At 68.3% G+C, this 57,409-nt stretch carries 47 protein-coding genes (2 of these 47 only partly in view); 23 read left to right on the forward strand and 24 right to left on the reverse strand.

Features of this window, described 5'->3' with window-relative positions; all coding sequences use genetic code 11:
- The 4 genes from AK36_RS17495 to AK36_RS17510 all read left to right on the forward strand — a co-directional run.
- Window positions 1–1,075, forward strand: the 3' portion of a protein-coding gene (locus tag AK36_RS17495; RefSeq protein WP_045578891.1) for an ATP-binding cassette domain-containing protein. Its footprint begins 875 nt before the window's first position; 1,075 of the gene's 1,950 nt are visible here — the last part of the coding sequence; its start codon lies off the left edge, out of view; the stop codon is at window positions 1,073–1,075.
- Window positions 1,076–1,313: 238 nt separating this feature from the next.
- Window positions 1,314–3,296 (forward strand): DNA topoisomerase IV subunit B, encoded by a 1,983-nt coding sequence (locus AK36_RS17500; protein WP_045578892.1) that lies wholly within the window; start codon window positions 1,314–1,316, stop codon window positions 3,294–3,296.
- A 68-nt stretch (window positions 3,297–3,364) separates the two neighbouring features.
- Window positions 3,365–5,686: a DNA topoisomerase IV subunit A gene (gene parC, locus AK36_RS17505; RefSeq protein ID WP_045578893.1), complete on the forward strand. Its 2,322-nt coding sequence runs from the start codon at window positions 3,365–3,367 to the stop codon at window positions 5,684–5,686.
- 259 nt (window positions 5,687–5,945) lie between these two features.
- Window positions 5,946–6,404, forward strand: a complete 459-nt coding sequence (locus AK36_RS17510; RefSeq protein ID WP_011885640.1) for a CopD family protein — start codon at window positions 5,946–5,948, stop codon at window positions 6,402–6,404.
- A 75-nt stretch (window positions 6,405–6,479) separates the two neighbouring features.
- On the opposite strand, the gene AK36_RS17515 is transcribed toward AK36_RS17510, so the two are convergent.
- Window positions 6,480–7,364 carry a LysR family transcriptional regulator gene (locus AK36_RS17515; RefSeq protein ID WP_045578894.1) on the reverse strand — a complete coding sequence of 295 codons (885 nt, stop codon included), beginning with the start codon at window positions 7,362–7,364 and terminating at the stop codon, window positions 6,480–6,482.
- A 113-nt stretch (window positions 7,365–7,477) separates the two neighbouring features.
- On the opposite strand from AK36_RS17515, the gene AK36_RS17520 reads away from it, so the two are divergent.
- On the forward strand, window positions 7,478–7,924 hold the full coding sequence (locus AK36_RS17520) for a multidrug/biocide efflux PACE transporter (protein ID WP_011885638.1): 447 nt from the start codon (window positions 7,478–7,480) through the stop codon (window positions 7,922–7,924).
- Between the two features lie 36 nt (window positions 7,925–7,960).
- On the opposite strand, the gene AK36_RS17525 is transcribed toward AK36_RS17520, so the two are convergent.
- The 7 genes from AK36_RS17525 to AK36_RS17555 all read right to left on the reverse strand — a co-directional run bounded on the left by AK36_RS17525 (window position 7,961) and on the right by AK36_RS17555 (window position 16,331).
- Entirely contained in the window at window positions 7,961–9,169 is a 1,209-nt protein-coding gene (locus AK36_RS17525) for a chromate transporter (RefSeq protein ID WP_011885637.1), read from the reverse strand.
- A 194-nt stretch (window positions 9,170–9,363) separates the two neighbouring features.
- On the reverse strand, window positions 9,364–11,703 hold the full coding sequence (locus AK36_RS17530) for a bifunctional diguanylate cyclase/phosphodiesterase (RefSeq protein ID WP_034194020.1): 2,340 nt from the start codon (window positions 11,701–11,703) through the stop codon (window positions 9,364–9,366).
- A gap of 219 nt (window positions 11,704–11,922) precedes the next feature.
- Entirely contained in the window at window positions 11,923–12,804 is an 882-nt protein-coding gene (locus AK36_RS17535) for a PhzF family phenazine biosynthesis protein (protein ID WP_045578895.1), read from the reverse strand.
- A gap of 13 nt (window positions 12,805–12,817) precedes the next feature.
- A complete protein-coding gene (locus AK36_RS17540) occupies window positions 12,818–13,276 on the reverse strand; it encodes a RidA family protein (RefSeq protein ID WP_011885634.1) in 459 nt (152 codons plus the stop codon).
- Between the two features lie 41 nt (window positions 13,277–13,317).
- The gene (locus AK36_RS17545; RefSeq protein ID WP_011885633.1) at window positions 13,318–14,499 is read right to left on the reverse strand and encodes an aminotransferase-like domain-containing protein; all 1,182 of its coding nucleotides are present in this window, start codon (window positions 14,497–14,499) and stop codon (window positions 13,318–13,320) included.
- A 152-nt stretch (window positions 14,500–14,651) separates the two neighbouring features.
- Window positions 14,652–15,560 carry a DMT family transporter gene (locus AK36_RS17550; RefSeq protein WP_011885632.1) on the reverse strand — a complete coding sequence of 303 codons (909 nt, stop codon included), beginning with the start codon at window positions 15,558–15,560 and terminating at the stop codon, window positions 14,652–14,654.
- 75 nt (window positions 15,561–15,635) lie between these two features.
- Window positions 15,636–16,331: a VOC family protein gene (locus tag AK36_RS17555; protein WP_045578896.1), complete on the reverse strand. Its 696-nt coding sequence runs from the start codon at window positions 16,329–16,331 to the stop codon at window positions 15,636–15,638.
- Between the two features lie 193 nt (window positions 16,332–16,524).
- On the opposite strand from AK36_RS17555, the gene AK36_RS17560 reads away from it, so the two are divergent.
- The 4 genes from AK36_RS17560 (at window position 16,525) to AK36_RS17575 (ending at window position 21,120) form a co-directional block, all read left to right on the forward strand.
- Window positions 16,525–17,985 carry an aminotransferase-like domain-containing protein gene (locus AK36_RS17560; RefSeq protein WP_034194022.1) on the forward strand — a complete coding sequence of 487 codons (1,461 nt, stop codon included), beginning with the start codon at window positions 16,525–16,527 and terminating at the stop codon, window positions 17,983–17,985.
- A 155-nt stretch (window positions 17,986–18,140) separates the two neighbouring features.
- On the forward strand, window positions 18,141–20,039 hold the full coding sequence (gene htpG, locus AK36_RS17565) for a molecular chaperone HtpG (RefSeq protein ID WP_045578897.1): 1,899 nt from the start codon (window positions 18,141–18,143) through the stop codon (window positions 20,037–20,039).
- An 8-nt stretch (window positions 20,040–20,047) separates the two neighbouring features.
- Complete coding sequence (locus AK36_RS17570) at window positions 20,048–20,644, forward strand: chorismate--pyruvate lyase family protein (protein WP_011885628.1); 597 nt, start codon at window positions 20,048–20,050, stop codon at window positions 20,642–20,644.
- On the forward strand, window positions 20,644–21,120 hold the full coding sequence (locus tag AK36_RS17575; RefSeq protein ID WP_011885627.1) for a DNA-deoxyinosine glycosylase: 477 nt from the start codon (window positions 20,644–20,646) through the stop codon (window positions 21,118–21,120). The genes AK36_RS17570 and AK36_RS17575 overlap by 1 nt, the downstream gene beginning before the upstream one ends.
- 24 nt (window positions 21,121–21,144) lie before the next feature.
- Here the strand turns inward: AK36_RS17575 and AK36_RS17580 are convergent, their stop codons facing one another.
- The gene (locus AK36_RS17580) at window positions 21,145–21,444 is read right to left on the reverse strand and encodes a type II toxin-antitoxin system RelE/ParE family toxin (protein ID WP_404842068.1); all 300 of its coding nucleotides are present in this window, start codon (window positions 21,442–21,444) and stop codon (window positions 21,145–21,147) included.
- Window positions 21,445–21,449: 5 nt separating this feature from the next.
- Window positions 21,450–21,728, reverse strand: coding sequence for a YlcI/YnfO family protein (locus AK36_RS17585; protein ID WP_011885625.1), 279 nt, complete (start codon window positions 21,726–21,728; stop codon window positions 21,450–21,452).
- Window positions 21,729–21,897: 169 nt separating this feature from the next.
- On the opposite strand from AK36_RS17585, the gene AK36_RS17590 reads away from it, so the two are divergent.
- The 3 genes from AK36_RS17590 to mctP all read left to right on the forward strand — a co-directional run bounded on the left by AK36_RS17590 (window position 21,898) and on the right by mctP (window position 24,803).
- Window positions 21,898–22,815, forward strand: coding sequence for a class I SAM-dependent methyltransferase (locus tag AK36_RS17590; RefSeq protein ID WP_034194027.1), 918 nt, complete (start codon window positions 21,898–21,900; stop codon window positions 22,813–22,815).
- 198 nt (window positions 22,816–23,013) lie between these two features.
- Entirely contained in the window at window positions 23,014–23,256 is a 243-nt protein-coding gene (locus tag AK36_RS17595) for a DUF3311 domain-containing protein (RefSeq protein ID WP_011885623.1), read from the forward strand.
- Window positions 23,253–24,803, forward strand: coding sequence for a monocarboxylate uptake permease MctP (gene mctP, locus AK36_RS17600; RefSeq protein WP_011885622.1), 1,551 nt, complete (start codon window positions 23,253–23,255; stop codon window positions 24,801–24,803). Before AK36_RS17595 ends, mctP begins: the two co-directional genes overlap by 4 nt.
- Before the next feature lie 61 nt (window positions 24,804–24,864).
- On the opposite strand, the gene AK36_RS17605 is transcribed toward mctP, so the two are convergent.
- From AK36_RS17605 to AK36_RS17625, 5 genes are all read right to left on the reverse strand, one after another.
- Window positions 24,865–25,320 (reverse strand): VOC family protein, encoded by a 456-nt coding sequence (locus tag AK36_RS17605; RefSeq protein ID WP_011885621.1) that lies wholly within the window; start codon window positions 25,318–25,320, stop codon window positions 24,865–24,867.
- Between the two features lie 244 nt (window positions 25,321–25,564).
- Entirely contained in the window at window positions 25,565–26,518 is a 954-nt protein-coding gene (gene tal / locus AK36_RS17610; protein WP_045578898.1) for a transaldolase, read from the reverse strand.
- Between the two features lie 172 nt (window positions 26,519–26,690).
- Window positions 26,691–27,902: a benzoate/H(+) symporter BenE family transporter gene (locus AK36_RS17615; protein ID WP_045578899.1), complete on the reverse strand. Its 1,212-nt coding sequence runs from the start codon at window positions 27,900–27,902 to the stop codon at window positions 26,691–26,693.
- Window positions 27,903–27,958: 56 nt separating this feature from the next.
- On the reverse strand, window positions 27,959–29,134 hold the full coding sequence (locus tag AK36_RS17620; protein ID WP_045578900.1) for a vWA domain-containing protein: 1,176 nt from the start codon (window positions 29,132–29,134) through the stop codon (window positions 27,959–27,961).
- 21 nt (window positions 29,135–29,155) lie between these two features.
- Window positions 29,156–29,998 carry an AAA family ATPase gene (locus AK36_RS17625; protein ID WP_045578901.1) on the reverse strand — a complete coding sequence of 281 codons (843 nt, stop codon included), beginning with the start codon at window positions 29,996–29,998 and terminating at the stop codon, window positions 29,156–29,158.
- Window positions 29,999–30,243: 245 nt separating this feature from the next.
- Here AK36_RS17625 and AK36_RS17630 point away from each other — a divergent pair, with 245 nt between their 5' ends.
- Together AK36_RS17630 and AK36_RS17635 are read left to right on the forward strand one after the other, a co-directional pair.
- On the forward strand, window positions 30,244–30,603 hold the full coding sequence (locus AK36_RS17630) for a c-type cytochrome (RefSeq protein WP_011885616.1): 360 nt from the start codon (window positions 30,244–30,246) through the stop codon (window positions 30,601–30,603).
- Between the two features lie 40 nt (window positions 30,604–30,643).
- The gene (locus AK36_RS17635) at window positions 30,644–31,003 is read left to right on the forward strand and encodes a c-type cytochrome (protein WP_011885615.1); all 360 of its coding nucleotides are present in this window, start codon (window positions 30,644–30,646) and stop codon (window positions 31,001–31,003) included.
- Between the two features lie 100 nt (window positions 31,004–31,103).
- On the opposite strand, the gene AK36_RS17640 is transcribed toward AK36_RS17635, so the two are convergent.
- The gene (locus AK36_RS17640) at window positions 31,104–31,652 is read right to left on the reverse strand and encodes a DUF1841 family protein (RefSeq protein WP_404841951.1); all 549 of its coding nucleotides are present in this window, start codon (window positions 31,650–31,652) and stop codon (window positions 31,104–31,106) included.
- Window positions 31,653–31,787: 135 nt separating this feature from the next.
- Between AK36_RS17640 and AK36_RS17645 the strand changes: the two genes are divergently transcribed.
- Window positions 31,788–32,717 (forward strand): DMT family transporter, encoded by a 930-nt coding sequence (locus AK36_RS17645; RefSeq protein WP_045578902.1) that lies wholly within the window; start codon window positions 31,788–31,790, stop codon window positions 32,715–32,717.
- 283 nt (window positions 32,718–33,000) lie between these two features.
- On the opposite strand, the gene nth is transcribed toward AK36_RS17645, so the two are convergent.
- Entirely contained in the window at window positions 33,001–33,645 is a 645-nt protein-coding gene (nth, locus tag AK36_RS17650) for an endonuclease III (RefSeq protein WP_014723413.1), read from the reverse strand.
- On the reverse strand, window positions 33,642–34,583 hold the full coding sequence (rsxB, locus tag AK36_RS17655; RefSeq protein WP_330992348.1) for an electron transport complex subunit RsxB: 942 nt from the start codon (window positions 34,581–34,583) through the stop codon (window positions 33,642–33,644). The genes nth and rsxB overlap by 4 nt, the downstream gene beginning before the upstream one ends.
- Before the next feature lie 184 nt (window positions 34,584–34,767).
- Between rsxB and AK36_RS17660 the strand changes: the two genes are divergently transcribed.
- On the forward strand, window positions 34,768–35,400 hold the full coding sequence (locus tag AK36_RS17660; RefSeq protein WP_011885610.1) for a TetR/AcrR family transcriptional regulator: 633 nt from the start codon (window positions 34,768–34,770) through the stop codon (window positions 35,398–35,400).
- A gap of 102 nt (window positions 35,401–35,502) precedes the next feature.
- Here the strand turns inward: AK36_RS17660 and AK36_RS17665 are convergent, their stop codons facing one another.
- Both AK36_RS17665 and AK36_RS17670 read right to left on the reverse strand, forming a co-directional pair.
- The gene (locus AK36_RS17665) at window positions 35,503–37,023 is read right to left on the reverse strand and encodes a polyhydroxyalkanoate depolymerase (RefSeq protein WP_045578903.1); all 1,521 of its coding nucleotides are present in this window, start codon (window positions 37,021–37,023) and stop codon (window positions 35,503–35,505) included.
- Between the two features lie 232 nt (window positions 37,024–37,255).
- Window positions 37,256–39,085: a glycoside hydrolase family 15 protein gene (locus tag AK36_RS17670; protein WP_011885608.1), complete on the reverse strand. Its 1,830-nt coding sequence runs from the start codon at window positions 39,083–39,085 to the stop codon at window positions 37,256–37,258.
- A 165-nt stretch (window positions 39,086–39,250) separates the two neighbouring features.
- Between AK36_RS17670 and AK36_RS17675 the strand changes: the two genes are divergently transcribed.
- A complete protein-coding gene (locus tag AK36_RS17675) occupies window positions 39,251–40,498 on the forward strand; it encodes a lactonase family protein (protein WP_080938684.1) in 1,248 nt (415 codons plus the stop codon).
- Window positions 40,499–40,630: 132 nt separating this feature from the next.
- On the opposite strand, the gene AK36_RS34330 is transcribed toward AK36_RS17675, so the two are convergent.
- Window positions 40,631–45,436: a DNA translocase FtsK gene (locus AK36_RS34330; protein ID WP_045578904.1), complete on the reverse strand. Its 4,806-nt coding sequence runs from the start codon at window positions 45,434–45,436 to the stop codon at window positions 40,631–40,633.
- Window positions 45,437–45,632: 196 nt separating this feature from the next.
- Window positions 45,633–46,175, reverse strand: coding sequence for an META domain-containing protein (locus AK36_RS17685; RefSeq protein WP_045578905.1), 543 nt, complete (start codon window positions 46,173–46,175; stop codon window positions 45,633–45,635).
- A gap of 201 nt (window positions 46,176–46,376) precedes the next feature.
- On the opposite strand from AK36_RS17685, the gene purT reads away from it, so the two are divergent.
- From purT to AK36_RS17705, 4 genes are all read left to right on the forward strand, one after another.
- Window positions 46,377–47,591 carry a formate-dependent phosphoribosylglycinamide formyltransferase gene (gene purT, locus AK36_RS17690; protein WP_045578906.1) on the forward strand — a complete coding sequence of 405 codons (1,215 nt, stop codon included), beginning with the start codon at window positions 46,377–46,379 and terminating at the stop codon, window positions 47,589–47,591.
- A gap of 17 nt (window positions 47,592–47,608) precedes the next feature.
- Entirely contained in the window at window positions 47,609–47,803 is a 195-nt protein-coding gene (locus tag AK36_RS17695; protein ID WP_011885603.1) for a DUF6726 family protein, read from the forward strand.
- An 86-nt stretch (window positions 47,804–47,889) separates the two neighbouring features.
- Window positions 47,890–48,282, forward strand: coding sequence for an MliC family protein (locus tag AK36_RS17700; protein WP_014723404.1), 393 nt, complete (start codon window positions 47,890–47,892; stop codon window positions 48,280–48,282).
- Window positions 48,283–48,844: 562 nt separating this feature from the next.
- Window positions 48,845–50,317, forward strand: coding sequence for a DEAD/DEAH box helicase (locus AK36_RS17705; protein WP_461610038.1), 1,473 nt, complete (start codon window positions 48,845–48,847; stop codon window positions 50,315–50,317).
- A gap of 316 nt (window positions 50,318–50,633) precedes the next feature.
- On the opposite strand, the gene gluQRS is transcribed toward AK36_RS17705, so the two are convergent.
- Complete coding sequence (gene gluQRS / locus AK36_RS17710; protein WP_011885600.1) at window positions 50,634–51,527, reverse strand: tRNA glutamyl-Q(34) synthetase GluQRS; 894 nt, start codon at window positions 51,525–51,527, stop codon at window positions 50,634–50,636.
- A 22-nt stretch (window positions 51,528–51,549) separates the two neighbouring features.
- Window positions 51,550–52,404: a sulfurtransferase gene (locus tag AK36_RS17715; RefSeq protein WP_014723400.1), complete on the reverse strand. Its 855-nt coding sequence runs from the start codon at window positions 52,402–52,404 to the stop codon at window positions 51,550–51,552.
- A 224-nt stretch (window positions 52,405–52,628) separates the two neighbouring features.
- Here AK36_RS17715 and dnaE point away from each other — a divergent pair, with 224 nt between their 5' ends.
- Complete coding sequence (gene dnaE / locus AK36_RS17720; protein WP_045578907.1) at window positions 52,629–56,162, forward strand: DNA polymerase III subunit alpha; 3,534 nt, start codon at window positions 52,629–52,631, stop codon at window positions 56,160–56,162.
- 228 nt (window positions 56,163–56,390) lie between these two features.
- Window positions 56,391–57,409 carry the 5' portion of a glycosyltransferase family 9 protein gene (locus AK36_RS17725; RefSeq protein WP_045578908.1) on the forward strand. Its footprint extends 70 nt past the window's final position, so the window shows 1,019 of its 1,089 coding nt (coding positions 1–1,019); the start codon lies at window positions 56,391–56,393; its stop codon lies beyond the right edge, outside the window.

Here is a 57,409-nt window from a genome sequence, read left to right on the forward strand (position 1 = left end):
GCTCGTGCAGATGCGCCACGAACGCGCCGAGCGTCGCAACGCGCAGGGCAACGTGAAGCTCGACGTCGCGCAGGGCGAGAAGTCCGGCAAGATCGTCGCGGAGCTGACCGACGTGACGAAGCGCTACGGCGAACGCACGGTCGTCGACAGGTTCTCGACGACGGTCATGCGCGGCGACAAGATCGGTTTCGTCGGTCCGAACGGCGCCGGCAAGACGACGCTGCTCAAGCTGATCCTCGGCGAGCTGAAGCCCGACGGCGGCACGGTGCGCATCGGCACGAACCTGCAGGTCGCGTACTTCGACCAGATGCGCGCGCAGCTCGACCAGGAAAAGAGCCTTGCCGACACGATCAGCCCGGGCAGCGAATGGATCGAGATCGGCGGCGTGCGCAAGCACGTGATGAGCTATCTCGGCGACTTCCTGTTCGCGCCGGAGCGCGCCCGCTCGCCGGTGAAGTCGCTGTCGGGCGGCGAACGCAACCGGCTGCTGCTCGCGCGCCTGTTCGCGCGTCCGGCGAACGTGCTGGTGCTCGACGAACCGACCAACGACCTCGACATCCCGACGCTCGAACTGCTCGAAGAACTGCTGGCCGATTACGACGGCACGGTGCTGCTGGTCAGCCACGATCGCGCGTTCCTCGACAACGTCGTGACGTCGGTGATCGCGGCCGAGGGCGACGGAAAGTGGCGCGAATACGTCGGCGGCTTCACCGACTGGCAGATCCAGAGCGAGCGCTCTCAGCAACTGGCGCAACAGGAAGCGGCGAAGCGCGCGGTGAAGGAAGCCGCGCCGCTCAAGGAGGATGCGGCAAAGAGCGCGGCCGGCCGTAATGCGCAACGCACGGTGAAGCTGTCGTTCAACGAGCAGCGCGAGCTCGATGCGCTGCCGGAAAAAATCGCGGCGCTCGAAGCAGAACAGAAAACGATCAATGCGCAGCTCGAGGACGGCTCGATCTTCGCGAAGGATCCGCAGGAAGGCACGCGCCTGACCGAGCGGTTCGCGGCGATCGACGATGAACTCCTCGCCGCGCTCGAGCGGTGGGAAACGCTCGAGGCGAAGCGCAAGCCGGTGTGACGGGCCGCCGCGGCGCGCCGCGGCCGGCAGCGGCCGGCCGCCGTCATCGCAACCGGGCCGTCGCGCGGAACCAGTAAAATACCGCGCGTCCCGGGCCGCGCATGTCGCGCCCGCTTTCGGAGCAGTCCGAGCACACCGTTGTTTCGATTCGCTTTTTTACGGAACTCAACGTTTTGTCCACGACGTTATCCACACGAGATGTGGACAACGTCCCGATGAATGACGAAATTCAGCATCTATGTCAACGAAGAAGCCCAGCGCGGCCTATAGCGAAGCATCGATCAAGGTGCTCAAGGGTCTCGAGCCGGTCAAGCAGCGGCCCGGCATGTACACCCGTACCGAAAATCCGCTGCACATCATCCAGGAAGTGATCGACAACGCGTCCGACGAAGCGCTCGGCGGCTACGGCAAGCAGATCACGGTCACGCTGCACGCCGATCAGTCGGTGTCGGTCGAGGACGACGGCCGCGGCATTCCGTTCGGGATGCACCCGGAAGAACGCGTGCCGGTCGTCGAGATCGTGTTCACGCGCCTGCACGCGGGCGGCAAGTTCGACAAGGCCGCCGGCGGCGCATACACGTTCTCGGGCGGTCTGCACGGCGTCGGCGTGTCGGTGACCAACGCGCTCGCGACGCGTCTGGACGTGACGGTCTGGCGCGAAGGCAAGATCGCCAGCCTCGGCTTCGCCGACGGCGACGTGGTGAAGCCGCTCGCGACGCAGGCGGCCGGCCGCGGCGAGAAGAAGTCCGGCACGCGCGTGCAGGTGTGGCCGAATCCGAAGTACTTCGATTCGCCGAACCTGCCGCTCGGCGAATTGCAGCGCCTGCTGCGCTCGAAGGCCGTGCTGCTGCCGGGCGTCGAGGTCGTGCTCGTCAACGAGAAGACGGGCGAGCGCCAGGCGTGGAAATACGAAGACGGCCTGCGCGGCTACCTGCTCGACGAGATGAACGGCAGCGAACTGCTGATTCCGCTGTTCGAAGGCGAGCGTTTCGCCGATGCGCGTTCGACCGACGACACCTTCGCCGAAGGCGAGGGCGCGTCGTGGGTCGTCGCATGGAGCGAGGAAGGCTCGCTCGTGCGCGAATCGTACGTGAACCTGATCCCCACGCCGGCCGGCGGCACGCACGAGTCGGGCCTGCGCGACGGGCTCTACCAGGCGGTGAAGAGCTTCGTCGAACTGCACAACCTGCAGCCGAAGGGCGTGAAGCTGCTGGCGGAAGACGTGTTCGCGCGCGTGTCGTTCGTGCTGTCCGCGAAGGTGCTCGATCCGCAGTTCCAGGGGCAGATCAAGGAGCGGCTGAACAGCCGCGACGCGGTCAAGCTGGTGTCGTCGTTCTCGCGTCCGGCGCTCGAACTGTGGCTGAACCAGCACGTCGAGTACGGCAAGAAGCTCGCCGAGCTCGTGATCAAGCAGGCGCAGGCGCGCACGCGCGCCGGCCAGAAGGTCGAGAAGCGCAAGAGCTCGGGCGTCGCGGTGCTGCCGGGCAAGCTGACCGACTGCGAGACGGAAGACATCGCGCGCAACGAGCTGTTCCTCGTCGAGGGCGACTCGGCGGGCGGCTCCGCGAAGATGGGCCGCGACAAGGAATACCAGGCGATCCTGCCGCTGCGCGGCAAGGTGCTGAACACGTGGGAAACCGAGCGCGACCGCCTGTTCGCGAACAACGAGGTGCACGACATCTCGGTCGCGATCGGCGTCGATCCGCACAGCCCGGACGATACCGTCGACCTGTCGAACCTGCGCTACGGCAAGATCTGCATCCTGTCGGACGCGGACGTCGACGGCTCGCACATCCAGGTGCTGCTGCTCACGCTGTTCTTCAAGCACTTCCCGCAGCTGATCGAGCGCGGCCACGTGTACGTCGCGCGCCCGCCGCTGTTCCGCGTCGACGCGCCGGCGCGCGGCAAGAAGCCCGCGCAGAAGCTCTACGCGCTCGACGAAGGCGAACTCGAAGCGACGCTCGACAAGCTGCGCAAGGACGGTGTGCGCGACACGCAGTGGAGCATCAGCCGCTTCAAGGGCCTCGGCGAAATGAGCGCCGAGCAGCTGTGGGACACGACGATGAACCCCGACACGCGCCGCCTGATGCCGGTCAAGCTCGGCGAGCTCGACTACGAGGCGACCGTCGCGCGGATGACGATGCTGATGGGCAAGGGCGAGGCAGCCGCGCGGCGCGGCTGGCTCGAGGAAAAGGGCAACGACGTCGAAGCGGATATCTAAGCCGGGCATCCGCACGGCCGGGCCGCGCGCCCGGCCCGCCTCATGTCAGTTAAGAATACGGAATTCAGATGGACGACAACACTGCCGATCTCTTTGCCGGCCCCGACGCACCGGACACCGATGCGCTGACGCTCGGCAACTACGCCGAGCAGGCGTACCTCAGCTACGCGGTCAGCGTCGTGAAAAGCCGCGCGCTGCCGGACGTCTGCGACGGCCAGAAGCCGGTGCAGCGCCGCATCCTGTTCGCGATGAACGAAATGGGTCTCGGTCCCGACGCGAAGCCGGTGAAGTCGGCGCGCGTGGTGGGCGACGTGCTCGGTAAATACCACCCGCACGGCGACCAGTCGGCGTACGACGCGCTCGTGCGCCTCGCGCAGGATTTCTCGCTGCGCTATCCGCTGATCGACGGGCAGGGCAACTTCGGCTCGCGCGACGGCGACGGCGCGGCGGCGATGCGGTACACCGAAGCGCGCCTCACGCCGATCTCGAAGCTGCTGCTCGACGAGATCGACCAGGGCACGGTCGACTTCATGCCGAACTACGACGGCTCGTTCGAGGAGCCGAAGACGCTGCCGAGCCGCATGCCGTTCGTGCTGCTGAACGGCGCGTCGGGCATCGCGGTGGGCCTCGCGACGGAAATCCCGTCGCACAACCTGCGCGAAGTCGCGGCCGCCGCGGTCGCGTTGATCCGCAATCCGAAGCTCACGCACGCGGAGCTGATGAACCTGATCCCCGGCCCGGACTTCCCCGGCGGCGGTCAGATCATCTCGAGCGACGCTGAAATCTCGGCGGCGTACGAAACCGGCCGCGGCAGCCTGAAGGTGCGCGCGAAGTGGAAGATCGAGGATCTGGCGCGCGGCCAGTGGCAGCTGGTCGTCACCGAGCTGCCGCCGAACACGTCGGGCCAGAAGGTGCTCGAGGAAATCGAGGAGCTGACCAACCCGAAGCTCAAGCTCGGCAAGAAGACGCTCACGCCCGAGCAGCTCAACACGAAGAAAGCGATGCTCGACCTGCTCGACGCGGTGCGCGACGAGTCGGGCAAGGAAGCGGCGGTGCGGCTCGTGTTCGAGCCGAAGTCGCGCACGATCGACCAGACGGAATTCGTCAACACGCTGCTCGCCTACACGAGCCTCGAATCGAACGCGACGCTGAACCTCGTGATGATCGGCGCCGACGGCCGGCCGGGCCAGAAGGGCCTGCTGACCATCCTCCACGAATGGGTGAAGTACCGCCAGTCGACGATGACGCGGCGCTGCCGCCATCGTCTCGCGAAGGTCGACGACCGCATCCACATCCTCGAAGGGCGGATGATCGTCTTCCTGAACATCGACGAGGTGATCCGCATCATCCGCGAGTCGGACGAGCCGAAGAGCGCGCTGATGAGCGCGTTCGGCCTGACCGAGCGCCAGGCGGAAGACATCCTCGAGATCCGCCTGCGTCAGCTCGCGCGGCTCGAGAAGATCAAGATCGAGAAGGAACTCGACGCGCTGCGCGACGAGAAGGCGAAGCTCGAGGAGCTGCTCGCGAACGAAAGCGCGATGAAGCGGCTGATGATCAAGGAGATCGAAGCCGACGCGAAGCAGTACGGCGACGATCGCCGCACGCTGATCCAGCAGGAAAAGCGCGCGACGTTCGAGGCGAAGGTCGTCGACGAGCCGGTGACGGTGGTCGTCTCGCAAAAGGGCTGGGTACGTGCGCTGAAGGGCCACGGGCTCGACCCGGCCGGCTTCTCGTTCAAGGCCGGCGACGGCCTGTACGCGGCGTTCCAGTGCCGCACGCCCGATCGGCTGATCGCCTGGGGCAGCAGCGGACGCGTCTATTCGGTCGACGTGTCGGTGCTGCCGGGCGGGCGCGGCGACGGCGTGCCGGTCACCTCGCTGATCGAGCTCGAATCGGGCTCGCATCTGATGCACTACTACGCCGCGCCGGTCGATCAGCAATTGCTGCTGGCGTCGAGCAACGGCTTCGGCTTCCTCGCGAAGGTCGGCGACATGGTGAGCCGCGTGAAGGCCGGCAAGTCGTTCATGACGATCGACGCGGGCGCGGTGCCGCTCGCGCCGATGCCCGTGCTGCCGAATGCGACGCAGGTCGCGTGTCTGTCGAGCGGTGGCCGGCTGCTGGTGTTCGCGATGGACGAGATGAAGACGCTGTCCGGCGGCGGCCGCGGCGTGACGCTGATGGCGCTCGACGACAAGGAAACGCTCGTGCAGGCGCTCGCGATCGACCCGGCCGGCGTCGTACTGATCGGCACCGGCCGCGGCGGCAAGGTGCAGGACGAAACGCTGTCGTACGCGGGGCTCGCGCCGCACATCGGCAAGCGCGCACGCAAGGGCCGCGCGCCCGACACGAAGCTGAAGGTCGTCAACGAGCTGCGCCCGCTGCTCGGCTGACGACGCATCCGCCGGCGCGCGCCGGCACGACGGGCCGCACCCGCGCTTCGGCGCCGGTGCGGCCTGTGCTTTTGCGGCGACGAATGTGCGAAGAATGGGCGACGGCGCGGCGCTGGCGTCGTCGCGCGGAAGTTGCAAAATATTGTCAAATGTGGCCATGCGCCTGAACCGAGCGCTGGTCGGCAGGTCGAACGTCGCTCGAGACCGCGTGTGATGCGGTCGTTCGTTGCACTGAACCCGCTACCCCAGGATCGTCACCATGTCCCACGCCGTTGCCGTCGCGCTGTTTCTTCATCTGCTGGCCGTCGCCGTGTGGGTGGGCGGAATGGTGTTCGCGCACTTCTGCCTGCGCCCGGCGCTGTCCGATCTGACGCCGCAGTTGCGGCTGCCGTTGATCGAGGGCGTGTTCGGCCGGTTTTTCAACTGGGTGTCGGGCGCGGTGCTCGTGATCCTGCTGTCGGGCGGCTTCCTGCTCACGGCGTTCGGCGGCGCGCACGCGACCTGGCCGCTGCATGCGATGGCCGGGCTTGGCGTCGTGATGATGCTGATCTTCGGTCACATCCGCTTCGCGCTGTTTCCCCGTATCCGCCGCGCGGTGCAGGCGCAGAACTGGCCGGACGGCGCGCGCGCGGTGAATGCGGTGCGGCTGCTGGTCGTCGTCAACCTGGTGCTCGGCGTCGTGACGATCGGCGTGGCCGTGTTGGCGCGCGGCTTCTGAGCGGGGCCGGCTGACGGGTTCGTGCCGCTCGGCGCGGCCCGGCGCTGGCGCCGACGCGGGCAGAGCGGCGCGCCGCTACGCGGCCAGCATCGCATCGAGCAGCCACGCGCTGGCCGGGCCGAGCGGCCGGTTGCGCGACCACACCGCATCGACGCGGACCCGGCGTGGCCAGCCGCGCGCACGCAATTCACACAGCCGGTCGCGCGCGAAGTGCTCGACCATCCAGCGCGGCAGTTCGGCCCAGCCGAACCCCAGCACCGCCATTTCCAGCAGCATCAGGTAGCTCGGCGCGAGCCAGCGCTGCGTGCCGACGACGATCCGGTCCTCCGCGCGCTGGTCCTCCGGTTTCACGTACGTGTTCAGGCGCAACTCGCGCGCGTCGCGCAGCGCCGCATGCGGCACCTCGGCGTCGCCGTAGGCGGCCAATGCATGCATGCGCCCGACGAACAGGCCGATCTCCGATTCCTCCGCGACCGTCGCCGCGCCGATATCGGCCGGGTAGACGGCCCGCGCCGCCATCAGCCCGAGCTGCGCGCGGCCTTGCTGGATCAGGTCGAGCACGTCGTCGTGCTCGGCGATCTGGCATTCGAGCTCGAGCGCGGGAAAACGCCGCTCGAGCGCCATCAAGGTTTCCTCGTAACGCTTCGACTGGTAGGTGTCCGACACGACCAGCGTCAGGCGCGCTTCCTCGCCGTGCGCGAGCCGCGCGGCGATGCGGTCGATCGCCGCGCCGGCCTCCAGCGCGCGCTGCACCTGCGGCAGCAGCGCGCGGCCGGCATCGGTCAGCGTCGGCGTGCGCGTCGCTCGGTCGAACAGCCGCACGCCGAGGTCGATCTCGAGGTTCGCGATCGCTTCGGATACCGTCGACTGGCGCTTTCCGAGCTTGCGCGCGGCGGCCGAGAACGAGCCGAGCTGGGCGGCTTCGGCAAAGGCGAGCAGGGCTTCGGGAGCGTGGCGCATGCGGCGGGTCTCATCTCGTTATATCGGCAAAACCGATGGTAGCAAACTGGATGAGCGTCGTCGGACCGATCAGAATGGCCGCATCGGTTGAAACCAATGCATCGGAGGGAATCATGCAACAGACCAGCAAGACGCTGATGGAGCGCTTCGTTCACGCGCTGACGTTCGAACTCGTGGCGATCGCGCTGTGCGCGCCGCTCGGCGCGTGGCTGCTCGACATGCCGGTGTCGCACGTGGGCGCGTTGACGGTGATGGTGTCGTTGATCGCGATGGCGTGGAACATCGCGTTCAACGCGCTGTTCGACCGCTTCGAGCGCCGGGCGCGCGTCGCGCGTACGCTGCGCATGCGCGTCGTGCATGCGGTGGCGTTCGAGCTCGGCCTCGTCGCGATGGTGGTGCCGCTCGCCGCATGGTGGCTGAACGTCGGCATCGTCGACGCGCTGCTGCTGGATCTCGGGATCGTGCTGTTCTTTCTGCCGTACACGTTCGGCTTCAACCTCGCGTACGACGCGCTGCGCGCCCGCATCGTCGCGCGCCGCGTCGCCGCGCAGGCGGGCTGACCGAGCGCCGGCGGCGCACGGCGCGGCGTCAGTACGTCAGTGCGCGGCGGCCCACAGCCACGCGCCGCACGCGATCGCGACCGCCCCGTACACCGCATACACGGGCGCCTTGAAGCGCGCGAAGCACAGCGTCGCGAACGCGCCGGTGAGCCAATAAACGGGATCGACCGGCTCGCGATGCAGGATCTTGACGACGGCGACGACGAGAAAGCCGGTGGTCGCCGCACGCAGCAGCCGCATTCCGTGCTCGAAGCGCGAATGGCGCTTGAGCCGCGACAGGTGGTTCTGCGCGAACACGACCAGACACCCGGACGGCACGAACAGCGCGGTCGTCGCGAGCAGCGCGCCGAGCCAGCCGTCGGTCAGATAGCCGAGAAACGGCACGACGTTCAGCAACGGGCCGGGCGAGACCGGCGACAGCGCGAACGCGAGCGTGAAGTCGTGATCGGAGATGCCGGTCGCGGGCGACACGAACAGCGTCTTGAGCACCGGCAGCGCGGAGAAGCCGCCGCCGAACAGCGTCATGCCGGCGCCGGCGAGCCGCGGCCACAACAGCGTCGCCTGGTAGTCGCCCGGCAGCGGCACGGCGAACACCGCGACGAGCACGGCGAGCAGCACGAGCAGGTTGCGATCGCGCGCGGACAGCGTGAAGTCGACCGCCGCGTGTTGCGGCGGCCCACTGAGCCAGCCCGCGGCGAACGCCGCGAACAGGATGCCGACGAACGCGGCCGGGCTGTGCGCGAAAGCGAGCAGGATCGTCGACAGCGCGGCGATCAGCTGCTCCAGCGGCGTGCGAGCGAGCGTGCGCAACTGCTTGAGCCACGTGACGCCGATCAGCGCGGCCAGCACCATCCCGAAGTGATTGATCAGCATCGGCGTGGTCAGCGAGCGCACGATCGGCGTGCGATAGAACGCCGCGAACAGCGTCATCAAGAGGAAGAACGGCAATACGCTCGCGATGCCGGCGATCCATGCGCCCACGCGGCCGTGCAGCGTCTGCCCGACCTGGATCGCGACATTGCAGCCGACCGGGCCCGGCACGAGCCATGCGAGCGCGACGAGATCGGCGAATACCTGCGGGTCGATGCGCTGCAGGCGGTCGACATAGTGGCGTTCGAGTTGCGCCATCATCGACAGGCCGCCCCAGGACACGGCGGAAATGCCGGCGACGACCTTGAACAGGGTCCACAGCGACGCCTGAGCCTGATCGATACGTTCGGCCGCTTCGACTTCGACGGTAGTCATGACGAGTGCAGTTGGCGCCGGATCCGGTCGCGCATGAGGGCGTGCCGGCGGAGCGCCGGCACGATGGCCCTCCCGATTGTCCGCCGCGCATCATGACACTGCCATGCGCGAAAACGCTAATTAATGAACTAAACAACCGGATCGGAAACCGAAACAATCGGCATGCAGCGCAACGCGCCGCGTATGGCGGAACGTCAGGTGCCCGTGCTGCCGGCGGCGCGCAGCGCGCCGCCGCTCGACCCGCCGCCGTACACGCCGTAGCGGGCGATCAGGGCGGGGATCGCGTCGGCCGGCACCGGCCGCGAGAACAGGAAGCCTTGCGCTTCGATCTCGCCGAGCGCCGACAGCCACGCGATCTGCTCCTCGGTCTCGGTGCCTTCGACGACCACCGTCAGGCCGAGCGAGCGCGCGAGATGCACGATCGACGACACCATCACGCACACGCTGCGATCGTTCGGGATCGCCTGCACGAACGAGCGGTCGACCTTCAGCGTATCGACGGAGAAGCGGTGCAGGTACGACAGCGACGAGTAGCCGGTGCCGAAATCGTCGAGCGCGATGCGGATGCCGAGCTTCTTCAGCGCGACGATCTTCTCGGACACCAGCTCCGGATATTCCATCATCGCGGTCTCGGTGATCTCGAGTTCGAGCCGGCTCGCGTCGATGCCGGTGTCCTGCAGCGCCTGCGAAATCGTCTCGATCAGGTCGCCGCGCCAGAATTGCACCGGCGAGATGTTGACCGCGAGCGTCAGCGTGTCGTGGCCGTCGTCGCGCCAGCGCGCGAGCTGCTCGCACGCGGTGCGGATCACGAAGTCGCCGATCGGCACGATCAGCCCGGTCGATTCGGCCGTCGAAATGAATTCGTTCGCGGAGATGATGCCGTGTTCGGGGTGGTCCCAGCGCGCCAGCGCCTCGAAGCCGGTGATCGTGCGGTGGGTGAGATCGATCTTCGGCTGGTACGCGAGGAACAGCTGCGCTTCGGCGAGCGCGACGCGCAGCTGCTGCTCCCAGCGCATCAGGTGATCGGCGCGGTGCGACAGATGCGGCGCGTAGAACTGATAGCAGTTCTTGCCGGCGTCCTTCGCGCTGTACATCGCGAGGTCGGCCTTCTTCAGCAGGTCGATCTCGCTTTCGTTCGCGACCGTGTGCAGCGCGATGCCGATGCTGGCGTGCAGCACGAACGAGCTGCCGCGCACGTCGAACGGCTCGGCGAACATCCGGATCACCGATTCGGCGAGCCGCACCGCGCGGCGCTCGATGTCGTCGCCCTTCATCACGACGACGAACTCGTCGCCGCCGATCCGGGCGAGCGAGCCCTCGTCGCCGACGGCGTCCGACAGGCGCGACGCGGTCATCTGCAGCACGATGTCGCCGGCGTTGTGGCCGAGCGTGTCATTGACGGTCTTGAAGTTGTCGAGGTCGATGAACAGCAGGCCGAGCCGCGACAGGCTGGCCGGCATCGACACGTCGTTGCGCAGCCCGCGCAGCGTCGCGTAGCGGTTCGCGAGCCCGGTCAGCAGATCGTATTCGGCGAGTTGCGTCATTTCGCGCTCGCGGCCGAGCAGCTTGCCGATCAGCCCGGTCGCGACGCCGAAGAACGCGAGCATCGCGAGCGTGATGAAGCTCGTCATCAGCAGATAGACGTTGCGCGTGTGATAGTAGTCCGCGAACTCTTCCTTCTGCGACAGCCCGACCATCACCGCGAGCGGATAGCCGTCGAGGTGGCGGTACGACACGATGCGCGTGACGCCGTCGATCGGATCGACGATCGTGCCGGTCACGCGTTCGGCGATCGGATAGACGCCCGACGCGGAGAACGCGCCCGGCGCGTTGCTGAACGAGCCGGTGCGCCGCGCGAGCACGGCGCCCGTGTCCGACACGACGGCGATCACGCCTTCCTTGCCGATCGCCGCGTTGTTGTAGAAGTCGTTGGTGAAGTAGCTCGGATCTTCGGATACCACGACGATGCCCGCGAAGCTGCCGTCCGGGTTGTTCAGGCGACGCGTCATCTGCAGCGTCCAGTGGCTCGACACGCGGCCGAGCACGGGCTTGCTGATGTACAGACGGTCGTCGTTGTGCGCGAGATGGACCTTGAAGTGCTCGCGATCGGCGAGGTTGATCGGCTTCGGATGCGGCTCGGTGGTGTTCGCGAACAGCACGCCCTTGGCGTTGACGAGCGATACCTGGATCAGCGTGTCGCTGGGCACCACGCCTTTCTCGACCGCGCTCGCGAGATTGAAGCGCGCGGGCGACTTCTCGAACTCGAACTTGACGAAGCGGGTGATCTGGTCGACCTGGTGAATCGCCTTCACCGTGTGCTGTTCGAGCGCGGACGACAGGATCGCCGCGGACGCCGCCGCTTCCTTGTACGCGCTGTCCTTCTCCACCGACAGCCGCGCGACGATCACCGCCCACAGCAATGCAAGCGCCAGCATCCCGAGCAGCGGGATGGCGAACAGCGCACGCCGGCGCGACCTACGCGGCGCGCGCAGCGGCCGCGTCGGCGGCGTGTGATTTGACCGGGCGGAGCTCATCGAAGAGGGCGGCGTTCTGCTCGCGTGCGTCATCCCGTGTCGGGATGGTCGGCTAGGGTTGGGGCGCACCGGCGTCTGTTCGTTCGCGGGATGCGCAATCAAGGACAGACCCGCCGAAGCGACGGATTAGGCCCGATATTACTGGCTGGAACGCTTTTGCGATAGCCGGGGAATCGTAGGGGCGCCGGCATCGCCGGTGCCGTCGCACATTGCGAAACGTCAGGCGGGCAGGGGGAAGGTGCCGTCCACGATCGTGACGACGTTGCCGCCGATCCAGATCGTGCCGTCGTCGTCGTAGCGTACGGCGATGCGGCCGTCGCGGCCGATCGCCGTGCCCTGGCGTGCCGTATAGGACGCGCCGGGCCGCCGTTGCTGGCGGCTCAGCAGGCCGGCGAGCGCGGCGTTCGCGCTGCCGGTGACCGGGTCTTCGCCGGTCGCGAAGCCGCCGCCGCTCATCAGGCAGCGGATTTCGAACGTCGCGGGGCCGCCGTCGGGATGCGGCGCGTAAGCGGCGAGCCCGTGCGTGCCGTAGCGGTGGGTGAGCGCGGCCAGCGCGGCCGGATCGGGCGCGAGGCCGACGCAGGCGTCGGCCGACGTCAGCCGCACGACGAGCCACGGCGCGCCGTTGTCGACCGCGCACGGTTCGGCGTCCGGATCGATCGCGTCGCTGCGCAGCGCGGCCGCCAACGCCGGGTAGTCCGAACGGTCGAGCGGCGTGAAACGCGCCGGCGGCGCGGCGAAGGCCCAGCCGTCGGGCTGCTCGCGCAGCTCGACGCGGCCGACGCCGCACTGCTGGATCAGCCGGCCCGGCGTGCGCGGCCGCGCGCCGCTTTCGAGGAACGCGTGCGCGGTGCCGAGCGTCGGATGACCGGCGAACGGCAGTTCGCCGCCCGGCGTGAAGATCCGGACGCGATAATCGGCCTGCGGATCGCTCGGCGTGCAGACGAACGTGGTTTCCGACAGGTTGGTCCAGCGGGCGATCGTCAGCATGTCGTCGTCGCCGAGCGAGTCGGCGTCGAACACCACGGCGAGCGGGTTGCCCTTGAACGGTACCGACGTGAAGACGTCGACCTGTTTGAAACGGACGCGGCGGCCGGTCATCGCGATGCGCGCGTTACGCGACTTCGGCGATCAGCTCGATCTCGACGCACGCGCCGAGCGGGATCTGCGCGACGCCGAACGCCGAGCGCGCATGCTTGCCGGCGTCGCCGAACACTTCGGCGATCAGCTCCGACGCGCCGTTCGTGACGACGTGCTGCTCGGTGAAGTCGAGCGTCGAGTTGACGAGGCTCATCAGCTTCACGATGCGCGTGACCTTGTTCAGGTCGCCGGTGTGAGCGTGCAGCGTCGCGAGCAGGTCGATCGCGATCGAGCGCGCGGCCGCCTTGCCGTCTTCGGTGGTCAGATCGGCGCCGAGCTTGCCGGCCCAGACCTTGCCGTCCTTCTTCGCGATGTGGCCCGACAGGTACACGGTGTTGCCGCTTTGCGCGCTCATCACGTAGGCGGCGGCCGGTGCGCCGGCGGTCGGGAGCTCGATGCCGAGCGACTTGAGCTTGTCGTAGACGTTAGCCATGAATTCGATTCCTCGTAGAGAGTCGTGACAGGTGAAAGGGGTCAAAGGCGTTCGCGCAGCAGCTTGCCCAGGCGCGCGACGCCTTCCTCGATCTTTTCCGGCGGCACCGTCACGAACGACAGGCGCAGCGTGTTGCGCTGCGCGTCGTTCGCGAAGAACGGCGCGCCCGGCACGAAGGCGACGTGGTCGGCGACCGCCGCCTCGAGCAGCTTCATGCTGTCGATCTGCGCGGGCAGGTTCACCCAGATGAACATGCCGCCTTCCGGGCGGTTCCACGTGACGCCTTCCGGCATGTGACGCGCGAGCGACGCGAGCATCGCGTCGCACTGCGCGCTGTACAGCTTGCGGATCGTCGGGATGTGCTCGTCGAGGAAGCCGTCCTTGATCACTTCGTGCGCGATGCGCTGCGTGAGCGTCGGCGTGTGCAGATCGGTGGCCTGCTTGGCCTGCACGAGCTTGAAGTGCAGCTCCTCGGGCGCAATGATGTAGCCGAGCCGCAGGCCCGGCGCGAGCACCTTCGAGAACGTGCCGAGGTGGACGACGTGATCCGGCGCCATCGACAGCATCGTGGGCAGCGGCTCGCCCTGGTAGTTCAGCGCGCCGTAAGGATCGTCCTCTAGCACCGGGAACGGGCTCGACTGCGCGAACGCGGCGAGCGCGCGGCGGCGCTCGACGGGCAGGCGGCGGCCGGTCGGGTTCTGGAAGTTCGGTTGTGCGTACAGCAGGCGCGCGCCCTGGGTCAGGGCCGGCGTCAGGCCTTCCGGCAGCAGGCCCTGCTCGTCGGTCGGCACCTGCACGTAGCGCGGCTCGTACAGCGAGAACGACTGCAGCGCGCCGAGGTAGGTCGGGGTTTCGACGAGGACCGGGCTGTCCGGATCGATCAGCGCCTTGCCGAGCAGGTCGAGCGCCTGCTGCGAGCCGGTCGTGATCAGCACCTGCGACACGCGCACGCCGTAGCGCTCGGCGATCCATTCGCGCAGCGGCAGGTAGCCTTCGGTCGCGCTGTACTGGAGCGCGGCGGCCGGCGCGTCGCGCAGCACGAGGTCGGCGGCGGCGCGCATCCGTTCGGCCGGGAACGTGACGGGGGCGGGCAGGCCGCCGGCGAACGAGATGACCTCGGGGCGTTCCGTTACCTTCAGGATCTCGCGGATCGCCGAGCTGGTCAGCTTGCGGGCGCGTTCGGAAAGCTGCCAGTGCGGCGGGTGCAGGTCGCTCGGATTCATAGTCTCCTCGTTCGGATATCGGGGTCAGTCAAGAAAGGTCGGTCGGGCTGATGGCGTCGCCGCCGCCGGGTGGGCGTGCGGGAGCGCGCTCTGGCCTTCGCGGCCGGGTGGGCAGAACCGTTCAGGCAAAGCGAACATTATGGCGCACCTCATCAGCCGGCGCGAGCGGGACGCGCGGCCATGGCCACCGCCGAGCGGCGGCCGAGCATCACGGTCGCGATCACGGCGGCCGCGAACAGCCACGTGGCGGGCGTCACCGTTTCGCCGAACAGCAGCGCGGAAAACGCGATCGTGAAGAAGATCTGCAGCAGCTGCACCTGGCCGACGCGGGCGGTGCCGCCCATCGCGAGCCCGGCGTACCACGCGAAAAAGCCGATGAACTGCGAAAACAGCGTCACGTAGCCGAACGCGAGCCACGTGCGTAGCGCGAGCGGCGCCGGGTGCGCGACGTGCTGCGCCCACGCGAGCCAGCCGACCGGCAGCACGAGCACCGGCGCGGACACGACCAGCGCCCAGCAGATCACCTGCCAGCCGCCGATCTGGCGCGCGAGGCGCGCGCCTTCCGCATAGCCGAGCGCGCCGATGCCGACCGCGACGAGCATCAGCGCATCGCCCGCCTGCACGGTGCCGCCGCCGTCGCGCAGCGCGAACGCGATCACGAGCGCGCTGCCTGCCAGCGCGCTGGCCCAGAACGCCTTCGACGGCCGTTCGTGCGACAGCCACGCCGCGTACAGCGCGACGAACAGCGGCTGCAGCCCGTTGACGACGGCGCCGTGCGACGCCGGCACCGTCTTCATCGCCCACGCGGAGAACACCGGATACGCGACGATCACGCCGGCCGACACGACGGCGAGGCTTTTCAGCTGCGCGCGCGTCGGCAGCCGCTCGCGGCGCCACCACAGCAGCAGGCCGGCCGGCACCGACGCGGCGAGCGCGCGGCCGAGCCCGTTCAGAAGCGGATTGAGCTCCGAGACGACGATGCGTGTCATCGGCAGCGTGAGGCTGAAGATCATCACGCCGACGAGGCCGAGCAGCATGCCGCGGGTTTCGCGGGAATTCATCAGGTAGGTGCTCCTTATCGGCGTATCGGTGTATCGCTGTAGCGGCGGGTTTCGTGAGCGGGCGCGCGGCGGCGTTCAGCGCAGCGTGCGGGTGCCGTGCGGCGTATCGAAGTGCGCGACGAGGGCGGGCAGCCCGTCGCCGGCTTCGACGCCGAGCAGGTGAGCGGCGCCGAGCCAGTCGAGCTGCTCGCGGATCGCCTCGGCACGCGGATGGACGCCCTCGAGCGACTTCAGCGCGACGCCGGTGTCCGGCAACGAGGCGGCCGGGTGCTGCGCGCTGTCCCACTGGATCAGCGACGGCACGAGGCCGTCGCCGGCGCCTTGCCAGGCGGGGAACGCGCCGTCGTCCGGCACCGTCAGGCCCCAGCTGAGGTCGCCGCGGCGCATCGCCACGACCGGCGCGATCCGCTCGGGGTACTGGCTCCCCCACAGCGCGAGCGAGCGCGGCCGGTCGACGCGCGCGACCCAGTGCGCGAGGAACGGACCGTCGGCGAGCCGTGCGTGCATCGCCGGATCGTCGAGCGCGAACAGCCGCGGGCGCGGCGGCGTCGAGTCGGGGGCAGCCGTGTCAGGCGCGTCGGGGTCGATCGCGATCACTTCGACGTACAGCCCGCCCCATGCGCCGAACAGCGCGTTGTGGGTGCGCATCAGCGGATGGCGGCCGCCGCCGGACGGTTCGATGCCGAGCGCGCGGGCGACATGGCGCACGCCTTCGTCGAGCGTGCGCGCAGCAATGACGAGATGGTCGATGGACAGGGAACGGGAGGGCATGAACGTCGGTCGGGAAAGGAGGGTGTCACGGTGGGCGGTCGGTCGCACGGCCGGCCGAGGCCGCAGGCGCCGCCGATGCGGCACGCCCGCGATGGCCGCACGATCGCCATTGCGGACAACTGTAATCGTCCGGACCGGCACAGTAACGGTACAATCGGCGCGATAGCCTTCGGTACAGTTGGAGCTGCCGCCCATGTCCACCGTCCCACTCGCCCAGATTCCCGCGCCGCACGACACGGCGACGCTCACGCTCGTCGACCAGCTCGTCCAGTGGGCGCGCCGCCGCATCGACGAACGCGTGTTCCGGCCCGGCATGCGGATGCCGTCGATCCGCAAGCTCGCGCTCGACAAGAGCGTGTCGCGCTTCACCGTCGTCGAGGCGTACGAGCGGCTGGTGGCGCAGGGCTACCTGGACTCGCGGCGCGGCTCCGGCTTCTACGTGAGGGAACGCACGGCCGCGGGCCCGCAACCGGCCGACCACGTCGGCCGCGCGGCCGAGGCCGTGCCGGTGCACAACACGATCGACGTCGTCTGGCTGCTGCGCAACATGCTGCACACCGTCAGCCCGGAGAAGGGGCCGGGCCTCGGCTATCTGCCGGCCCGCTGGCTCGACGGCGAGCTGATTACCGGCGCGCTGCGCGCGCTCGGGCGCCAGTCGGGCGCGCAGATGCTCGGCTTCGGCACCGCGCAGGGCTTCCTGCCGCTGCGCCAGCAATTGCAGACGCGCCTCGCCGAAGTCGAGATCGGCGCCAAGCCCGAGCAGCTGGTGCTGGTGTCGGGCATCACGCAGGCGATCGACCTGATCTCGCGCATCTACGTCCGGCCCGGCGACGCGGTGATCGTCGGCGATCCGGCGTGGTTCCAGATGTTCGGCCGTTTTGCGGCGCAGGGCGCGCAGCTCGTCGGGATGCCGTACACGCCCGACGGCCCCGATCTCGACGCGCTCGAGACGCTCGTGCAGATGTGGCGGCCGAAGATGCTGGTGATCAATTCGGTGCTGCAGAACCCGACCGGCACGTCGCTGTCGGCCGCGCAGGCGTTCCGCATCCTGAAGCTGGCCGAGGCGTACGATTTCCTCGTCGTCGAGGACGACGTGTACGGCGACCTGTGCCCGCCGAGCTATTCGGCTACGCGGCTCGCGAGCCTCGACCAGCTCAAGCGCGTCATTTACCTGGGCAGCTTTTCGAAGACGCTCGCGGCGAACCTGCGGGTCGGCTACGTCGCGTGCGCGCCGGAGATCGCGAAGGCGGTGACCGACCAGAAGATGCTGGTCGGGATGACGACGCCCGAGCTCAACGAGCGCGTGCTTTACAAGATCCTGACCGAAGGGCACTACCGGCGCCACGTCGAGCGGCTGCGCGCGCGGCTCGACGGCGTGCGCGACAAGACCGCGCGGATGCTGGAGCGCACCGGGCTGCGGCTCTTCACGATGCCGGCGGCCGGGATGTTCCTGTGGGCCGACACGGGCGTCGATTCGGACGCGCTCGCCGCTGCCGCGCACGAGGCAGGATTCTTGCTGACGCCCGGCAGCCTGTTCTCGCCGCAGCAGTCGACGTCGACGTGGACGCGCTTCAACGTCGCGAATTGCGGCGATCCGGCGCTGCCGGGGTTTCTCGCGCGCTATATCGAGTCGGCCGCGCGACGCGCATCGTGACGCTGCGGCGGCCGCCCCCTTGAAAACCGGGCGGCCGTCCCCAGATTTGCGCGCAAACCGCTTGCGCCAGGCGGTCGTCCTTGACGGGCCAGCCCGCGTCACGTACCGGGCGCCCGCGCCACACCATTCGAGTTCAAGTAAGAGGAAAAGCATCCATGGCACACGAAACGATGAGCTTTCAGGCAGAGGTCAAGCAACTCCTCCACCTGATGATCCATTCGCTCTACAGCAACAAGGAAATCTTCCTGCGCGAACTGGTGTCGAACGCGTCCGACGCGGCCGACAAGCTGCGTTTCGAAGCGCTCGCCGACAACGCGCTGTACGAGAACGATCCGAACCTGCGCATCCGCATCGGCTTCGACAAGGCGGCGCGCACGATCACGATCGAGGACAACGGCATCGGCATGAGCCGTGACGAGGCGATCGCGAACCTCGGAACGATCGCGCGTTCGGGCACCAAGGAATTCTTCACGAAGCTCTCCGGCGACCAGCAGAAGGATGCGGCGCTGATCGGCCAGTTCGGCGTCGGCTTCTACTCGGGCTTCATCGTCGCCGACAAGATCTCCGTCGAGACGCGCCGCGCCGGCCTGCCCGCGAACGAAGCGGTGCGCTGGGAAAGCGCCGGCGAGGGCGACTTCACGATCGACGCGATCGAGCGCGCGCAGCGCGGCACGACGATCACGCTGCATCTGCGCGAAGGCGAGGACGAGCTGCTGTCGTCGCACCGCCTGAAGTCGATCATCCAGAAGTATTCCGATCACATCGCGCTGCCGATCCTGATGCGCAAGGAAGAGTGGGATCAGGAAAAGGGCGAGATGGTCCTGAAGGACGAGGACGAGACGGTCAACCAGGCCAGCGCCCTGTGGACGCGCTCGAAGAGCGACATCAGCGACGAGCAGTACACGCAGTTCTACCAGCACATCGCGCACGACCACCAGGATCCGCTCACGTGGACGCACAACCGCGTCGAAGGCCGCAGCGAATACACGCAGCTGCTGTTCGTGCCGGCGCACGCGCCGTTCGACCTGTGGAACCGCGACTACCGCGGCGGCCTGAAGCTGTACGTGAAGCGCGTGTTCATCATGGACGACGCCGAGCAGCTGCTGCCGCAATACCTGCGCTTCGTGAAGGGCGTCGTCGATTCGGCCGACCTGCCGCTGAACGTGTCGCGCGAAATCCTGCAGGAAAGCCGCGACGTGAAGGCGATTCGCGAGGGCGTGACCAAGCGTGCGCTGTCGATGCTCGAGGAGCTGGCCAATGCCGAAGACGACGCCGGCAAGGAGAAGTACAAGACGTTCTGGAGCGCGTTCGGCCAGGTGCTGAAGGAAGGCCTCGGCGAGGACCACGCGAACCGCGAGCGCATCGCGAAGCTGCTGCGCTTCGCGTCGACGCACGGCGACACCGACGCGCAGGACGTGTCGCTCGCCGATTACGTGTCGCGCATGAAGCCCGAGCAGAGCAAGATCTACTACGTGACCGCCGATACGTGGCAGGCCGCGAAGAACAGCCCGCATCTGGAAGTGTTCCGCAAGAAGGGTGTCGAGGTGCTGCTGCTGACCGATCGCGTCGACGAATGGATGCTGTCGTTCCTGCACGAGTTCGACGGCAAGCCGCTCGCGAGCGTGGCGCGCGGCGATCTCGACCTCGGCGAGCTGAACGACGAGGAGAAGAAGGCGCAGGAGCAGGCGGGCGAAGCGATCAAGCCGGTCGTCGAGAAGATGAAGGAAGCGCTCGGCGACAAGGTGAAGGAAGTGCGCGCCACGTTCCGCCTGACCGATTCGCCGTCGTGCCTCGTCGCCGACGACAACGACATGAGCGGCTACCTGCAGCGCATGCTGAAGGCGGCCGGCCAGAACGCGCCGGCGATGCAGCCGATCCTCGAGATCAATCCGGACCACGCGCTCATCAAGCAGCTCAACGTCGACAGCGCCGATTTCGGCGACTGGTGCCATCTGCTGTTCGACCAGGCGCTGCTGGCCGAAGGCGGGATGCTCGACGATCCGGCGAGCTTCGTTAAGCGCACCAACACGCTGCTGCTGTCGCGCGCCGCGTGAACTCGCGCATGCGATTCGACGGCGCACGCTCGGGCTGGCGCGCAACGCCCCGGCCCGGCTGCACGCTCGAGCAGCGCGACTGGCTCACGCGCGGCGGTTCGCTGACCGCGCATCTCGCGCGGCTCGGCAGCGTGAGCGTGCGCGTGACGCGCGAGGCCGTCGATTGCCCGTGGTTCGACGAGCCTGCCGCGGTCGGACGCGCGCCGCGCGCGCCGATGTGGGTGCGCGAGGTGATCCTGTCGGTGGACGGCGTGCCGTACGTCGCCGCGCACAGCATCGCGCCGCTCGCGGCCAGCAAGGGCGTATGGCAGGCGATGCGGCGGCTGCGCACGCGCCCGCTCGCAGAATTGCTGTACAGCGACCCGCAGGTCGCGCGCTCGGCGCTCGTGAGCCGGCGCGTGATCGCCGGCCATCCGCTGTATGCGCTCGCGAGCCATGCGCTGCAGCGCGAGCGCGCACCGCATGCGTTCGCCGCGCGGCGCTCGGTATTCCAGCGGCACGGCGAGCCGCTGATGGTCACGGAATGCATGCTGCCGGCGTTGTGGCGCCATCTCGCCGCGCACGGCGACGGCCCGCGCTCGCTCGGGCCGCGGGCAGACGCGTGATGCTGCAAGGCTTTCCGCCGGTCGTCGCGCGCGACACGCACACGATGATCCTCGGCAGCTTTCCCGGCGAGGCGTCGCTCGACGCCGCGCAGTATTACGCGCATCCGCGCAATCAGTTCTGGCGCCTGCTCGGCGCGGTGCTCGGCGAGCCGGGGCTCCACGAACTCGCCTACGACGCGCGGCTCGAGCGCGTGCTGTCGCACGGCGTCGGCATCTGGGACGTCCTCGATGCGTGCCATCGGCAAGGCAGTCTCGATTCGGCAATCCGCAATGCGAAGCCGAACGACTTCGCGTCGCTGCGCGCGCATGCGCCGTTGTTGAGGAAGGTGTGCTTCAACGGGAAGACGGCCGGGCGGTTTGCCGACGTGATCGGCGAGGCCGGCTACGAGACGCTCGTGCTGCCGTCGTCGAGCCCGGCGTATGCGATGCTGTCGTTCGAGCAGAAGCTGGTGCAGTGGCGGCGCATCGTCGGCTGAACGGGCTTGGGCGGCTGGCGAACGTCAGTGGTAGTCGCTTTCTCGCTGGTGACGCACGGCAACGACCGTCACCGTCCGGCTGTCGTCGATCTCGAACAGGGCGACGTAGCCCGATGCGCCGAACGGGATGAGCAATTCCCGCAGAAACGGCATCGACGGATGAGCCTTGCGGCACGTGAACGGCGACGATTCCAATGTTGCGATACCCGAAGCGATAGCTGCCAGCGCACGCTCGGCCAGTTCGACATCCGCATCGTCGCGCTCGACGATGAACGTATAGAGCTCGCTCAGATCACGGGATGCCGCCGGTGTGAAGCGAACCATATACGTCATCGCGCCTGTCGTGTCCTGGCACGCAGCGTGTCGAGCTGCCGGCCCAGTCGTTCCAGTACCTCGGACGACGACACATATTCCCCGGTACGACGAGCCTCGTCGCGCGACGCGATACCGCGCGCGATGAATTCGCTCTGGAGGCGACGGCGTTCGATGCCTTCGCGGATCGATTGCTCGACGAAACTCGACAGCGTTTCGCCATCTTGAAGAACGCTTTCTGCTGCGTCCCGCAGTTCCGGCTCGACGCGAACGGACGGGAAAGTGGCGGTTTTCATCATGGCCCTCATTGCATCGCAATTGCAATGCATTGTCGCGTACGCCGGGATCGCGCGCAACTCGGCCGAATGGCTGCGTGACCTGACCGCATCCTGGCCGGCGGCCTCCGTATCGGCACCAATGCTATCCTCTCGTCCGCTTATCCAGCGTCATCCAACGAGATTCAACATGACCCGACTCATCAAGCGCGCGTCCGCCGAGGCGCGCGCATTCAAGCAGCGCACAGCGTCCGCGTACAACGGCTCCGAAAAACTGCAGCCGCCGCGCCTGAAGCGCCGCCCGGAAATCGGCGAGCACGACGACGTGCCCGTTCTCGAAGCGCCGCGCAAGCCGCGCTTCGCGCCCGTCACGTTTTCGGAGGAGCGCGGCGTGCGCTTCCTGCATTTCGGGACCGAATGGGTGCAGGGCGCGATGCGCCTGTCGAAGCCGTTCGCGATCGAACTCGAATACGCGCAGCAGATGATGGCATGGCTGCTGTTCCTCGAAACGCCCGCGCGCATCGTTCAGCTCGGCCTGGGCACCGGCGCGCTGACCAAGTTCGCGCATCGCTTCCTGCCGCACGCGAAGGTCGAGGCCGTCGAGCTGAACCCGGCCGTGATCGTCGCGGCGCGCACGATGTTCGCGCTGCCGCCGGACGACGCGCGCCTGGTCGTGCACGAGGCCGACGCGTGGGACTTCGTCAACGATCCGGCCAACCGCGGCACGACGGGCGCGCTGCAGATCGACCTGTACGACGCGACCGCCCGCGGCCCGGTGCTCGACAGCGTCGCGTTCTACCGCGCGGTGCGCGGTTGCCTCGCCGACGCGGGCATCGCGACGATCAACCTGTTCGGCGATCATCCGAGCTTCGTGCGCAACATGAAGCACCTGAACGCGGCGTTCGATCATCGCGTGATCGCGCTGCCGGAAGTGCACGACGGCAACCGGATCGCGATCGCGTTCTCCGGCCCCGCGCTCGACGTGTCGTTCGCGCAGCTCGAAGCACGCGCGAAGCTGATCGAAGACACGCTCAAGCTGCCCGCCCGCAGCTGGGTGAAAGCCTTGAAAGAAACGACCGGCGCACGCGACGCCTCGTTCGCGATCTGACGCTGAGGCACCGGCCGCATGCCGGTGCAACCGCGCGTGCGGGGGCGGATCACCTCGGGTTCGCCCCCGCTTGACCACGCAGCCGCGGCTCCTATACTTGCGCGAAGCCAGGGGAGCCGCAGCTTACCCGTTTTGCCGCTCCTCTCGCCGCCGTACCCGCTCAACAAGATCGATAACCGGGAATGATGAGGAGACGTCATGGCTCACGATGCCGACGCCAATCGGGCCGCGAAGCGCTGGCTCTGGCTGCTGGTGCTGCCGCTGATCGCGATGGTCTGGGTGCCGTCGTACAGCAAGATCGAACCGCAATGGTTCGGGTTTCCGTTCTTCTACTGGTACCAGCTGCTGTGGGTGTTCATTAGCGCGGTGATCACCGCGTTCGTGTACCGGAAGACCAAGCACGCATGGAAGGCCGGCGGCTCGCAGGGAGGTGCGCAATGAACCTCGGCGCCACCTTCGTCTTCGTCCTGCTGTTCATCGGCGTCACCATCCTCGGCTTTCTCGCCGCGAACTGGCGGCGCGGCGATCTCGCCCATCTCGACGAATGGGGCCTCGGCGGCCGCCGCTTTGGCACGATCGTCACGTGGTTCCTGCTCGGCGGCGACCTCTATACGGCCTACACGTTCGTCGCGGTGCCCGCGCTCGTGTTCGGCGCCGGCGCGATGGGCTTCTTCGCGTTGCCGTACACGATCCTGATCTATCCGTTCGCGTTCGTCGTGTTTCCGAAGCTGTGGAGCATCGCGAAGCGTCACGGCTACGTGACCGCGGCCGATTTCGTCCACGCCCGCTACGGCAGCCGGATGCTCGCGCTCGCGATCGCGGTGACGGGCATCGTCGCGACCATGCCGTACATCGCGCTGCAGCTGGTCGGCATCGAAGTGGTGATCGGCGCGCTCGGCTTCGACACGACCGGCTTCGTCGGCGACCTGCCGCTGATCATCGCGTTCGCGATCCTCGCCGCGTACACCTACACGTCGGGGCTGCGCGCACCGGCGATGATCGCGATCGTGAAGGACATCCTGATCTACATCACGATCGCCGCGGCGATCATCGTGATCCCGGCCAAGCTCGGCGGCTTCGGGCACATCTTCGCGACGGTGCCGCCGGCCAAGCTGCTGCTCAAGGCGCCGGACGCGACGAGCCTGAACGGCTACAGCGCCTACGCGACGCTCGCGATCGGCTCCGCGCTCGCGTTGTTCCTGTATCCGCATTCGGTCACGGCGATCCTGTCGTCGTCGTCGGGCAACACGATTCGCCGCAACATGGCGATGCTGCCCGCGTATTCGTTCGTGCTCGGCCTGCTCGCGCTGCTCGGCTACATGGCGCTCGCCTCCGGCGTGAAGGACATGCCGCAATACGCGCCGTACTTCAAGGCGTTCGGCCCGAACTTCGCGGTGCCCGCGCTGTTCCTCAACTACTTCCCGTCGTGGTTCGTCGGCGTCGCGTTCGCGGCGATCGGCATCGGCGCGCTGGTGCCGGCGGCGATCATGTCGATCGCGGCCGCGAACCTCTACACGCGCAACATCCACCGCGAGTTCGTGAACCGCAACATGACGCACCACCAGGAGACGCACGTCGCGAAGCTGGTGTCGCTGATCGTGAAGGTCGGCGCGGTCGCGTTCATCCTTGGGCTGCCGCTCACGTATGCGATCCAGCTGCAGCTGCTCGGCGGGATCTGGATCATCCAGACGCTGCCGGCGATCGTGCTCGGCCTGTACACGCGCGTGCTCGACCATCGCGGGCTGCTGGCCGGCTGGGCGGCAGGCATCGTGTGCGGGACGTGGATGGCGATCTCGCTGAAGCTGGCGAGCTCGATCTTCACGATCCACCTGTTCGGTCTCGCGATTCCCGGCTATGCGGCGGTGTGGTCGCTGATCGTGAACCTGGTCGTGTCGGTGGTGGTGAGCGTGCTGGTGCGCGCGATGGGCGTCGCGCATGCGGAGGATCGCACGCGGCCCGAAGACTATCTCGACGTGATCGAGGGCTGAAGCCGGCCGCGCCGCAGGAAGGACGCCCGCCGCTGCGCAGCGGCGGGCGTTGTCATTTGCGTCAGGCTTGCGCGTGCTTCGCGAGGTCGTCGCGCTGCGACAGGTCCTCGACGTTGACCATCCAGTGCACGCCGAAGCGATCCTTCGCCATCCCGAAGCCGAGCGCCCAGAACGTCTTGCCGAACGGCATCGTCACTTCGCCGCCGTCGGCGAGCGCGTCGAACAGCTTCTGGCCGTCTTCGACCGTCGCCGGGTTCAGCGACAGCGAATAGCCGGCGTGCGCGCCGCCGCCCGGCTGGCTGCAGTCGCCGTCCGAGCACATGATCATCGAGTCGCCGATCGTGAAACTGGCATGCATCACCTTGTCGGCCATCTCCGGCGACATCGGGAAATCGGGGTTCGGCGGCGCATCCTTGAAGTGCATCTTGAACATCGTCTTCGCGCCAAGCGCCCGTTCGTAGAACTGAAGGGCTTCTTCCGCACGGCCATAGAACGTCAGATACGGTTGGACCTGCATCGTTGTCTCCTGTTGACCGGAGCGGCATGTCGGCGCCGCGCCGGGTGCTGCGACGATTGACCGAAACGGCGCGCCGGGATGCGGCCGGCGCACTCGTGACGTGGATTGTAGTGCGCGGGCCCGGAGATCGAACGAAAAATAAAAACGGCCGCGAACATGCAGTTCGCGGCCGTCGGGCACGCATGGTGACGGCTGCTGCCAGTGCGGCGGCAAGCTTGCCCGCCGCGCTCGCGCGCCGCCAGGCTCAGCGCAGCGCGGCGATCAGTTTCTCGAGCTTGACCGCATCGGCGGCGAATACGCGGATGCCTTCGGCAAGTTTTTCCGTCGCCATCGCGTCGTCGTTCAGCTGGAAGCGGAACGACGCTTCGTCGATCGCGACGCGTTCGGTCGGCTTGTCGTGCAGCGCGTCGGGCGACAGCTTGCGCTCGACCGGATCGTTGCTGTCCTGCAGCTTCTGCAGCAGGTCGGGGCTGATGGTCAGCAGATCGCAGCCGGCCAGCTCGATGATCTGGCTCGTCGTGCGGAAGCTCGCGCCCATCACCTCGGTGTGGTATCCGAACGTCTTGTAGTAGGTGTAGATGCGGCGCACGGACTGCACGCCCGGATCGTTCGCGCCGCCGTCCTTCGCTTCGTCCCAGTCGGCGCCGGCCTGCTTCTTGTACCAGTCGTAGATGCGGCCGACGAACGGCGAAATCAGCTGCGCGCCCGCTTCGGCGCACGCGGCGGCCTGCACCAGCGAGAAAAGCAGGGTCATGTTGCACTTGATCCCTTCCTGCTGCAGCACCTGCGCCGCGCGGATGCCTTCCCAGGTCGAGGCGAGCTTGATCAGGATGCGTTCGCGGCCGATGCCGGCTGCTTCGTACAGCGTGATGAGCTCGCGGCCCTTGTCGATCGAGCGCTGCGTGTCGAACGACAGGCGCGCGTCGACTTCGGTCGACACGCGGCCCGGGATCAGCTTCAGGATCTCGGTGCCGAATGCGATCAGCAGGCGATCGATGATGAAATCGGTGCTTTCGTTGCGGTGATCGCGGACGGTTTTCTCGAGAATCGGCTTGTACGCGTCCTTCTGGACGGCCTTCAGGATCAGCGACGGGTTCGTGGTCGCGTCCTGCGGCTTGTATTGCGCGAGCTGCTGGAAATCGCCCGTGTCGGCGACGACGGTCGTGTACTGCTTCAGCTGGTCGAGTGCGGTAGTCATGGCGATTCGGGAGGAGGGCGCAAGGCGCCTGGGTTCTCACGGGCCGCGCGAGCGCGGCAGCGAAGCGAGACGGCGCGGGGCGCCGCCTGCGATCCACTATTCTAGGCCCGATTCGCGTCGCGCACGTGATGGCGCGCCGCTCGGCCGGCACGAGGCGGCGCCGTGCGCGCGGTTATGCGGGGCGTCGCGCGTTCAGGATCACTTGCGTGACGATCCCGGCCACGAGCCCCCAGAACGCCGATCCGATCGACAGCAGCGTGAGGCCCGACGCCGTGACCATGAACGTGACGAGCGCTGCTTCGCGCTGCTTCACGTCCTGCATCGCATTCGCGAGCCCGCTCATGATCGAGCCGAACAGCGCGAGCGCTGCGACCGACACGACCAGCGCCTTCGGCAGCGCCGCGAACAGCGCGGCGATCGTCGCGCCGAACACGCCGGCGATCAGATAGAAGGTGCCGCACCAGACGGCGGCCGTGTAACGCTTCGCGTGATCCTCGTGCGCTTCGGGGCCGGTGCAGATCGCGGCCGTGATCGCCGCGAGGTTCACGCCGTGCGAGCCGAACGGCGCGAGCAGCAGCGAGGCGAGCCCGGTCGTCGCGATCAGCGGCGACGACGGCGTCGCATAGCCGTCCGCGCGCAGCACCGCGATGCCCGGCACGTTCTGCGACGCCATCGCAACGACGAACAGGGGAATGCCGATGCTGACGATCGACGCGATCGAGAACGCCGGCATCGTGAACACCGGCTGCGCGAGCGCGATGTGGAAGCGGCTGAAGTTGAGCAGGCCGAGGCCGCCGGCCACCGCGGTGCCGACGATCAGCGTCGTGACGATCGCGTAGCGCGGCGCGGCGCGCTTGACGATCAGGTAGGTGAAGAACATCGCGAGCACGAGGGCGGTCTGGAACTGGGCCGCGCGGAAGATCTCGATGCCGATCTCGAACAGGATGCCGGCGAGCAACGCGGCCGCGATGCCGGCCGGAATGCGCTTCATCAGCGTATCGAACAGCCCGCTCACGCCGACGGCCGTCAGCAGCAGCGCGCAGACGACGAACGCGCCGATCGCTTCGGGATACGGCACGCCGGGCAGCGACGCGATCAGCAGCGCGGCGCCCGGCGTCGACCACGCGACGACGACCGGCGCGCGAAACCGCAGCGACAGCCCGATGGTCGTGAGCGCCATGCCGATCGACAGCGCCCAGATCCACGACGAGATTTGCGCATCGGTGAGGTGCGCGGCGCGGCCGCCCTGGAACATCAGCACGAGCGAGCTCGTGTAGCCGGTCATCATCGCGACGAAGCCGGCGACGAGCGCCGACACCGACGTATCGGCGAAAAAGCGGCGGCCGCCGGCGCGGCCGGCGCTCGCGGTGGGCGAGGGGTTCATGCTATCTCCGAGGGGGAGGCCGCGCGTGCGGCCTGCGGGTCTGCTGGGTGGGTTCGTTATTTGCTGAGCGTGCGCATCGCGGTTTCGAGGCCCGCGAGCGTGAGCGGATACATGCGCTGGCCGAGCACGTCGCGAATGATCGCGATCGACTGCCGGTATTCCCATAGCCGCTCGGGCTCCGGGTTCAGCCATGCATGGTGGGGGAACTGGTCGGCGAAGCGGCGCAGCCACACGGCGCCGGCCTCCGGGTTGTTGTATTCGACCGAGCCGCCTGGCTGCAGCACTTCGTACGGGCTCATCGTCGCGTCGCCGACGAAGATCAGCTTGTAGTCGGGCGTGAACTTGTGCAGCACGTCCCACGTCGCGGTGCGCTCCGACTGGCGCCGGTGATTGTTCTTCCACAGGTGGTCGTACACGCAGTTGTGGAAATAGTAGAACTCGAGGTGCTTGAACTCGGCCTTCGCGGCCGAGAACAGTTCTTCGGTGCGCTTGATGTGGTCGTCCATCGAGCCGCCGACGTCGAGCAGCATCAGCACCTTCACGTTGTTGTGGCGCTCGGGCACCATCCGCAGATCGAGCCAGCCGGCGTTCGCGGCCGTGCTGCGGATCGTGCCGGGCAGGTCGAGCTCCTCGGCCGCGCCTTCGCGCGCGAAGCGGCGCAGGCGCCGCAGCGCGACCTTGATGTTGCGCGTGCCGATCTCGACCGAGTCGTCGTAGTCGCGATACGCGCGCGCCTCCCACACCTTGACCGCGGTGCGGTTGCCGTTCGACGGGCCGCCGATGCGGATCCCTTCGGGGTTGTAGCCGCCGTGGCCGAACGGCGAGGTGCCGCCGGTGCCGATCCACTTGTTGCCGCCTTCGTGGCGCTCCTTCTGCTCGTCGAGCAGCGCCTTCAGGCGCGCCATCAGCTTGTCGAGCCCGCCCATCGCTTCGATCTGCGCCTTCTCGTCCGGCGACAGCTCGCGCTCGAGGCGCTTCTCGAGCCAGTCGAGCGGAATGTCGAACGCGTCGGACGGCAGCGCGGACACGCCGTGGAAATACGCGCCGAACGCCTGGTCGAACTTGTCGAAGTACTGCTCGTCCTTCACGAGCGTCATCCGCGCGAGGAAGTAGAACGCGTCGATCGACGGCGAGATCAGGCCGGCCTTCAGCGCTTCGAGCAGCGTCAGGTATTCCTTCACCGAGACGGGCAGCTTGGCTGCGCGCAGCGCGTAGAAGAAATTGAGCAGCATGGCCGGGCCTTCGCGCGTGGGTTACCGGTTGTGCCGGTTCATGTAGACGAGCCGCTCGAGCAGGCTCAGATCCTGCTCGTTCTTCAGCAGCGCGCCGGCGAGCGGCGGGACGATCTGCTTCGCGTCGGCGCCGCGCAGCGCGTCGGCGGGGATGTTCTCGGCGAGCAGCAGCTTCAGCCAGTCGAGCAGCTCGGACGTCGACGGCTTCTTCTTGAGGCCCGACACGCTGCGCAATTCGAAGAAACTCTGCAGCGCGGCCTGCAGCAGCTCCTCGCGGATGTTCGGGAAGTGGACCGCGACGATCTTCTGCATCGTCGACGCATCGGGAAACTGGATGTAGTGGAAGAAGCAGCGGCGCAGGAACGCGTCGGGCAATTCCTTCTCGTTGTTCGACGTGATGATCACGAGCGGGCGATGCTTCGCGCGCACCGTCTCGCGCGTCTCGTACACGTGGAACTCCATGCGGTCGAGCTCGCGCAGCAGGTCGTTCGGGAATTCGATGTCGGCCTTGTCGATCTCGTCGATCAGCAGCACGCTCGGGCGCTCGGCGTCGAACGCCTGCCACAGCACGCCTTTCACGATGTAGTTCGCGATGTCCTTCACGCGTTCGTCGCCGAGCTGCGAGTCGCGCAGGCGCGAGACGGCGTCGTATTCGTACAGGCCCTGCTGCGCTTTGGTGGTCGACTTGATGTGCCACTGCAGCAGCGGCATGTCGAGCGCGGCGGCCACTTCCTCGGCGAGCATCGTCTTGCCGGTGCCGGGTTCGCCCTTGATCAGCAGCGGGCGCTGCAGCGTCAGTGCGGCGTTGACCGCGAGCTTCAGGTCGTCGGCGGCGACGTAGTGCGAGGATCCTTTGAAACGCATGGCGGCGCTCTTTTCTGGTCTCAAAAAAACCCAGTATAAGTCAGAAGGGCTGTCCGGTTGGCGCGCTCCCGCGTATCGTTGCCGGGGCTGCGGCGGGCCGGGCGCGGGCGCCGTGTGGACGCATTCCCCGCCGACGCGGTACAATCTGGCCGTTTTTTTTGGCCTGCGTGGCGACCGATAAGCAAAACGGCGCGGGCCGTTGCCGCTTCGGCGCCAGTTTCCCCTCAAGCTAGGTTACAAGAGCTATGAACAAATTCGTCGGCAAACACGTCGTTGTCGCGGCGCTCGTGGCGCTCGCGGGCAGCGCGCAGGCGGCCGGTGTGGTCGGCAACCCGAAGGACGGGGCGAGCAAGGCCGCCATGTGCATCGGTTGCCACGGCATCCAGGATTACCGCGCGGCGTACCCGGAGGTCTACCGGGTGCCCGTCCTCGGCGGCCAGAACCAGCAATATCTCGAGAACGCGCTGAAGGCCTACCGCAAGAAGGATCGTCACTTCCCGTCGATGAATGCGATCGCCGGTTCGCTGACGGATCAGGACATCGCGGATCTGGCGGCCTACTATGCCGCCCAGAAGGCCGACACGAAGGACAATCCCTACAAGTAAAGCGCGCGCCGCCGATCAGACCGGCGGGACAGGAGCATTCATGAACAACGCATTCAAGACGGCGGCGGTGGCACTGGCGGCCGGCCTCGCGATCGGTACCGCGCATGCGGCGGACACGACGAAGGGCAAGGAACTGGTCGAGTCGCACAACTGCGCGGCCTGCCATGGCGCGCAACTGAACAAGCCGATCAACGCCGAATATCCGCGCCTCGCGGGCCAGCACGCCGACTACCTCGTGTGGGCGATGCGCCAGTACCAGATGGGGCTGACGAACCCACTGCTCGGCCGCAACAACGCGATCATGCAGGCGCAGGTGCAGAACCTGTCGGTGAGCGACATGAAGGACATCGCCGCCTACATCGAGTCGCTGAAAGAAACCGATCTCGTCTTCAAGAAGTAAGTGTGCCGGGCCGAGCGGCCCGTGCAGCGAAATACCCCGCCGCGGCGGGGTATTTTTTTGTCCGCGCGGCGGCGGCCGGCGATCGCGCCGCGGCCCGCGGTCAGTCGCGCGACGCGCGGCGCAGGATGCGTTGCAGATAGGCGTCGGTGTCCGGCGGCGTGCCGGTGCGCTGCGCTTCCCAGATCGTCTCGCCGAGACATTCCATGATCGTGTGCTGCGCTTCGTGCGTCGAGTCGAGCTTCGCGGCCAGCTTGTCGTGCGCGGCGCGGATGCCGGGCGGCTGGTCGATCGATAGCTGCTCGCTGATCGCGAGGTGCATCGACAGGTGCAGGAACGGGTTCGTGCGACCTTCCTCGGGCGTGTAGTTGCGCGCGGCGGCGCCGTCGGCGTCCGCGAGCTCGTCGTGGTATTCGGGGTGTTCGACGATCCAGTCGGCGGCCATCGCTTCCAGCGGCGTCAGGATCTCGCCTGCGCGCTGCTTGCGCCAGGTTTCGGTGAAAAAGCGACGGACTTCGTCGCGACTCGGATTGAACATGATCGGGGAAACGTCGTGATTCGGACGGCCTGATGCCGCGTCGCGCATTGTACGCCGGGTCGGCGGGCGGTGCTGGCGGGCGGCTGGGCGCGAGCGGAACGCGCGTTGCGGGATGCGGCGGGCGGCCGCGATTGGGTGCGCAGGCCGCGTTGGCCGCGCGCCTCGCAACGGATGAGCGAGGGCTAGGCTTGCGGACGCCGGACGGCTAGACTCCGTCGATCGCCGTCGTCGCGCTCGCTGCGCTCCATCATGTCCGCCACCGCCCGTTCATCGTCCGCCGCGCTGCGAGGCGCGCTCTATGTCGCGTTGTCCGCCGCCGCGTTCGGCGCGATGGCGATTTTCGGCCGCTATGCGTATGCGGCCGGCGTCGACGTGCTCGGCCTGCTGATCGTGCGGTTCGCGATCGGCGGCGCGATCCTCGCGGCGATCGCGCGGCGGCGGCGCGTCGCGTGGCCGCGCGGGCGCAGGCTCGCGCCGCTCGTCGCGATGGGCGCGCTCGGCTACGTCGGGCAGTCGTTCTGCTATTTCAGCGCGCTTCAGCATGCACAGGCGAGCCTCGTCGCGTTGCTGCTCTATCTGTATCCGGCCTTCGTCACGCTGCTCGCAGCATGGTGGCTGGGCGAGCGCCTGACGCGCGCGAAGGCCGTCGCGCTCGTGCTGTGCGTGGCCGGCTCGGCGCTGATGGTCGGCGGCGGGCACGGCGAGCCGCTCGGCATTGGGCTCGCGCTGGCGGCCGCGGTGATCTATTCGCTGTACATCGTCGGCGGCACGAAGGCGACGCGCGGCGTCGATCCGCTCGCGACCACCGCGATCATCTGCCTGTCGGCCACCGCGACGCTCGTCGCGATCGCTGTCGTGCGAACGGCGGCGTTCGGCGCGCCGCCGCGCTGGCCTGCGACGGCCGGCGGCTGGGCGTCGATGCTGGCGATAGCGCTGGTCTCGACGGTCGCCGCGATGCTGGCGTTCTTCGCCGGCCTCGAGCGGCTCGGCGCCGCGCGCACGTCGATGCTGTCGACGCTCGAACCGGTCGTGACGGTCGCGCTCGCGGCGCTGCTGTTCGGCGAGGCGTTGTCGCCGCTGCAGTGGGCGGGCGGCATCGCGATTCTCGCGGCCGTGCTGGCGCTCGTGCGTGCGGGCGGCGCGGCGGTCGACGATACGACGGCGACGTCCAACGCGTAGCGGGGGGCGGAAGGGCGGCGGTGGTGCGGGTGGGGGCGGCGTGGTATGGCATGGCGCGAGATGTCGCGATACGGCACGGCGCAACACGGCACGGCCCAGAACAACTCGGCACGACAACGACAGCGGACGACAGCGCCCGACAGCGCCCGACAGCGCCCGACAGCGCCCGACAGCGCCCGACAGCGCCCGACAGCGCCCGACAGCGCCCCTCGCGACACGCGTGCCGCACCGCGTCAATGCCGTGATGCACAGCCGGCCGGTACGATCTGCCGGCCGCCGACGTTCACTCGCTAGGCGGTGGCGTCTTCGGCCGGAACTCGCACAGCGGCTCGATCGCGCAGTGCCAGCATTCGGGCCGGCGCGCCTTGCACACATAGCGTCCGTGCAGGATCAGCCAGTGATGCGCGTCGTGCAGGAATTCCTTCGGCGTGAATTTCTCGAGCGCGGCTTCGACGGCCCGCACGTCCTTGCCGGGCGCCAGGCCCGTGCGATTCGCGACGCGGAAGATGTGCGTGTCGACCGCGATCGTCGGCTGGCCGAACGCGGTGTTCAGCACGACGTTGGCGGTTTTGCGGCCGACGCCCGGCAGGCTCTCGAGCGCCTCGCGATCGGCCGGCACTTCGCCGCCGTAGCGCTCGAGCAGGATATGGCAGGTGGCGACCACGTTCTTCGCCTTGGTGCGGTACAGGCCGATCGTCTTGATGTAGTCGGCCACGCCTTCCTCGCCAAGCGCGACGATTTGTCGCGGGGTGTTCGCAACCGGGAACATCTTGCGCATCGCCTTGTTGACCGACACGTCGGTCGCCTGCGCGGACAGCATCACGGCGATCAGCAGCTCGAACGGCGTCGTGTATTCAAGCTCGGTGGTCGGATGCGGATTCAGGCTTTGCAGCGTTTCGTAGATCGCGCGTCGTTTCGTGGCGTTCATGGACGGTTCTTGTCGGGCGGCGCGGACGCGCCGTTCCGGTCGTCGTGTTGTGCGTCGGGCGCCGCCGCTTCGCCGTCGCGCTGCGCGTGCTGCTCGGCGAGCCGCTTGCGGCGGGCTTCCGCCGCATCGATCTGCGCCTGCACGGCCGCGCTGACGTGTTCGGTGTTCTTCGGCGCCGCGCCTTGCTCGGCCAGCGCTTCCTTCTTCTGGCGTGCGCGTTCGAGCGCGGCGGCGATGATCGCGCGTTTCTTCGCGTCGGCGTCCTCGGCCGCCGCGCCCGGCGCTGCTTCGGCGGGCGCCGCCTTCGCTGCGCCGGCGCTCGCCGCGCGCCGGGCCGCCGCACGTGCTTCGGCGGCTTCGCGTTCGCGGCGCTGGCGGGCGAGCCGGCGATCGTGCCGCGCGCGCGCGGCATCAGCCTGCTCCTGCGACCATGCGTCCCAGCCCGTGCGATCGCCGGTCACGGGTACCATCGCGATGCAGTCGACCGGGCAGGGCGCCACGCACAGGTCGCAGCCGGTGCAGAGCGGCTCGATGATCGTGTGCATCTGCTTCGGCGCGCCGATGATCGCGTCGACCGGGCACGCCTGCAGGCACAGCGTGCAGCCGATGCACAGGCTTTCGTCGATGAATGCGATGGCGCGCGGATGCTCGGCGCCGTTCACCGGATTCAATGGAATCACCGGCTTGCCGAGCAGGCTCGCCAGGCGCGCGATGCCTTCGGCGCCGCCCGGCGGGCACTGGTTGTAGTTCGCGTTGCCGGCGGCGATCGCTTCCGCGTATGGGCGGCAGCCGTCATAGCCGCACTTCGTGCATTGCGTCTGGGGGAGCAGATCTTCGAGGCGATCCGCGAGGGTCTTGGAATCGGTCACGGTGACAACGGGCGCGGCAGCGCCGAATGGCTTTCGGCCGCGTGCGGCGCGGCCGGAAAGGTTTGCCAAACCTTAATTATCGCCGATTTCCCGCATTGCGCTGGACGCGCTCTGTGCGCATAATCGAACCGCTTTTTTGCAGGGGCTCAGCAGGAGGGCGGCCGCCCGCGGTGCGACCGTTCCAGGTTGCGCCGGCACCGAGGCGGTGGGGGTGCCGGTCCGGATCACGCGGCTCACATAGCAAAACGCCACCATGAATCAGCCAAAAATCAAAAGAGATCCTGAAGGTACACGCCGTCGCATCCTGATGGCGGCGGCCGAAGAGTTCGCGACTGGAGGGCTGTTCGGCGCGCGCGTCGACCAGATCGCGCGTCGCGCCGAGACCAACGAGCGCATGCTCTATTACTACTTCGGCAGCAAGGAGCAGCTGTTCACCGCTGTGCTCGAACACGCGTTCTCCGCGCTCACGGACGCCGAGCGCGTGCTCGATCTCGATGGCGTCGCACCGGTGGAAGCCGTCACGCGGCTCGCGCATTTCGTGTGGGATTACTACCGCGACCATCCGGAACTGCTGCGCCTCATCAACAACGAAAACCTGCACGAAGCGCGCTACCTGCACAAGTCGACGCGCATCCGCGAGATGATGTCGCCGATCGTCGCGACGCTCGGCAACGTGCTGACGCGCGGCCAGAAGGCCGGGCTGTTCCGCAACGACGTCGATCCGCTGCGCTTTTACGTGACGCTGTCGGGGCTCGGCTACTACATCGTGTCGAACCGCTTCACGCTAGCGGCGACGCTCGGCCGCGATTTCAGCGACACCGACGAGCGCGCCGAGATGGTCAGGATGAACACCGAAGTGCTGCTCGCCTATTTGCTGCGCCGCTGATGCGGTGCTCGCGGGCCGCGTCGCTGCGCTCGACCCGTGTAAAGAAAAACGCCGCCGTGCATGAAGCATCGGCGGCGTTTTTGCGTCGGCGCGCGTCGCGCGTCAGGCGGCCTTGCGCGCGCGAACCGACTTGGCGCGCGTGCCGGCCGCCCGCTTCGCGCCCGGTGCGGCCTTCGCGGCTGCCGTCTTGGCCGGGGCGACGGTCGCAGCCGGTGTCTTCGGGCGCGAGCGTTTCGCGGCGGCGGCCGTCGTGCGCGTCGCCGTTTCGGGCTGGGGCTTGTCGGCGGGCACGGCGGCGAGCGGCGCTGCGGTCGTTCCGGTTGCTGCGGTCGATTCTACCGGCGCGTTGCCGGGCGTCTTCGTCGCGCCGTGTTTCGGCTCGGGAGCGTGCTCGCGAATGAAGTCGCGCAACTGCGGATAGATGATCGTGCGCCAGCGGCGGCCCGAGAAGATCCCGTAATGGCCGCATTTCTCGGCGGTCAGGCTGCGGCGGTCGTCCTGCGGAATGCCCATGCACAGCTCGTGCGCGACGTGGGTCTGGCCGCTGCCCGAGATGTCGTCGAGTTCGCCCTCGATCGTCATCAGCGCCGTGTGCTTGATGTCCTGCGGGCGCACGCGCTCGCCTTCGACGTCCCACGTGCCTTCGGCGAGCCGGAATTCCTGGAACACGACGCGGATCGTCTCGAGGTAATACTCGGCAGCCATGTCGAGCACCGCGTTGTACTCGTCGTAGAACTGGCGGTGCGCTTCGGCGTCGTCCTCGTCGCCGCGCAGCAGGCTCTGATAGAAGTCCCAGTGCGATTGCGCGTGACGTTCCGGGTTCATCGCGACGAAGCCCGTATGCTGCAGGAAGCCCGGATACACGTGGCGGCCTTCGCCCGGATAGTTCGCGGGCACCGTGTGGATCACGTTGTTCTCGAACCATGCGGTCGAATGCTGCGTCGCCAGCGAGTTCACCGACGTCGGGCTGCGGCGCGCGTCGATCGGGCCGCCCATCATCGTCATCGTGAGCGGCGTGTCCTCGCCGCGGCTCGCCATCAGCGAGATCGCCGCGAGCACCGGCACCGTCGGCTGGCACACGGAGATCACGTGCACGTTGCGCGCGCCGATGTGGCGGATGAACTCCTGGATGTACGCGATGTAATCGTGCAGATGGAACGGGCCGACCTCGACCGGCACCATCCGCGCGTCGATCCAGTCGGTGATGTACACCTTGTGATCCTGCAGCAGCGTGCGCACGGTGTCGCGCAGCAGCGTGGAGTGGTGGCCCGACAGCGGCGCGCAGACCAGCACGACCGGTTCGTCCTTCAGCTGCGTGACGGCGTCGGCGTCGTCCGCATAGCGCTTGAAGCGCAGCAGCCTGCAGAACGGCTTCTCGATGATCGTCTGCTCGACGATCGGGATGTTGTGGCCGTCCTTGACGATCTGGTGAATGTTGAATTCGGGCTTCTCGTAATCCTTGCCGAGCCGGTACAGCAACTCGTACGCGGCCGCCATCCGCGGCGCGCCGGGCATCAGCGAGAACGGGCTCGACGGGTTCGCAAAGGATTTCGATGCGGCCTGGGCCCAGGCCGTGAGCGGGCTCAGCATGGCCCGCTGGAATTCGTGCAGTTGATAAAGCATGCAGACTACTCCCGCGTGGGGGACGGTGCGCAGGGGCGGCGTGAGCGTCGCGGCGTGCCGTGTGGATCAGCGCCCGGCCATGTTGCGCTGCGGCCGGACAATCGAATCGATCATATCGGACAACCCTTCGTGCCGCAATGCAACATTTCCCTGATTTTTCATCAAATTTTTGTGAATTGACGATCTCTGAACAAGCCGCCGCCCGGCCCGTCGGCGCCCGCCAGCATCCCCTTCAGCGCCCGGTCGCCACGGCCGGCGCGGGCTGGCCGGCCGCGCGCGCCATCGCATCTTCGTGGTGCATCAGGTTCATCGCGGTGTGCACCAGCGCCACGTGCGAGAACGCCTGCGGGAAGTTGCCGACGAGCCGGCCGTCGACGGGGTCGTATTCCTCGGCGAGCAGGCCGAGGTCGTTCGACAGCGCCAGCAGCCGGCTGAACAGCCGGTGCGCATCGTCGATCCGGCCGAGCAGCGCGTAGTTGTCGACCAGCCAGAAACTGCATGCCAGAAACGTGCCTTCGCCGGGCGGCAGCCCGTCGTCGTATTCGGTCGTGCGGTAGCGCATCACGAGTCCGTCGTGCAGCAATTCCCGTTCGATCGCCTCGACCGTGCCGACGATGCGCGGATCTTCCGGCGGCAGGAAGCCCATGAGCGGCATCAGCAGCACGCTCGCGTCGAGCTCGTCGCTGCCGTAGCTCTGCGCAAACGCCTGTTTGCCTTCATGCCACGCGTTGTCGCAGACGTCGGCGTGGATGCGGTCGCGCAGTGCGCGCCAGCGGTCGAGCGAGCCGGGCAGACGGAACATTTCGGCCGACTTGATCGCGCGATCGAACGCGACCCACGCCATCACCTTCGAGAATGTGAAATGGCGGCGGCCGCCGCGCGTTTCCCAGATGCCTTCGTCGGGCTCCTGCCAGATTTTCTCGAGGTGGTCGAGCAGCGCGCACTGCACGGACCAGACGGTGTCGTCGGCCTGCAGGCCGCCCACGCGCGCCAAATGCAGCGCGGCCATCACCTCGCCGAACACGTCGAGCTGCAGCTGGTTCGCGGCACCGTTGCCGACCCGCACCGGCTTCGAATTCTGATAGCCGGGCAGCCAGTCGAGCTCCATTTCGGGGAGCCGGCGCTCGCCGGCGATCCCGTACATGATCTGGATCTGTTCGGGCGAGCCGGCCATCACGCGGCCGAGCCAGGAGCGCCACGCACGCGCCTCGTCGTAGTAGCCGCCGCGCATCAGCGCGAGCAGCGTGATCGTCGCGTCGCGCAGCCAGCAATAGCGGTAGTCCCAGTTGCGGTTGCCGCCGATCTTCTCGGGCAGCGACGTGGTCGGCGCGGCGACGATGCCGCCGGTCGGCTCGTAGGCGAGCGCCTTCAGCGTGAGCAGCGAGCGGCGCACGGCGGCCGCATAGCGGCCCTGCACCTGGCAGCGGCCCGACCATTCGAGCCAGTAATTCTCGGTGCGGGCGAGCATCGACAGCGGGTCGCGTGCGGGCGGCAGCCGCAGATGCGACGCCGCATAGCCGAGCGAGAACGGGATGCGCTCGTCGGCGCTGACCGTGAATTCCGCGAGCGTATGCAGGTTGCGGCCGGTGAGCGGCACGGGCGTGCGCAGCACGACCGTATCGGGACCGGCGATTGCTTTCATGCCGTTCTCGCGGGACAGCTGCGTGACCCACGGAATCGAGAAGCCGTAGTCGAAGCGCAACACGAGCTCCATGCGCATCTTCATCGTGCCGTGCCGGCCGATGACGATCCGTACCAGCTCCGACCAGCCGTTGCCGGGCGGCATGAAGTCGACCACGGTGACGGCGCCGTCCGCGCTTTCGTAGTCGGTTTCGAGGATCAGCGTGTCGCCGCGATAGCGGCGTGTCGTGTGCGTGATCGCGGCGTCGGCGGCCGGCGCGAGCAGCCAGCGGCCATGCTCGGGCGTGCCGACCAGCGCCGCGAAGCAGGCGCCCGAATCGAAGCGGGGCCAGCACAGCCAGTCGACGGAGCCGTCTCGTGAAATCAGGGCAGCGGTGTGGCCGTCGCCGACGAGGGCGTAGTCTTCGATCAGGGCGGGCATGGGCAAGCGGTCCTTGGATATTCGAGTTCACAATGCAGGCAGCGGCGCTCGCGCTTCGCGTTCGGGCGCCGCGCCCCGTATACTCGGCCGGGCGGCGGAGCGCGTGAACGGCAGGCGTTTCGTCCTATCTCAACACTTGAAGCGACTCGATGCAAGGAGGATTGAATGCCCAACCGTTTACGCGAGCATGACGCACGCGCTGCGACACGAGGGTCCCCGCTTAGGCTCGCTCACTGGATGAAAGGTTTCGCACTCGTGCTGTCGCTGTCCGCGACCCACGCGTTCGCGCAGCAGGCGCCGGCCGCCGCCGACGGCGTCTACAACCTGCTCGTCGGCACCTATACGGGTCACGGCAGCGAAGGCATCTACGTGTACCGCTTCGATACGAAGACGGGCAGCGTCGCGCCCGTGTCGTCGGCCAAGACGGTGAATCCGTCGTATCTGTTGCCGAGCCGCGACGGCCGCACCGTGTATGCGGTCAACGAGCTGCCCGGCGACAACGGGCCGGCCACGCAGCGCGGCGGCATCAGCGCGTTCGGCTTCGATCCGAAGACCGGCACGCTCACCTTCATCGATCGCGTGTCGTCGGAAGGGAACGACCCGTGCTATCTGGCGCTCTCGCCGGACGGCAAGTACGTCGTGACTGCCAACTACTCGGTCGCGGCCGATCCGGGCGGCAGCTTCGCCGTATTCCCGGTGCGCGACGGCGGCGCGGTCGGCACGGCCGTGTTGACCGTGCACCACGAAGGCACCGGCCCCGTGAAGGGGCGGCAGGACGGCGCGCACGTGCATTCGACGGTGTTCTCGCCCGATGGGCGTTATCTGTTCGTGCAGGACCTCGGCGCCGACAAGATCTACGGCTACCGCTACACGGTCGACGGCAGCCGCGGGCTGATCAGTCCGACCGACACGCGCTACACGCCGGTGAAGCCGGGCTCGGGGCCGCGCCACATGGTGTTCGGCGCGGACGGCCGGTTCGCGTACGTGACGAGCGAGCTGAACGCGTCGGTCGAGGTGTTCGGCTATCACGACGGCAAGCTCACGCCGGTCCAAACGCTGCCGATGAGCGCGCCAGGCTTCAAGGGCAAGGTGGGCGGCGGCGCGATCCACGTGTCGCCGGACGGCCGCTTCGTCTACGCGAGCAATCGCGGCGACGCCAACGACATCGTGATCTACGCGGTGAACCAGGCCGACGGCCGGCTCAAGACGGTCGGCCGCCAGTCGAGCCTCGGCAAGACGCCGCGCGAATTCCTGATCGATCCGAGCGGCAAGTGGCTGATCGTCGGCAACCAGGACAGCGACACGTTCTACGTGTTCAGCCGCGATGTCGAGAGCGGGCAGCTCGGGCCGAATCCGCAGAAGGTCGCGGTCGGCAGCCCGGTCGACTTCAAGCTGGTGCCGGTCGAGCAATAACGCGCAGGCGATGTAAAAAGGGCGCTGCCGATCAGGTCGGCAGCGCCCTTTTGCGTTTGTGGACTGGCGTCGCGGTGCGGGCCGCGGCCCGCCGGTGCGCTCGGCTTCGCCCCGTTCTTCGCCCCGTTTCGCTCAGTCGGCGGCGGCCGGCACGAGCACCTCGCGGCTGCCGTTGATGCCCATCGGCGACACGAGCCCGGCTGCTTCCATCTGTTCGACGAGACGCGCGGCGCGGTTGTAGCCGATGCGCAGCTGGCGCTGCACCGACGAGATCGACGCGCGCCGCGTGCGCACGACGAACGCGACGGCTTCGTCGTAGAGCGGATCGGCTTCCGCGTCGGGCGCATCGCCGAACAGGTCCTGCGTCGCGCCGTCGGCCGCGGGACCGTCGAGGATGCCTTCCTCGTACTGCGGCTCGCCGAACTGCTTCAGGTATTCGACGATGCGGTGCACTTCCTCGTCGGCGACGAACGCGCCGTGCACGCGCTGCGGGTAGCCGGTGCCCGGCGGCAGGAACAGCATGTCGCCCTGGCCGAGCAGCGATTCGGCGCCCATCTGGTCGAGGATCGTGCGCGAGTCGATCTTCGACGACACCTGAAACGCGACGCGCGTCGGAATGTTCGCCTTGATGAGGCCGGTGATCACGTCGACGGACGGGCGCTGGGTCGCGAGGATCAGATGGATGCCGGCCGCGCGCGCCTTCTGCGCGAGCCGGGCGATCAGCTCCTCGATCTTCTTGCCGGCGACCATCATCAGGTCGGCCAGCTCGTCGATCACGACGACGATCAGCGGCAGCGTCGACAGCGGTTCCGGATCGTCGGGCGTCAGCGAGAACGGGTTGCCGATCTTCTTTTCCTTGGCCTCGGCGTCGCGGATCTTCTGGTTGAAGCCCGCGAGATTGCGCACGCCGACGGCCGACATCAGCCGGTAGCGCTTCTCCATTTCGCCGACGCACCAGTTCAGCGCGTTCGCCGCGAGCTTCATGTCGGTGACGACGGGCGCGAGCAGGTGCGGGATGCCCTCATAGACCGACAGCTCGAGCATCTTCGGATCGATCATGATGAGCCGCACTTCCTCCGGCGTCGCCTTGTACAGCAGCGACAGGATCATCGCGTTGATCGCGACCGACTTGCCCGAGCCGGTCGTGCCGGCGACCAGCATGTGCGGCGCCTTAGCCAGATCGGTGACGACCGGATGGCCGGTGATGTCCTTGCCCATCGCGATCGTCAGCTGCGACGTCGAATGCTGGTACTGACGCGATTCGAGAATCTCCGACAGGCGGATCATCTGGCGCTTCGCGTTCGGCAGCTCGAGGCCCATGCAGGTCTTGCCGGGAATCGTCTCGACGACGCGGATCGACGTGAGGCCGAGCCCGCGCGACAGGTCCTTCATCAGGCCGACGATCTGGCTGCCGCGCACGCCGAGCGCGGGTTCGATCTCGAAGCGCGTGATCACCGGGCCCGCCGACGCGCCGACGACCGTCACCGGCACCTTGAACTCCTGCAGGCGCTGCTCGATCACCTGACCGGTCTGCGCGAGGTGTTCTTCCGAGATGGGCTCGATGTCGTCCGATGCCGGCTCGAGCAGGTCGAGCGTCGGCAGCTCGACGTTGAAGGACGCGGGCGCGTGGAATTCGAACGCGTTCGGACGCGGCGGGCGGGTTGGGGTGGTCGCGGCTTCCGCTTCGGCGTCGGGTGGCGTGGCCGGTTCCGCGGGGGCGGCGTTTGCGGCGGACGATGCGGGTGCGTCGGTCGGTGCTACGGCTTGGGCGAAGGTGACGGTGGCCGGTGTGGGCACTGCTGCCATTGCCGTAGCAGCGGCAGGCTCGGCGGCGGCCGTCGCCGCGGGCGCGGTGCCGGCCAGCATGGCGCCGGGGAGCGATGCAGCGGTGAGTGTCGGCAGTGCGGTGCCGACGGGCGCGGCCGTCGATGTCGCGATCGTTGCTGCGGGCATCGGGTCGGTCGGCGACGAAGTAGCGGGCGCCGGCGTGCCGGTGTACGAATGAGCCTGCGGCGTCGTTGTGGGTGCGATCACGCGATCCGGAGCCGCAGCGTCGAGCGGCGCGTGGGGAGCGGTGAAGGATGACGTGGGTGCTGCTGCCTGAGTCGAGGACGGCGGTGCCGCGAATGGCGCAATCGCTGCGGTCGGCGTCATAGATGTCATTGACGCGGGCGTACCGCTCGCCGTCGACGTGCCGCCAAATGCAGCGGTCGACCCGAACGTGGGCGTGGCCGTACCGACGGCAGCAAGTGCGCCCGCAGACGGAGCCGGCGCGATGCTGGCGGTTGGCGCTTGCGTTGCATGTGTCTGCGTGGCGGACTCGGCCGGTGTATCGACCGCCGGCGCGTCTGGCGTGCGGCTCGCGTGGGATGCCGACTCCGTGGCCGATGCAGGCGACGCGCCGGTGGCTGCGCGCTCCGTCGACATCGAGAACGATGCGGCCGTCTGCGTCACGGGAACGTTTGCCGTCGGATGCAAGACCGTCGAGCCGAGGGCGGCGGGGAGCGATGCGGTCGCAACGGCCGACATCGGCTCGGCGGCGCGCATCGCGGACTGCGCCGACGCATCGGTCGAAGGTGCGCGGGCAGGCGTCGCCGGTGCGATCGGCGATGCGAACGCGCGCGCCGCGGAAGCGGCGGTGTCGCTAGTCGTTGCCGTGGCGGGCGGGGCAGTCGAGACGGTCGATGCGGTGTTGGGCGTGTGGCTGCCGGGTTCGTACGGGCTTCCGGGCATGCTGGCGCGTGCCGGGGATGCTGCGGACGGTATCGGCGACGCGGGCGTTGCAAACGATGCGGGCAGACTCGGCGCGACGGGCGCTTCCGAGGACACTGCCGATGCAGGCGATGCCGATGCGGCCATCGCCGCGGCCGATTCCAGCGACGCTGACGGGCTCGGCGCGATGGGCGCTTGCGACGACGCTGCCGCTGCAGGCGACGCCGACGCCGCAGGTGCCGCGGGCGTTGCAAAAGATGCGGACAGACCCGGCGCGACGGGCGCTTGCAACGACGCAGCCGCCGCAGGCGACGCCGACGCGTCCGCAGTCGGCGAAGCCGGCATAGATGCGTTCAGCGCTCCGTGCGCAATTTGTTTCGCGGGTTCGGGCGTCCCTGCCATACCGTCGTTCGCGTCGACGAATCGGGCGATATCGGCGCTAACCGCTGGTTGCGCGACGGACCCGTCGCTGCTGCCAGCGCCCGCGCGGTCGACGTCACGACCCGACGCATTCGCCGACGGCGTACCGGCGATCGAACCCGCTCCGTCGACATCGCGAGTCGCCATCCCTTCCTGCACCTGGCGTGCCGAAATCGGTTGCGACTGCGACGTATCCAATGCGGAACTGGGCGTGTCGACGACGTCTTCCCAGGGCGCAACGTCGATCGGTGCATGGGACTCCGGCGCGGCGGAGCCGTCGACGGCATGTTCGCGTTCGCTGCCCGGACGGTCTGCGTGCGCGTGCGTTTCGACGCCGGGCGCTTTCGGCGCGTCCTGCGCTGGCTGATCGACGAGCCAGGAGCTGATGTCCACGATGGGAGCGTGCGCGCCCGAGCCTAATGGCATGAACGCATCCAGCACGATCGGTTCGCTGTCGGCGGAAGCAGCGGGAGCAGCGGGAGCCGATGTGGACGCAGATGCGGTTGCGAGCGCATCCGCCCGTCCGACGTCGTGCGGGGCGACCGGATGCCCATCCGAAGCGAGCGCGCCCGACGCGGGAACGGAGGCCGACTCGGACGCAACCACGCCGCCTGCCACACCAACCGCACCAACCGCCGCGACTGTCGCCTCGCTCCCCGAACTGCCAGCCGCTGCTGCCGTACCCGCCGCATTCCCCGGCCGCACCCCATCCAGCGCCGCCCACTGCGCGGTGCTGGCTTCGATCGAGCGCAGCGTGTCGTGAACGCTCGGCGCCGGCGTGATCGGTTCTGCGGGCTGCTGCACCCACGCGTAAAGCGGTGCGCGGGCGGGCGTCGGCGGCGCGGGGCGGCGCCGTGCCGGGTCAGCAGCCGGGCCGGCGGCGGTTCCCGTCGCCGGACGTGCGGCCGTGCGCGGCGGCGTCGCACCAACCGGGCGCGGCGCGACCGTGGCGCGCGGCGCGCTCGGCTGCTTCGACGCCGCCACGGCTGCCGTCGCGGCTGCAGCGGCTGCCGGCCGCGCGGCGGTCGGTTGCGGTCGAACCGGCTGGAACCCGGCCGGCAGCGGCGCCGGATTCGGGCGCGGCCCCTGCGCGTTCGCGGCGGCGCGCGCGAGGCTGGCGGTGCTGCCGGTCGTCGGCGGCGGCATCGCGCTCGGCGTAGCCGGGACCGGCGGCACCGGCATGCGCTTGGCCGGCGTCGGCTTCAGCCATCCCGACGGCGCGACCGGCTCCGCTAGCGGGCGCGCCGCGGCCTTGTTGCGCGGTTTCGGCCGGGCCTGCGGATCGGGCTTCCACAACGTCGGGCGCGAATACCGCCCGTTCTGGCGCGGGGCCATCGAATTGACCGTATGGGCGGTCGTCGGCTGCACGATGTCGTCGTCGCGATGCAGCGCGCCGCGCGGCAGGTCGGCGACGCTGCGCACGTCGTCGTCCGCGACGTCGCGCGCGAGCTTCACGCCGAACGACGTGTCGACCCACGCGGCGAACTGGCGCCAGCGGATGCCGGTCAGCCACGGCAAGCCGGCGAGCAACAGCACGACCATCGCGACCGGCGTGCCGATCGGGCCGAGCACGTGGGCGAAGCCGGCGGAGAACGCATGGCCGAGCGCGTTGGTGTCCGGGCCGGACAACGGGCTCGTCAGCGCGCAGCTCGCGACGAACACCGCCGCGAAGCCGATCCAGAGGCGAATCGAGCCGCGGCCGGCGAGGCCGCCGCCGCCGGGCAGCATCGCCTGAACGAGACGCCAGAAGAGAAGGAGGAACCAGACGGCGGAGATGCCGAACCAGCCGAAGACTACCGTGTGCATGCTTTGATGAAACAGGAAGAAGGGCGGGGCGCGGTGCGCGATCCGCCGAGTTTAACCGGCCGACGAACGAGATTGACGAGACTGACAGCGCGCCGGCGCAGCATGAAGACGGCGAGGCCGGTTCAGGCTGCGCGACGCATGGATTCGAGGCCGCGCGGCGCGGCGGCGCATGGCCGGCCCGCGCTCGCGCGCCGCATCAGCTGCCCCGGCGCGTGAAGGTGAGCGTCTCGCCGGCTTCGGTCACGATCTGCAATTGCTGCGGCTCGCGCATCTGCACGCCGGTCTTCTGCACGTGGGCGAGCGCATCGAGGTACGCGTGCTCGAGCTGGCCGCCCAGCGCGTTCGGACACGCCATGCGCGTGCCGGCGAGCGGCCCGAAGCTGAGCAGTCCGTTCTTGACCGCATAGGTGCCCATATAGCGGTTGCAGCCCGAAAAGCCGCTCGCGCGCCGCACGCCCGACTCGGTCGACAGCGCGAGCCGGATCGGCTCGCCGTTGTCGCCGTGCGGAATCGTGCGCGGCGTGCCGTCGGCGGCGACCCAGCTCGTGAGCTCCCAGCTCGTGTCGTCGAGCAGCTGGACGGCGGCCGGATTGTACGGGTCGGGCGCGGGGGCGGCGGAATCGGGGTGGGTCGGCATCGCACAGGCGGCGAGAAGCGTGGCAAGCGTCAACGCGCAGAGCGGCGCGCGCAACGGGCGAAGCAGGCCGGTGCGTGCGCGGGCGGCGGACAGGTGGGACATGAGCCTCGTTCCTCTACGGATTCTGATCAAGGCGTAAGAGTAACGCACCGGCCCCGCGCGAGGCGAGCCGACACTTCGTGCGCGAAAACGTTCGCGCCCGCCCGGGCCGGCCACGCGGCGACGAAACGGGCCGAAGCGCCGACGGTGCGCGTGTTAACATCGACGCCGTTTCGTCCTCCAACAGAACCAGCGGGAAATCACATGCAGATCGGTCAGCGGCTCGGTACGCCGCTTTCACCTTCGGCCACGCGCGTCATGCTGCTCGGCGCGGGCGAACTCGGCAAGGAAGTCATCATCGCGTTGCAGCGCCTCGGCGTCGAAGTCATCGCCGTCGACCGCTATCCGGACGCGCCGGGCCATCAGGTCGCGCATCGCGCCCACGTGATCGACATGACCGACGCGGCCGCGCTGCGCGCGCTGGTCGAGGCCGAGCGCCCGCATCTGATCGTCCCCGAGATCGAGGCGATCGCGACCGACGCGCTCGCGGCCATCGAGGCGGCCGGCCTGGCCGAGGTGATCCCCACCGCGCGCGCGACGCAGCTCACGATGAACCGCGAGGGCATCCGCCGGCTCGCCGCCGAGGAGCTCGGGCTCGCGACCTCGCCGTACGCGTTCGCCGATTCGTTCGACGCATTCAGCGCAGCGGTCGCGAAGATCGGGATGCCGTGCGTCGTGAAGCCGGTGATGTCGTCGTCGGGCAAGGGGCAGTCGGTGGTACGCAGCGAGGCCGACGTGAAGGCCGCGTGGGACTACGCGATGGCCGGCGGCCGCGTGAACCACGGGCGCGTGATCGTCGAGGGCTTCATCGAATTCGACTACGAGATCACGCAGCTGACCGTCCGTGCGATCGACCCGGCCACGCTGGCGACGCGCACCTACTTCTGCGAGCCGGTCGGCCACGTGCAGGTGGCGGGCGACTACGTCGAATCGTGGCAGCCGCAGCCGATGAGCGCGGCCGCGCTGCAGAAGTCGCGCGACATCGCGCACAAGGTGACCGAGGCGCTCGGCGGGCGCGGGCTGTTCGGCGTCGAGCTGTTCGTGCGCGGCGACGACGTCTGGTTCTCCGAGGTGAGCCCGCGGCCGCACGACACGGGCCTCGTCACGCTCGCGTCGCAACGCCAGTCGGAATTCGAGCTGCACGCCCGCGCGATCCTCGGGCTGCCGGTCGATCCGACGCTCGGCTCGCCGGCTGCGTCGGCGGTGATCTACGGCGGCCTCGACGAGCGCGGCATCGCGTTCGAGGGCGTGCGCGACGCGCTCGCCGTGCCGGGCGCCGACCTGCGCCTGTTCGGCAAGCCCGAGAGCTTCGTGAAGCGGCGCATGGGCGTCGCGCTCGCGACCGGGGCGAACGTCGACGAAGCCCGCGAGCGCGCGAAGCGCGCGGCGGCGGCCGTGCGGCCCGTGTCGTCGCGCTGACCGCCCGGGAGCGCGCGATGGCATCCAGATTGTCACGGCTCGGTCGGATCGCGACGCTCGGCGCCGCGCTCGCGCTGCTGGCGAGCCTGGCCGGCTGCGGCGTCGCGGCCGCGCCGTGCCGGATCGCATCGGCCGGGCTGAAGATCGTCCCGCTGGTCGGTCATGTGGCTGCCGCGCCGACCGACGCATGCGCCGACGTCATCGATCCATGATGGCCCGGGCGTCGGGCGTCGACGCGTCGTCTCCGACCCGCGCACGCCGCGTGCGTGCGTTCTCACCGTCTCATCCAAGGACCAGCATGATTCGCCAAACCTTCGTCGCGCTGGCGCTGGCCGGCGCCGCCGTTTCCGCTGCTTCGGCCGCGCATGCGGCGCAACTGACCGTCGAGGAGATCGACGCCGATGCGCGCCAGCCGACCGTGTACCAATGCGCGAACGAGAAGCAGCCGCTGCGCGTGTCGTACTGGCGCGCCGGCAACGGCCAGAGCTTCGCGCTCGTGCCGGTCAACGGGCAGCAGATGCTGTTCGTCGACACCGTCTCGGGGTCGGGCGTGCGCTATCAGGCCGGCCGCTATACCTGGTGGACGAAGGGCAGGGAGGCGACGTTGCGCGACGAGATCGCCGACCCGAATGCCGCGCCGATGCTCGGCGACTGCGTGCAGGTCGACAAGAAGAAAAAGAAGAAGGGTTGAACGGTGCGGGGTTGCTGGTCGGCGGGGGCGGTTGATCGGCCTGGCGCGCCGCGGTGCGCGAAGGTAGGTGACCGCAGCGGCATGCGCGGTGCGCGACGGGGACTGGCCGCAGCGGCGCGGGTTCGAGCGATCCCAGCGCCACCAGCGGCCCGGCGACTCAGCGACTCAGCGACCGGAGCGCCCCCGAGAGTCCCGAGAGTCCCGAGCCCTCGAGCCCCCGAGCCCCATACGGCCCCGAATCTCATCCATCGCCCGATCGGAATGTTTTGCCCGCGCGACGCCTTGTCGGCGTACATGACAAACCGGCGCGGGAGCCCATTCGCAGCGTTGTCACGGACAGATTCCGGCTCAGTGCTACAATATGTCCCTTTCCGCCGGCATTCGCGCCGAACGGAGTCCGCACGACCTGTGGCGCCCGATGTTCGATGTGAACCGGCCCCGGGCGCCAGAGCGGCGTCGCGCGGCGCGCCGCGGCTCCGTCTACTTCCGAAATGTGATGAGCGCAGGCCCGGCCGGCCTGACGCACGATGTCCCCGCCGCGCCTTTTGAGCGAAACGCCACCATGTCCGATTCTGTCGCCAAGCCTGCCGACGCAACCTTCGATCAATTCGGCCTCGCGCCCGATATCCTGAAAGCCATCGTCGAGCAGGGCTATACGACGCCGACGCCGATCCAGGCGCAGGCCATTCCGGTCGTGCTCGCCGGCCGCGACGTCATGGGCGCCGCGCAAACGGGCACCGGCAAGACCGCGAGTTTCTCGCTGCCGATCATCCAGCGGCTGCTGCCGCACGCCAGCACGAGCGCGTCGCCGGCGCGCCATCCGGTGCGCGCGCTGATCCTCACGCCGACGCGCGAGCTCGCCGACCAGGTCGCCGCGAACGTGCATGCGTACGCGAAGCACACGGCGCTGCGCAGCGCGGTCGTGTTCGGCGGCGTCGACATGAATCCGCAGATGGCCGAGCTGCGCCGCGGCGTCGAGATCCTGATCGCGACGCCGGGCCGCCTGCTCGATCACGTTCAGCAAAAGACGGCGAACCTCGGCCAGGTCCAGATGCTCGTGCTCGACGAAGCCGACCGGATGCTCGACATGGGCTTCCTGCCCGACCTGCAGCGCATCCTGAACCTGCTGCCGAAGGAGCGTCAGACGCTGCTGTTCTCCGCCACGTTCTCGCCGGAAATCAAGAAGCTTGCGTCGACCTACCTGCGCAACCCGCAGACGATCGAAGTCGCGCGCAGCAACTCGACCAACGCGAACGTCACGCAGATCGTCTACGACGTCGCCGAAGGCGACAAGCAGGCGGCCGTCGTGCAGTTGCTGCGCGGGCGCGGGCTCAAGCAGGTGATCGTGTTCTGCAACAGCAAGATCGGCGCGAGCCGGCTCGCGCGCAATCTCGAGCGCGACGGCGTGGTGGCCTCGGCGATCCACGGCGACAAGTCGCAGATCGAGCGGATGCAGGCGCTCGACGCGTTCAAGCGCGGCGAGATCGAGGCGCTGGTCGCGACCGACGTGGCCGCGCGCGGGCTCGACATCGCCGAACTGCCGGCCGTGATCAACTTCGACCTGCCGTTCAACGCGGAAGACTACGTGCACCGGATCGGCCGCACGGGCCGCGCCGGGGCGACGGGCGACGCGCTGTCGCTGTGCAGCCCGAACGAGCGCAAGCAGCTCGCCGATATCGAGAAGCTGATCAAGCGTCCGCTCGAAGTGCAGACGCTCGCACTCGACAAGCCGGCCCGCCATCGTCACGACGAGCGCAATGAGCGCGGCGAACGTAGCGAGCGCGGCGGCCGTCGCGACCGCGACGAGCATCGCGGTGCGTCGGCGCGTCGTTCAGGCAGCGCCGAGCGCGGTGGTCATCATCGCCGCCACGACGCGCCGGTCGACGATTTTTTCCTGAAGCCGTACGAACCGTCGACGCCGGCGCAGCAACCCGAGGAGACGACGTCCGTCCAGCAGCCCGAGAAGAAAGGGCCGAAGCGGCAGGTCGCCGCGCTGCTCGGCGGGTTCGGCATGCCGCGCAAGCCTTCCGCATAAGCGGTCGGTTCAGGCAGTCGCCGCGGCGCGCGAGCGCCGTGGCAGCAACGGGTGCATGCGACGCGCATGCACCCGTTTTTCATTGGGCCAAGGGTTTGCGGCGGCGCGGCGCAGCGATGCGCAACGGTTCCCAACAATTCCCGACGGTCCTCCGCAGTGCGGCGTACGGCGGCGCGGTTGCCAACCGTGTGCGAGGCGTTCGGGTCGGCGCGCGATGCCACAAGCGGCTTGCGACGTCCGCCGCAGGCCGTGCTCGAAGGGACCAAGCCGCCGCTGACTGCGACCTACGCGCAGCGAGCCGCCGACACGCTTTGCATCACGCGCTTCGCGGCCCGAAACGCCGTGCCCACGCAGCGGTTGCGGCCGCGTAGAACGACTCGAGCGTGTCGCCCGCCAACTCGCCGTCGCCGGCGAGGCCGAGGTGTGCGGCGGCGGCACGCAGCGCCGGCAACGGATCGTCGCGTTCCAGCGCGAGCGCGCCCGTCTGTTTGCTGAGCTTTTCGCCGTTCGCAGCGACGACGACCGGCACGTGCAGATATGCGGGCGTCGGCACGCCGAGACAGCGTTGCAGGTAGATCTGGCGCGCGGTCGAATCGAGCAGGTCGGCGCCGCGCACGACGTGGGTGATGCGGGCGTCGGCATCGTCGACCACGACCGCGAGCTGATACGCCCATTGTCCGTCGGCGCGCTTGAGCACGAAATCGCCGACTTCGGTGGCGAGGTTCTGCTGTTGCTCGTGCTGCCAGCGATCGTCGAACCGGATGATTGCGTCGGCGCCGTCGGGCACGCGCAGCCGCCAGGCACGCGCCGGTTTGCCGTGCAGCCCGGTGCGGCAGGTGCCCGGGTACGCGAGCGTCGTATGGCGCTCGTGCGCGGCGCGCAGCGAATCGGCGATTTCCTTGCGCGTGCAGCCGCACGGGTAGACGAGGCCCGCGGCGCGCAGGCGCTCGAGCTCGGCCGCATAGCGCGCGTCGCGCGTGCTTTGCCATACGGGCGGCTCGTCGGGCGTCATGCCGAAATGCGCGAGCGTCGCGAGGATGTCGTCGTCGGCGCCCGGCACGGTGCGCGGGCCGTCGATGTCCTCGATCCGCACGAGCCATGCGCCGCCGTGTGCGCGCGCGTCGAGCCAGCTCGCGAGCGCGCCGACCAGCGAGCCGAAATGCAGGGGGCCGGTCGGCGACGGCGCGAAGCGGCCGCGGTAGCCGTTCATCGGGAGCCGCAGCGGCCCGTGCTTACGCGGCCGCTGCGGCCTGCGCGCACGCCGGGCACGACTTGCCGGGCACGTAGTCCGGCGATTGCTGCGCTTGCGGCGTGACGACCGCGCGGCAAGCGAAGCACGTGACGTTCTCGGTCGGCTGCAGCTGCGGGTTCAGCGCGGTGCGGTAATCGAACACGAAGCAGTCGCCGTGGTAGTGCGCGCCGCCGACTTCCTCGAAGTATTTGAGGATCCCGCCTTCGAGCTGGTACACGTGGTCGATGCCGATTTCCTTCATGTGGATCGCGGCCTTCTCGCAGCGGATGCCGCCGGTGCAGAACGACACGACCGTCTTGCCTTCGAGATCGGCGCGGTTCGCGTCGATCACTTCGGGGAACTGGCTGAACTTGTCGATCCGGTAGTCGAGCGCGTCGTCGAACGTGCCGACGTCGACCTCGAACGCATTGCGCGTGTCGAGCATCACGACCGGGCGGCCGTCGTCGTCGTGGCCGCGGTCGAGCCACGCCTTCAGCGTGCGCGCGTCGACCGACGGCGCGCGGCCGAGTTCGGGCTTGATCGCGGGCTTCTTCATCGTGATGATCTCGCGCTTCAGGCGCACGAGCATGCGGCGGAACGGCTGCGAGTCGGACAGGCTTTCCTTGAACTGCAGCGTCGCGAATTTGCCTTCGAACAGCGGATCGTGGCGGAGGTAGTCGACGAACGCGTCGGTCGCTTCGCGCGGGCCGGCGATGAACAGGTTGATGCCTTCCGGCGCGAGCAGGATCGTGCCGCGCAGGCCGAGTTCGTTGCAGCGGGCGGTGACGAGCGGGCGCCATTGCTCGATCGCGTCGAGCGACACGAAGTGGTAGGCGGCGAGGTTGACGATGGTCATGATGGTCCGACGGGAAAACGGCCGCGGCCGTGCGGCGCACGCACGGCGGCCCCGCAAAAAAGGGTGCGAAGCCGGGACGGTGATTCGAAAACCCGTATTATCCCGCAAACCGGTCGCGCTCCGACACCTGGCCGTTCGGATATGGCGCCGCGTGCATCGGCCGAACGGCCAGGCACGGGGATTTTTTGGGCAGCCGTCGCGGCGACGCGGCTACAATATCGCCCATGTCAGATCCCCGCTTCGTCCATCTCCGCGTTCACTCCGAATTCTCGATTGCCGACGGCATCGTGCGTCTCGACGACATCGTCAAGGCCGCTGCCGCCGACGGTCAGGGTGCGCTCGCCCTCACCGATCTCGGCAACGCGTTCGGCCTCGTCCGTTTCTACCAGGAAGCCCGTGGCAAGGGCATCAAGCCGATTGCCGGCTGCGACGTCTGGATCACGAATCCGGACGATCGCGACAAACCGTCGCGCCTGCTGCTGCTGGTGAAGGACAAGACCGGTTATCTGAATCTGTGCGAGCTGCTGTCGAAGGCGTGGCTCACGAACCAGTACCGCGGCCGGGCGGAGCTCGACGCGAGCTGGCTCGACGGCGAGTTGTCGCAAGGGCTGCTCGCGCTGTCGGGCGCGCAGCAAGGCGATATCGGGCTCGCGCTGGCGGCCGGTAACGAGGAAGCCGCGCGCCGTCACGCGCAGCGCTGGGCCGAGGTGTTTCCCGGCGGCTTCTACATCGAGTTGCAGCGTTACGGCCAGCCGGGCGCCGAGGCCTACATCCAGCAGGCCGCGACGCTCGCCGCGTCGCTGCAGCTGCCGGTCGTCGCGACGCATCCGATGCAGTTCATGACCGAGGACGATTTCACCGCGCACGAAGCGCGCGTGTGTATCTCCGAAGGCGACATGCTCGCGAATCCGCGGCGCCAGAAGCGCTTCACGACCGCTCAGTACTTCCGCACGCAGGACGACATGGTCGCGCTGTTCGCGGATATTCCGTCGGCGGTCGCGAACACGGTGGAAATCGCGAAGCGCTGCAACCTGAAGCTCGAGCTCGGCAAGCCGAAGCTGCCGCTGTTCCCGACGCCGGACGGCATGTCGCTCGACGATTACCTGGTCCAGCTGTCGAAGGAGGGGCTCGAGAAGCGCCTCGAGCAGCTGTACCCGGATGCCGCCGAGCGCGATGCGCAGCGCGACACCTACTACAAGCGGCTCGAATTCGAGTGCGGGACCATCACGAAGATGGGCTTCCCCGGCTACTTCCTGATCGTGGCCGACTTCATCAACTGGGCGAAGAACAACGGCGTGCCGGTCGGCCCGGGCCGCGGCTCGGGCGCCGGCTCGCTGGTCGCGTACGCGCTCGGCATCACCGATCTGGATCCGCTGCGCTACAACCTGCTGTTCGAGCGATTCCTGAATCCGGAACGCGTGTCGATGCCCGACTTCGACATCGACTTCTGTCAGCACGGCCGCGATCGCGTGATCCAGTACGTGAAGGAGAAATACGGTGCGGACGCCGTGTCGCAGATCGCCACGTTCGGCACGATGGCCGCGAAGGCGGCCGTGCGCGACATCGGCCGCGTGCTCGATCTCGGCTACATGTTCACCGACGGCGTTGCGAAGCTGATCCCGTTCAAGCCGGGCAAGCACGTGACGATCGCCGACGCGATGAAGGAAGAGCCGCAACTGCAGGAGCGCTACGACAACGAGGACGAGGTGCATCAGCTGCTCGATCTCGCGCAGCGCGTCGAGGGCCTCACGCGTAACGTCGGCATGCACGCGGGCGGCGTGCTGATCGCGCCGGGCAAGCTGACCGATTTCTGTCCGCTGTACACGCAGGGCGACGACGCCGGCGTCGTCAGCCAGTACGACAAGGACGACGTCGAAGCCGTCGGCCTCGTGAAGTTCGACTTTCTGGGCCTCACGACGCTGACGATCCTCGACTGGGCCGAGCGCTACATCCGTCGCCTCGACCCGACCAAGGCCGACTGGTCGCTCGCGCAGGTGCCGCTCGACGATCCGGCGTCGTTCCAGCTCCTCAAGAAGGCCAACACGGTCGCGGTGTTCCAGCTGGAAAGCCGCGGCATGCAGGGCATGCTGAAGGACGCGCAGCCCGACCGCTTCGAAGACATCATCGCGCTCGTGTCGTTGTACCGTCCGGGGCCGATGGACCTGATCCCGAGCTTCTGCGCCCGCAAGCACGGGCGCGAGAAGGTCGACTATCCGGATCCGCGCGTCGAACCCGTCCTGAAAGAGACCTACGGGATCATGGTCTATCAGGAGCAGGTGATGCAGATGGCGCAGATCATCGGCGGCTACTCGCTCGGCGGCGCGGACTTGCTGCGTCGCGCGATGGGCAAGAAGAAGCCCGAGGAGATGGCCAAGCACCGCGAGATCTTCGCCGAAGGTGCGGCGAAGAACGGCCTCACGCGCGAGAAGTCCGATGAGATCTTCGACTTGATGGAGAAGTTCGCGGGCTACGGCTTCAACAAGTCGCACGCGGCCGCGTACGCGCTGCTCGCTTATTACACCGCGTGGCTGAAGGCGCACCATCCGGCCGAATTCATGGCGGCCAACATGACGCTCGCGATGGACGACACCGACAAGGTGAAGATCCTGTTCGACGATTGCGTCACGAACAACCTCGTGGTGCTGCCGCCCGACATCAACCAGTCGCATTACCGCTTCGAGCCGGTTGCGCAGGCCGACGGCACGCGTTCGCGCACGATCCGCTACGGCCTCGGCGCGGTGAAGGGCAGCGGCCAGAATGCGATCGAGGAAATCCTGCGCGCGCGCGAGGAGAAGCCGTTTGCCGATCTGTTCGACTTCTGCGAGCGGGTCGACCGGCGCATCGTCAACCGTCGCACGGTCGAGGCGCTGATCCGCGCGGGCGCGTTCGATTCGCTGAACCCGAACCGCGCGCAGATGCTCGCGTCGGTTCCGCTTGCAATGGAGGCGGCCGAACAGGCCGCTGCGAACGCGATGCAGGCCGGCCTGTTCGACATGGGCGCCGAGTCGCCGCACGCGCACGCGCTCGTCGACGAACCGGCGTGGGACGACAAGCGCCGGCTGCAGGAAGAGAAGGGCGCGCTCGGCTTCTACCTGTCCGGCCACCTGTTCGACGCATATCGCGACGAAGTGCGCCGGTTCGTGCGGCAGAAGGTGGGTGATTTGAAGGAAGGCCGCGACAAGCTCGTCGCGGGCATCATCGCGTCGCTGCGCACGCAGATGACGCAGCGCGGCAAGATGCTGATCGCGTCGCTCGACGATGGGTCGGGGCAGTGCGAAATCACGATCTTCAACGAGCAGTTCGAGGCGAACAAGGCGCTGTTCAAGGAAGACGAGCTGCTGATCGTGCAGGGGCAGGCACGTAACGACGCGTTCACCGGCGGCATCCGCTTCACGGCCGACACGGTGATGGATCTCGAACGCGCGCGCAGCCGCTATGCGCAGGCGGTGCGGCTGACGATGAACGGCAACGCCGATGCGGCGGTGCTGCGCCGCGTGCTCGAGCCGCACGTGTCGAAGGATGAACCGGGCGCCGCCAACGTGGTCGACGCCCCCGCGCCGCGCGGCGGCGGGCGCGACGGCGGCCGTCGCCCGCAGGCGCCGCTGCCGAACGGGCTCGCGGTGCAGATTCACTACAGCAACGCGCGCGCGCAGGGCGAAATGCGTCTGGGCGATGCGTGGCGCGTGAAGCCGAGCGACGCGTTGCTCGCGGAGCTGCGCGCGACGTTCGGCGGCAGCGTCGTCGAAATCACGTACTGAACGCCTTGTTGCCGGCTTGATCGCCTGCGGCCCGCTGCATCGCGATCGCGCGGTGCAGCGGGCCGTTTTGTTCGGGGCAGGGATTGGGGCCGTCATCCGGACGCTATACAATCGGTCGCTCGCCACCCAGCGGCGGCGCCGCGAGCCTTTGCGCCGCGCCAGGGGCAGCAGGTAGGGCGGGGGCTTCCTCCGGCCGTAACGATAAAAAACGACAGCTACATTACATCGATGGCCAACGGTAAGCCGAGGGGCCGGATCCTCGTGATCCGGATTGATTTTCTGGGCGACATGCTTTGCACGACCGCATTTCTGAGTGCCTTGAAGCAGCGCTGGCCCGAAGCGGAACTGCACGTGGTCGCGAACCGCTACAACGCGGCAGTCCTCGCCGGCAACCCGCATGTGCATACCGTCCATACCTACGTGTATAGCCGGCAATGCGAGCGCAACGATCGTCCTGGGCGCATGCGCGCGTTCGTCGACCGGCTGCGGCTCGTGCGCCGGCTGCGCCGCTTGCGGTTCGACCTCGTCGTCGTGCCCAATGGCGGCATGCACCGCAGCAGCATCCAGTTCGCGCGCCAGCTCGGCGCCAAGGACTGCCGCTGGCACGATGCGGACTCCGAATTCGACGATCGCAAGCCCGATCACGTCGCGACGCGGCCGATCGCCCATGAGGCACTGTCGGGCTTCCGGCTCGTGCCGGAACTCGGTCATACGAATCTCGACGGTCTCGCGCTGTCCGTTTATCCGGATCGTGCGCTGCAAGACACCTGGCATCGACTGCTCGGGCCGCGCGGCAAGCCGCGCGTCGGGCTGTTCGTGTCGAACAAGGCGGCGGAGCGCCGCTGGCCGGCCGACCGGTGGTGCGAGCTGGCGCGGCGGCTCGGCGCGATTGCCGATGTGATCGTGTTCCGCGATCCGGTCGTGTCGGCCGCCCACGATGCCGATGCGCACGCGTGGCGAGACGTGGACGCGCGGCACGTCGCGCCGCCGTCGGTCGCGGAGATGATGGCGGCGGCGAGCCTGCTCGACGTGATCGTGTCGGCCGACAGCGCACCGGTGCATCTGGCGTCGGCGCTCGGTGTGCCGGTCGCCGCGCTGTTCGAGGACCGTCCGGAGAAGTATCTGCGCTGGCATCCGGTCGGCGTGCCGCACATGATTCTGCGGGCCGGTGCGACGGTGGAAGCGATCGGCGTCGACACGCTGGAGCGTGCGGTGCGCCATCTGTTGACGCAGCCCGTGCAGATTGA

It is taken from the genome of Burkholderia vietnamiensis LMG 10929 (assembly GCF_000959445.1).
Lineage (GTDB): Bacteria > Pseudomonadota > Gammaproteobacteria > Burkholderiales > Burkholderiaceae > Burkholderia > Burkholderia vietnamiensis.

Coding starts and splice junctions, on each gene's coding strand:
- AK36_RS17500 (WP_045578892.1), top strand. CDS start 1,314: ATGTCAACGAAGAAGCCCAGCGCGGCCTATAGCGAAGCATCGATCAAG.
- parC (WP_045578893.1), top strand. CDS start 3,365: ATGGACGACAACACTGCCGATCTCTTTGCCGGCCCCGACGCACCGGAC.
- AK36_RS17510 (WP_011885640.1), top strand. CDS start 5,946: ATGTCCCACGCCGTTGCCGTCGCGCTGTTTCTTCATCTGCTGGCCGTC.
- AK36_RS17515 (WP_045578894.1), bottom strand. CDS start 7,364: ATGCGCCACGCTCCCGAAGCCCTGCTCGCCTTTGCCGAAGCCGCCCAG.
- AK36_RS17520 (WP_011885638.1), top strand. CDS start 7,478: ATGCAACAGACCAGCAAGACGCTGATGGAGCGCTTCGTTCACGCGCTG.
- AK36_RS17525 (WP_011885637.1), bottom strand. CDS start 9,169: ATGACTACCGTCGAAGTCGAAGCGGCCGAACGTATCGATCAGGCTCAG.
- AK36_RS17530 (WP_034194020.1), bottom strand. CDS start 11,703: ATGAGCTCCGCCCGGTCAAATCACACGCCGCCGACGCGGCCGCTGCGC.
- AK36_RS17535 (WP_045578895.1), bottom strand. CDS start 12,804: ATGACCGGCCGCCGCGTCCGTTTCAAACAGGTCGACGTCTTCACGTCG.
- AK36_RS17540 (WP_011885634.1), bottom strand. CDS start 13,276: ATGGCTAACGTCTACGACAAGCTCAAGTCGCTCGGCATCGAGCTCCCG.
- AK36_RS17545 (WP_011885633.1), bottom strand. CDS start 14,499: ATGAATCCGAGCGACCTGCACCCGCCGCACTGGCAGCTTTCCGAACGC.
- AK36_RS17550 (WP_011885632.1), bottom strand. CDS start 15,560: ATGAATTCCCGCGAAACCCGCGGCATGCTGCTCGGCCTCGTCGGCGTG.
- AK36_RS17555 (WP_045578896.1), bottom strand. CDS start 16,331: ATGCCCTCCCGTTCCCTGTCCATCGACCATCTCGTCATTGCTGCGCGC.
- AK36_RS17560 (WP_034194022.1), top strand. CDS start 16,525: ATGTCCACCGTCCCACTCGCCCAGATTCCCGCGCCGCACGACACGGCG.
- htpG (WP_045578897.1), top strand. CDS start 18,141: ATGGCACACGAAACGATGAGCTTTCAGGCAGAGGTCAAGCAACTCCTC.
- AK36_RS17570 (WP_011885628.1), top strand. CDS start 20,048: ATGCGATTCGACGGCGCACGCTCGGGCTGGCGCGCAACGCCCCGGCCC.
- AK36_RS17575 (WP_011885627.1), top strand. CDS start 20,644: ATGCTGCAAGGCTTTCCGCCGGTCGTCGCGCGCGACACGCACACGATG.
- AK36_RS17580 (WP_404842068.1), bottom strand. CDS start 21,444: ATGGTTCGCTTCACACCGGCGGCATCCCGTGATCTGAGCGAGCTCTAT.
- AK36_RS17585 (WP_011885625.1), bottom strand. CDS start 21,728: ATGAAAACCGCCACTTTCCCGTCCGTTCGCGTCGAGCCGGAACTGCGG.
- AK36_RS17590 (WP_034194027.1), top strand. CDS start 21,898: ATGACCCGACTCATCAAGCGCGCGTCCGCCGAGGCGCGCGCATTCAAG.
- AK36_RS17595 (WP_011885623.1), top strand. CDS start 23,014: ATGGCTCACGATGCCGACGCCAATCGGGCCGCGAAGCGCTGGCTCTGG.
- mctP (WP_011885622.1), top strand. CDS start 23,253: ATGAACCTCGGCGCCACCTTCGTCTTCGTCCTGCTGTTCATCGGCGTC.
- AK36_RS17605 (WP_011885621.1), bottom strand. CDS start 25,320: ATGCAGGTCCAACCGTATCTGACGTTCTATGGCCGTGCGGAAGAAGCC.
- tal (WP_045578898.1), bottom strand. CDS start 26,518: ATGACTACCGCACTCGACCAGCTGAAGCAGTACACGACCGTCGTCGCC.
- AK36_RS17615 (WP_045578899.1), bottom strand. CDS start 27,902: ATGAACCCCTCGCCCACCGCGAGCGCCGGCCGCGCCGGCGGCCGCCGC.
- AK36_RS17620 (WP_045578900.1), bottom strand. CDS start 29,134: ATGCTGCTCAATTTCTTCTACGCGCTGCGCGCAGCCAAGCTGCCCGTC.
- AK36_RS17625 (WP_045578901.1), bottom strand. CDS start 29,998: ATGCGTTTCAAAGGATCCTCGCACTACGTCGCCGCCGACGACCTGAAG.
- AK36_RS17630 (WP_011885616.1), top strand. CDS start 30,244: ATGAACAAATTCGTCGGCAAACACGTCGTTGTCGCGGCGCTCGTGGCG.
- AK36_RS17635 (WP_011885615.1), top strand. CDS start 30,644: ATGAACAACGCATTCAAGACGGCGGCGGTGGCACTGGCGGCCGGCCTC.
- AK36_RS17645 (WP_045578902.1), top strand. CDS start 31,788: ATGTCCGCCACCGCCCGTTCATCGTCCGCCGCGCTGCGAGGCGCGCTC.
- nth (WP_014723413.1), bottom strand. CDS start 33,645: ATGAACGCCACGAAACGACGCGCGATCTACGAAACGCTGCAAAGCCTG.
- AK36_RS17660 (WP_011885610.1), top strand. CDS start 34,768: ATGAATCAGCCAAAAATCAAAAGAGATCCTGAAGGTACACGCCGTCGC.
- AK36_RS17665 (WP_045578903.1), bottom strand. CDS start 37,023: ATGCTTTATCAACTGCACGAATTCCAGCGGGCCATGCTGAGCCCGCTC.
- AK36_RS17670 (WP_011885608.1), bottom strand. CDS start 39,085: ATGCCCGCCCTGATCGAAGACTACGCCCTCGTCGGCGACGGCCACACC.
- AK36_RS17675 (WP_080938684.1), top strand. CDS start 39,251: ATGCCCAACCGTTTACGCGAGCATGACGCACGCGCTGCGACACGAGGG.
- AK36_RS34330 (WP_045578904.1), bottom strand. CDS start 45,436: ATGCACACGGTAGTCTTCGGCTGGTTCGGCATCTCCGCCGTCTGGTTC.
- AK36_RS17685 (WP_045578905.1), bottom strand. CDS start 46,175: ATGTCCCACCTGTCCGCCGCCCGCGCACGCACCGGCCTGCTTCGCCCG.
- purT (WP_045578906.1), top strand. CDS start 46,377: ATGCAGATCGGTCAGCGGCTCGGTACGCCGCTTTCACCTTCGGCCACG.
- AK36_RS17695 (WP_011885603.1), top strand. CDS start 47,609: ATGGCATCCAGATTGTCACGGCTCGGTCGGATCGCGACGCTCGGCGCC.
- AK36_RS17700 (WP_014723404.1), top strand. CDS start 47,890: ATGATTCGCCAAACCTTCGTCGCGCTGGCGCTGGCCGGCGCCGCCGTT.
- AK36_RS17705 (WP_461610038.1), top strand. CDS start 48,845: ATGTCCGATTCTGTCGCCAAGCCTGCCGACGCAACCTTCGATCAATTC.
- gluQRS (WP_011885600.1), bottom strand. CDS start 51,527: ATGAACGGCTACCGCGGCCGCTTCGCGCCGTCGCCGACCGGCCCCCTG.
- AK36_RS17715 (WP_014723400.1), bottom strand. CDS start 52,404: ATGACCATCGTCAACCTCGCCGCCTACCACTTCGTGTCGCTCGACGCG.
- dnaE (WP_045578907.1), top strand. CDS start 52,629: ATGTCAGATCCCCGCTTCGTCCATCTCCGCGTTCACTCCGAATTCTCG.